The sequence below is a fragment of the Ligilactobacillus sp. LYQ60 genome, from assembly GCF_045033015.1.
Taxonomy (GTDB): Bacteria; Bacillota; Bacilli; order Lactobacillales; family Lactobacillaceae; genus Ligilactobacillus.
In genome coordinates this window covers 1-57,671 of record NZ_JBJFZV010000001.1, presented here as the reverse complement: position 1 = coordinate 57,671, position 57,671 = coordinate 1, and the positions used below count along the sequence as shown (strand labels likewise).

General features: G+C 48.5%; 45 protein-coding genes, 1 tRNA gene and 2 riboswitches (1 of these 48 running past the window's edge). Of the genes, 16 read left to right on the top strand and 30 right to left on the bottom strand.

Annotation, left to right across the window (positions count from 1 at the left end):
• The 4 genes from ACI3EZ_RS00230 to ACI3EZ_RS00215 all read left to right on the top strand — a co-directional run.
• Positions 1 to 109: the 3' end of a GNAT family N-acetyltransferase gene (locus ACI3EZ_RS00230; protein WP_405025140.1), read on the top strand. Its footprint begins 425 nt before the window's first position; the window shows 109 of its 534 coding nt (coding positions 426-534); its start codon lies off the left edge, out of view; it ends in the stop codon at positions 107 to 109.
• Between the two features lie 14 nt (positions 110 to 123).
• A complete protein-coding gene (locus tag ACI3EZ_RS00225) occupies positions 124 to 507 on the top strand; it encodes a VOC family protein (RefSeq protein ID WP_405025139.1) in 384 nt (127 codons plus the stop codon).
• 166 nt (positions 508 to 673) lie between these two features.
• Positions 674 to 1,309 (top strand): FMN-dependent NADH-azoreductase, encoded by a 636-nt coding sequence (locus ACI3EZ_RS00220; protein ID WP_405025138.1) that lies wholly within the window; start codon positions 674 to 676, stop codon positions 1,307 to 1,309.
• A 2-nt stretch (positions 1,310 to 1,311) separates the two neighbouring features.
• Positions 1,312 to 1,788, top strand: coding sequence for a MarR family winged helix-turn-helix transcriptional regulator (locus ACI3EZ_RS00215; protein WP_405025137.1), 477 nt, complete (start codon positions 1,312 to 1,314; stop codon positions 1,786 to 1,788).
• A 190-nt stretch (positions 1,789 to 1,978) separates the two neighbouring features.
• On the opposite strand, the gene ACI3EZ_RS00210 is transcribed toward ACI3EZ_RS00215, so the two are convergent.
• From ACI3EZ_RS00210 to ACI3EZ_RS00185, 6 genes are all read right to left on the bottom strand, one after another.
• Positions 1,979 to 4,438, bottom strand: a complete 2,460-nt coding sequence (locus tag ACI3EZ_RS00210; protein ID WP_405025136.1) for a glycoside hydrolase family 3 protein — start codon at positions 4,436 to 4,438, stop codon at positions 1,979 to 1,981.
• 15 nt (positions 4,439 to 4,453) lie between these two features.
• Positions 4,454 to 5,512, bottom strand: coding sequence for a serine hydrolase domain-containing protein (locus ACI3EZ_RS00205; RefSeq protein WP_405025135.1), 1,059 nt, complete (start codon positions 5,510 to 5,512; stop codon positions 4,454 to 4,456).
• A gap of 12 nt (positions 5,513 to 5,524) precedes the next feature.
• On the bottom strand, positions 5,525 to 6,232 hold the full coding sequence (locus ACI3EZ_RS00200) for a DnaD domain protein (protein WP_405024081.1): 708 nt from the start codon (positions 6,230 to 6,232) through the stop codon (positions 5,525 to 5,527).
• A gap of 83 nt (positions 6,233 to 6,315) precedes the next feature.
• Positions 6,316 to 7,617 carry an asparagine--tRNA ligase gene (gene asnS / locus ACI3EZ_RS00195; protein ID WP_405024082.1) on the bottom strand — a complete coding sequence of 434 codons (1,302 nt, stop codon included), beginning with the start codon at positions 7,615 to 7,617 and terminating at the stop codon, positions 6,316 to 6,318.
• A 94-nt stretch (positions 7,618 to 7,711) separates the two neighbouring features.
• Positions 7,712 to 8,221 (bottom strand): DUF5590 domain-containing protein, encoded by a 510-nt coding sequence (locus ACI3EZ_RS00190; RefSeq protein ID WP_405025134.1) that lies wholly within the window; start codon positions 8,219 to 8,221, stop codon positions 7,712 to 7,714.
• A gap of 64 nt (positions 8,222 to 8,285) precedes the next feature.
• Positions 8,286 to 11,072, bottom strand: coding sequence for a helicase C-terminal domain-containing protein (locus ACI3EZ_RS00185; protein WP_405025133.1), 2,787 nt, complete (start codon positions 11,070 to 11,072; stop codon positions 8,286 to 8,288).
• 187 nt (positions 11,073 to 11,259) lie between these two features.
• Between ACI3EZ_RS00185 and mvk the strand changes: the two genes are divergently transcribed.
• Genes mvk through fni form a run of 4 tightly spaced genes read left to right on the top strand, consistent with a single transcriptional unit; the run spans position 11,260 to position 15,322 of the window.
• Entirely contained in the window at positions 11,260 to 12,207 is a 948-nt protein-coding gene (gene mvk / locus ACI3EZ_RS00180; protein WP_405024085.1) for a mevalonate kinase, read from the top strand.
• Positions 12,204 to 13,181 (top strand): diphosphomevalonate decarboxylase, encoded by a 978-nt coding sequence (gene mvaD, locus ACI3EZ_RS00175; protein WP_405024086.1) that lies wholly within the window; start codon positions 12,204 to 12,206, stop codon positions 13,179 to 13,181. The genes mvk and mvaD overlap by 4 nt, the downstream gene beginning before the upstream one ends.
• Positions 13,182 to 13,202: 21 nt before the next feature.
• On the top strand, positions 13,203 to 14,285 hold the full coding sequence (locus ACI3EZ_RS00170; protein ID WP_405024087.1) for a phosphomevalonate kinase: 1,083 nt from the start codon (positions 13,203 to 13,205) through the stop codon (positions 14,283 to 14,285).
• Positions 14,282 to 15,322 (top strand): type 2 isopentenyl-diphosphate Delta-isomerase, encoded by a 1,041-nt coding sequence (gene fni, locus ACI3EZ_RS00165; protein WP_405025132.1) that lies wholly within the window; start codon positions 14,282 to 14,284, stop codon positions 15,320 to 15,322. Before ACI3EZ_RS00170 ends, fni begins: the two co-directional genes overlap by 4 nt.
• Positions 15,323 to 15,435: 113 nt before the next feature.
• Here the strand turns inward: fni and ACI3EZ_RS00160 are convergent, their stop codons facing one another.
• From ACI3EZ_RS00160 to bsh, 4 genes are all read right to left on the bottom strand, one after another.
• Positions 15,436 to 16,824: an RsmB/NOP family class I SAM-dependent RNA methyltransferase gene (locus tag ACI3EZ_RS00160; RefSeq protein WP_405025131.1), complete on the bottom strand. Its 1,389-nt coding sequence runs from the start codon at positions 16,822 to 16,824 to the stop codon at positions 15,436 to 15,438.
• Positions 16,825 to 16,836: 12 nt separating this feature from the next.
• On the bottom strand, positions 16,837 to 17,814 hold the full coding sequence (locus tag ACI3EZ_RS00155) for an ABC transporter permease (protein WP_405025130.1): 978 nt from the start codon (positions 17,812 to 17,814) through the stop codon (positions 16,837 to 16,839).
• A 15-nt stretch (positions 17,815 to 17,829) separates the two neighbouring features.
• A complete protein-coding gene (locus tag ACI3EZ_RS00150; RefSeq protein ID WP_405025129.1) occupies positions 17,830 to 18,588 on the bottom strand; it encodes an alpha/beta fold hydrolase in 759 nt (252 codons plus the stop codon).
• A gap of 140 nt (positions 18,589 to 18,728) precedes the next feature.
• Positions 18,729 to 19,679 carry a choloylglycine hydrolase gene (gene bsh, locus ACI3EZ_RS00145; protein ID WP_405024092.1) on the bottom strand — a complete coding sequence of 317 codons (951 nt, stop codon included), beginning with the start codon at positions 19,677 to 19,679 and terminating at the stop codon, positions 18,729 to 18,731.
• A 767-nt stretch (positions 19,680 to 20,446) separates the two neighbouring features.
• Between bsh and ACI3EZ_RS00140 the strand changes: the two genes are divergently transcribed.
• Both ACI3EZ_RS00140 and ACI3EZ_RS00135 read left to right on the top strand, forming a co-directional pair.
• Entirely contained in the window at positions 20,447 to 21,190 is a 744-nt protein-coding gene (locus tag ACI3EZ_RS00140; RefSeq protein ID WP_405025128.1) for a sulfite exporter TauE/SafE family protein, read from the top strand.
• 169 nt (positions 21,191 to 21,359) lie between these two features.
• Positions 21,360 to 22,709 (top strand): NCS2 family permease, encoded by a 1,350-nt coding sequence (locus tag ACI3EZ_RS00135; protein WP_405025127.1) that lies wholly within the window; start codon positions 21,360 to 21,362, stop codon positions 22,707 to 22,709.
• A 177-nt stretch (positions 22,710 to 22,886) separates the two neighbouring features.
• On the opposite strand, the gene ACI3EZ_RS00130 is transcribed toward ACI3EZ_RS00135, so the two are convergent.
• From ACI3EZ_RS00130 to ACI3EZ_RS00100, 7 genes are all read right to left on the bottom strand, one after another.
• Complete coding sequence (locus ACI3EZ_RS00130) at positions 22,887 to 24,089, bottom strand: MFS transporter (RefSeq protein WP_405025126.1); 1,203 nt, start codon at positions 24,087 to 24,089, stop codon at positions 22,887 to 22,889.
• A 36-nt stretch (positions 24,090 to 24,125) separates the two neighbouring features.
• A complete protein-coding gene (locus ACI3EZ_RS00125) occupies positions 24,126 to 24,935 on the bottom strand; it encodes a metallophosphoesterase family protein (protein ID WP_405025125.1) in 810 nt (269 codons plus the stop codon).
• A 236-nt stretch (positions 24,936 to 25,171) separates the two neighbouring features.
• The gene (locus ACI3EZ_RS00120; protein ID WP_405024097.1) at positions 25,172 to 25,717 is read right to left on the bottom strand and encodes an ECF transporter S component; all 546 of its coding nucleotides are present in this window, start codon (positions 25,715 to 25,717) and stop codon (positions 25,172 to 25,174) included.
• A 108-nt stretch (positions 25,718 to 25,825) separates the two neighbouring features.
• Entirely contained in the window at positions 25,826 to 26,410 is a 585-nt protein-coding gene (locus tag ACI3EZ_RS00115; protein WP_405024098.1) for an AAA family ATPase, read from the bottom strand.
• A 60-nt stretch (positions 26,411 to 26,470) separates the two neighbouring features.
• A complete protein-coding gene (locus tag ACI3EZ_RS00110) occupies positions 26,471 to 27,673 on the bottom strand; it encodes an acetate/propionate family kinase (RefSeq protein WP_405025124.1) in 1,203 nt (400 codons plus the stop codon).
• 71 nt (positions 27,674 to 27,744) lie between these two features.
• Positions 27,745 to 28,074: a hypothetical protein gene (locus tag ACI3EZ_RS00105; protein ID WP_405024100.1), complete on the bottom strand. Its 330-nt coding sequence runs from the start codon at positions 28,072 to 28,074 to the stop codon at positions 27,745 to 27,747.
• A gap of 91 nt (positions 28,075 to 28,165) precedes the next feature.
• Positions 28,166 to 28,609 (bottom strand): universal stress protein, encoded by a 444-nt coding sequence (locus ACI3EZ_RS00100; protein WP_405025123.1) that lies wholly within the window; start codon positions 28,607 to 28,609, stop codon positions 28,166 to 28,168.
• A gap of 190 nt (positions 28,610 to 28,799) precedes the next feature.
• On the opposite strand from ACI3EZ_RS00100, the gene ACI3EZ_RS00095 reads away from it, so the two are divergent.
• Positions 28,800 to 28,884 (top strand) — tRNA-Leu (locus tag ACI3EZ_RS00095).
• Between the two features lie 182 nt (positions 28,885 to 29,066).
• Positions 29,067 to 29,165: riboswitch (purine riboswitch) on the bottom strand.
• Positions 29,166 to 29,399: 234 nt separating this feature from the next.
• Here ACI3EZ_RS00095 and addA read toward each other — a convergent pair.
• Positions 29,400 to 33,572 (bottom strand): helicase-exonuclease AddAB subunit AddA, encoded by a 4,173-nt coding sequence (addA, locus tag ACI3EZ_RS00090; protein WP_405025122.1) that lies wholly within the window; start codon positions 33,570 to 33,572, stop codon positions 29,400 to 29,402.
• Positions 33,562 to 37,386: a PD-(D/E)XK nuclease family protein gene (locus ACI3EZ_RS00085; RefSeq protein ID WP_405025121.1), complete on the bottom strand. Its 3,825-nt coding sequence runs from the start codon at positions 37,384 to 37,386 to the stop codon at positions 33,562 to 33,564. The genes addA and ACI3EZ_RS00085 overlap by 11 nt, the downstream gene beginning before the upstream one ends.
• 206 nt (positions 37,387 to 37,592) lie before the next feature.
• On the opposite strand from ACI3EZ_RS00085, the gene ACI3EZ_RS00080 reads away from it, so the two are divergent.
• Together ACI3EZ_RS00080 and ACI3EZ_RS00075 are read left to right on the top strand one after the other, a co-directional pair.
• The gene (locus ACI3EZ_RS00080) at positions 37,593 to 39,149 is read left to right on the top strand and encodes an MFS transporter (protein WP_405025120.1); all 1,557 of its coding nucleotides are present in this window, start codon (positions 37,593 to 37,595) and stop codon (positions 39,147 to 39,149) included.
• 145 nt (positions 39,150 to 39,294) lie between these two features.
• Positions 39,295 to 40,659, top strand: coding sequence for an MFS transporter (locus tag ACI3EZ_RS00075; protein WP_405025119.1), 1,365 nt, complete (start codon positions 39,295 to 39,297; stop codon positions 40,657 to 40,659).
• 170 nt (positions 40,660 to 40,829) lie between these two features.
• Here the strand turns inward: ACI3EZ_RS00075 and ACI3EZ_RS00070 are convergent, their stop codons facing one another.
• Positions 40,830 to 41,594: a DUF1003 domain-containing protein gene (locus ACI3EZ_RS00070; protein WP_405024106.1), complete on the bottom strand. Its 765-nt coding sequence runs from the start codon at positions 41,592 to 41,594 to the stop codon at positions 40,830 to 40,832.
• 44 nt (positions 41,595 to 41,638) lie between these two features.
• The gene (locus tag ACI3EZ_RS00065; RefSeq protein ID WP_405025118.1) at positions 41,639 to 43,774 is read right to left on the bottom strand and encodes a putative ornithine decarboxylase; all 2,136 of its coding nucleotides are present in this window, start codon (positions 43,772 to 43,774) and stop codon (positions 41,639 to 41,641) included.
• Positions 43,775 to 44,018: 244 nt separating this feature from the next.
• On the opposite strand from ACI3EZ_RS00065, the gene ACI3EZ_RS00060 reads away from it, so the two are divergent.
• Positions 44,019 to 45,464 (top strand): APC family permease, encoded by a 1,446-nt coding sequence (locus ACI3EZ_RS00060; RefSeq protein ID WP_405024108.1) that lies wholly within the window; start codon positions 44,019 to 44,021, stop codon positions 45,462 to 45,464.
• A 52-nt stretch (positions 45,465 to 45,516) separates the two neighbouring features.
• On the opposite strand, the gene ACI3EZ_RS00055 is transcribed toward ACI3EZ_RS00060, so the two are convergent.
• The 7 genes from ACI3EZ_RS00055 to ACI3EZ_RS00025 all read right to left on the bottom strand — a co-directional run bounded on the left by ACI3EZ_RS00055 (position 45,517) and on the right by ACI3EZ_RS00025 (position 51,195).
• Positions 45,517 to 46,029, bottom strand: coding sequence for a hypothetical protein (locus ACI3EZ_RS00055; RefSeq protein ID WP_405025117.1), 513 nt, complete (start codon positions 46,027 to 46,029; stop codon positions 45,517 to 45,519).
• Positions 46,030 to 46,367: 338 nt separating this feature from the next.
• Complete coding sequence (locus ACI3EZ_RS00050; protein ID WP_405024110.1) at positions 46,368 to 48,020, bottom strand: formate--tetrahydrofolate ligase; 1,653 nt, start codon at positions 48,018 to 48,020, stop codon at positions 46,368 to 46,370.
• A 96-nt stretch (positions 48,021 to 48,116) separates the two neighbouring features.
• The gene (locus ACI3EZ_RS00045; protein WP_405025116.1) at positions 48,117 to 48,536 is read right to left on the bottom strand and encodes an EbsA family protein; all 420 of its coding nucleotides are present in this window, start codon (positions 48,534 to 48,536) and stop codon (positions 48,117 to 48,119) included.
• 2 nt (positions 48,537 to 48,538) lie between these two features.
• The gene (gene ylqF / locus ACI3EZ_RS00040) at positions 48,539 to 49,387 is read right to left on the bottom strand and encodes a ribosome biogenesis GTPase YlqF (RefSeq protein ID WP_405025115.1); all 849 of its coding nucleotides are present in this window, start codon (positions 49,385 to 49,387) and stop codon (positions 48,539 to 48,541) included.
• 55 nt (positions 49,388 to 49,442) lie between these two features.
• Positions 49,443 to 49,670 carry a YozE family protein gene (locus ACI3EZ_RS00035; RefSeq protein ID WP_405025114.1) on the bottom strand — a complete coding sequence of 76 codons (228 nt, stop codon included), beginning with the start codon at positions 49,668 to 49,670 and terminating at the stop codon, positions 49,443 to 49,445.
• Between the two features lie 12 nt (positions 49,671 to 49,682).
• Positions 49,683 to 50,294 carry a DUF2140 family protein gene (locus tag ACI3EZ_RS00030; protein WP_405025113.1) on the bottom strand — a complete coding sequence of 204 codons (612 nt, stop codon included), beginning with the start codon at positions 50,292 to 50,294 and terminating at the stop codon, positions 49,683 to 49,685.
• On the bottom strand, positions 50,266 to 51,195 hold the full coding sequence (locus tag ACI3EZ_RS00025) for a GDSL-type esterase/lipase family protein (protein ID WP_405025112.1): 930 nt from the start codon (positions 51,193 to 51,195) through the stop codon (positions 50,266 to 50,268). Before ACI3EZ_RS00025 ends, ACI3EZ_RS00030 begins: the two co-directional genes overlap by 29 nt.
• Positions 51,196 to 51,365: 170 nt before the next feature.
• Here ACI3EZ_RS00025 and ACI3EZ_RS00020 point away from each other — a divergent pair, with 170 nt between their 5' ends.
• Positions 51,366 to 52,784: a DHA2 family efflux MFS transporter permease subunit gene (locus ACI3EZ_RS00020; RefSeq protein WP_405025111.1), complete on the top strand. Its 1,419-nt coding sequence runs from the start codon at positions 51,366 to 51,368 to the stop codon at positions 52,782 to 52,784.
• 66 nt (positions 52,785 to 52,850) lie between these two features.
• Here the strand turns inward: ACI3EZ_RS00020 and ACI3EZ_RS00015 are convergent, their stop codons facing one another.
• Both ACI3EZ_RS00015 and eno read right to left on the bottom strand, forming a co-directional pair.
• Positions 52,851 to 55,118: an HAD-IC family P-type ATPase gene (locus tag ACI3EZ_RS00015; protein ID WP_405025110.1), complete on the bottom strand. Its 2,268-nt coding sequence runs from the start codon at positions 55,116 to 55,118 to the stop codon at positions 52,851 to 52,853.
• Positions 55,119 to 55,184: 66 nt separating this feature from the next.
• On the bottom strand, positions 55,185 to 56,471 hold the full coding sequence (gene eno, locus ACI3EZ_RS00010; RefSeq protein ID WP_405025109.1) for a phosphopyruvate hydratase: 1,287 nt from the start codon (positions 56,469 to 56,471) through the stop codon (positions 55,185 to 55,187).
• 58 nt (positions 56,472 to 56,529) lie between these two features.
• Positions 56,530 to 56,590, bottom strand: a riboswitch (Fluoride riboswitch).
• A gap of 131 nt (positions 56,591 to 56,721) precedes the next feature.
• Between eno and ACI3EZ_RS00005 the strand changes: the two genes are divergently transcribed.
• Entirely contained in the window at positions 56,722 to 57,009 is a 288-nt protein-coding gene (locus ACI3EZ_RS00005) for a chromosome partitioning protein ParB (protein WP_405025108.1), read from the top strand.
• The last annotated feature ends 662 nt before the right edge of the window (positions 57,010 to 57,671 follow it).

Genomic DNA, 57,671 nt, shown 5'->3' with positions numbered 1-57,671 from the left:
TAACGCGGGATTTATCCAGTGCGGAATGATCAAGATTATTAACGACCCCACTGACCCCAACCGCATTGCGTATGAACAACTCCTCACTCCTACAAATAATCATCACTAAAGGAAGGTTTTTCTATGAAAATTAGTCGTATTGACCATATTGTCCTTACGGTAAGCGATGTTGCCCAGGCCACCCGGTTTTACCACGAAGTCTTTGACATGCCGGTCATCCAGCAACAAAGTACCACAGGGGTAACTACACTACGCTGTGGACACCAACTCATTCGCTTGCAACGAGCCGACCGGAATGCCCGCAAAGCTGCCCACCCAACCGTTGGTAGTGCTGATCTGTGCATCGTTACCCGCGATGACCTGAAAGATGTTCTTCGCCACCTCAAAAGCTACTACGTTAAAATTGATAGTGAACCGGTTACCAAACAAGGATCTGAGGGACAAATGCATTCTATCTATCTTCGGGATCCGGATGACAACCTAATTGAAATCTCATCATATAAGTAACCTCACCGCTTCAGGGATTGAATTCGCTGAAGCGTTTTTTAGTTACCAAACCATTTCTACCGCAAAAGCATTCAATCTTGTAGCGGAACATTTTATTTTTGTTGACAAGCAACAAAAATAATTGTATGCTTTCTTCAACATAAATAATTAATTGGAGGAGTTCAATATGACTAAGTTACTTGTTGTTAAGGCTCACCCACACGTTGAACCAAGCCTTTCACTTAGCATCGGAAATGCCTTTGTTACGGCCTACCAAGAAAGTCATCCAGATGATAAAATTGTCGTTCGTGACCTATATGACAGCACCGTTCCCGCGCTTAACGACACCACAATGAGCGCTTGGAAACACGAGAAGGCTGGTCAGGAGTTAACCGCAAAAGAAACCGCCCTTCTTACCCGCCATAACAAGTGGTTCAACGAATTTATGGCCGCTGATAAGTACGTTTTTATCAACCCAATGTACAATCTCTTTTTACCTGCCGAATTAAAGCAATACATTGATGTAATGGCCGTCCCCCATAAAACATTTAAGTACACAGCCCACGGCCCTGTTGGCTTGATTGGGGACCGCAAAGTAATTCATATTCAAGCGGCCGGTAGTGTATATCACGGTCCAGAAGCAAATTCCATGATGACTAAACTGGACTTTGGAGATGCGTACCTGCGGGGAATTTTCATGCTTTTTGGCGTAAAGGATTTCCAGAGCATCTTTGTCGAGGGGGCTGACCAAGATCCAACCAAGCGGGAAGCAATCATCACGGCAGCAAAGGAACAGGCAATTCAGCTCGCCCGGAAATTTTAACCATGACAACTCAAATTGAACGATTATCGCTACTAATTGCACAACTCCGGCATACTCCGCATGGCGCGCAATCTGCCGCTAAAAAATGGATGCAAGCCCACGTGACGGACGACTCCCTTAAAGAACTTATTCCCCAAATTTCGGTCGTGGCCTACCATTTATTGGATGCCCTGCTCCACCACGGGGAAATGCCCGGGAGTACCATTGCAACTGAGTTAGGAGTGACCCGCGGAGCCGTCACCCGCGCAGCCCGCACACTCAAACAACTTGCGCTAATTACGAGTACCAAACATCCTGATAACCAAAAGAATATTTACTACCAGTTAACAGCATCCGGAAAGCAGCTTGCTATGCTACATAATACGATGCGTGAAGAGCTTTACCAACAGTTAGCAAACCACATTCAGGCAACGTATTCCCCGGATCAAATTGAACTAATTATCCGTTTTTTGACTGATATTAAGGATAGTTCCCTTTAATCCTAAGACGTGTTCTCAAAAAACGAGCGCGGTGGAGCCAGCTAGCCGCACGAAGCACAAAACGTTAATTCGAAGGGGTTACGGTTTTCCAATCAGTCCGGTTATTTTGTATTCAAAAACAACACGGAGGATGTGACATAAGTCACATCCTCCCATTATTATCTTTGGTTGTCTTTCACTTACTTGCTTATTAGTGTGCCTGCAACCGCAATAATATTCCTAAAACCATCCGCGCGTTTTCCTGGAGCCGAGCAAGTGGCAGCGTTCCGCCCGCCAGTGCACCCGCGATACTATCGTAGTCATCCGGTGTCCCAGGCATAATGACATTCGTTCCGGCGGCCACACACGCCGCAGCGTTAGTAGTCGGGTATTGATGGGTTTGCCCATCACTCAGCGTGCTAAACCAATCGGTCATCACCATGCCATCAAAGTTCCATTCATCCCGTAAAACGGTGGTTACTAGCTTAGATGATGCGGCCACGTGCTGGCCGTTAACAAGATTATAGGCCGTCATTACCGCTACGGGTTTCCCCGCTTTAATGGCAACCTCAAAGCCACGTAAATAAATTTCCCGGAGAGTCCGCTCACTCATATTGCTACTCGAATACATCCGGTTAGTTTCCTGGTTATTTGCCACGAAGTGCTTGAGGGTTACCCCACATCCTGGATGATCCTGCACTCCCGCAGTAATCCCGGCCGCAACTAATCCACTTAATAACGGATCCTCCGAGTAATACTCGAAATTACGACCATCAAGCGGTGACCGTTGAATATTAAGGGCGGGCGCGAGCCATAAGTGCACCCCAAGGCGGGTCATTTCATCCCCAACAATATCGCCGTACTTCCGCGCAATTGCCGGGTTCCACGTTTGCGCTACCGCCGTTCCAACCGGTAAAGCCGTTGTCCACTGGTAATACCGCTTTCCCCGGATAACCGGGTGACGCCGATAATCACCGCCAAACGATGGGGTCAGCGCCTGGGCGTTTCCGTTACTATCAAGCGTATACACCGTGCTGAGCCGTAATCCGGCCGGACCGTCCGCCATCACAAGCGACGGCACCCCACTGCCGCGAAGCTGACGGGTTGTTTGCCCAGCAGCCCCCGCAACCATTGTCGCTGCGTTTCCTACAAAATCCGTCCCGGTTACTGAATCACCATAATTACCCACTGCTAATTGACATAGTTGGTCTGGTGACAATCCCGCAATAAAATCATCAAGGGAGTGGTTCCCCACCACTACGTCCTCCCAAAACGACTGGGGCGCTGCAGGAAGCTCTTGGAGGGGATTAACCGGTGTAACCGCCTTAGTCCTAAAATCTTCAGCCCGCAGGTAGTACTTGGGAAGCCAAAGGTCCGTGTGGCGCATATCATACTCGAATGTCTGGTCGGTAACGGCTCTTTGGTGCGTACTAATAGGATGTAACTGCTCGAGAACCACCATCCGATCTAAGTAAATTCGGGCAACCGGGTTGGCTGCCGCCGAACTACCCACGGCTAAAACGTACGGGCCGTTCACCAGCACCTTAGCTGCGCGGGCACTATCGTACATTGCAAACCGTTCAATTGGAAGAAACAGTGTCACAACGGTCACTTCTCCTGGCGCTAGCTCCGGGGTCTTCATGAACCCAACCAGGTCTTCGGCGGCCATCTTATACTCCGTTTCCGGCTTAGTGACGTATGCCTGAATAACCTCTTTTCCGGGATAAATACCAATATTTTTGACAGTTGCCTCAACGGTGATTCCAGCAGGAGCAACATCCGTCACCCGAGCGTTAATTTCAAAGTCAGTGTAACTTTTCCCATAGCCAAACTGGTAGGCCGCTTCTTCCGGATGAGCCGCAAAGTACCGGTACCCAACGTTGATTCCTTCGGTATAATCCGTATTATCCGGTGCACCAAAATGCTTAACCGGATAGTTTTCTAACGGTGCCCACGTCATTGTAAGTTTCCCAGACGGATAACTCTTTCCCAAAAGAACGTCCACCAACGCTGTTCCCGTCGCCATTCCTAGCTGACTAGCAAGCAGAATTGTATGCACGTAGCCTTGAATCGGGGTTAAATCAACGAGCCCCCCAACGTTTAATACCAACACAAACCGGCGGCTCTGCCCACTCAGTGTAATAATGTCCCGTACTTCTTCCGCGGTCAGTTGGATATCCCCCGCAATGTTTTGGCGGTCGTTTGCCTCCCCCGAGTTCCGGGTTAAAACATATACGGTTAAGTCCGCTTCTTCCGGACAATCCAGTGGAATATCATAATCTTGCGGGGTAGGCATTAACCGCAACATCACTCCTAAATCGTGCGGAGCTTTCTTTAACGCTGCTTGTTTTTCCGTTCGGAAGGCTGCCTGGCGTTTCCGGTAAACACGGTCGTACCGATCCAACCATTTTTTCGTCAGAACCGCTAATCCCGCCTGCTCGCATGCCTCCTCAACATTCAGAAAATGCCGGACGTTTACGTCGCCCGAACCAACCCCGCCCTTAACGGGATGACGAATCCCCGCACCATACAGGGCAATCTTCTTCATAAACTTAACTGGAAGCGTCCCATCGTGCTCTAACAACACCATACTTTCAGGAGCTGCCTGACGAATCACCGCCGCATGCTCCCGCTCATAGTCCTGCTCAGCTGTGGTTTCGTACCGTTTCATCCTTATTCCCCCGCATTACTCATAATTATACCCAAAGTAAATCCTAAACAGTTTGTATCCTAAGGTTTCCATATGGACAAAAGACATGTTGGTGGTAAAAAGCATAAGCGTCTTATGGTGACGATAGTCGCAATAAAATGTACAGTCATACCCGTTATTCGCACCGTCCGCGTGAATCAAACCAGGATGATTGTACACCCCATCGAAATACCACGGTCCACCCTTGATGGCAACTTTCTTAGTAATCATCTTTAGTGACACCAACTTGTTATGCGTTAATGCCTGGATAAACTGCCAGTAACCCTGGGGAGTACAGTACAACTCACCCGCTCCCGGAGCGCCCGCCATAGTTCGTTGTAACCGATTAAAGTTTGCCACCTGGTCAAACCTGTTTAGTCCCGTTGTCGAAATAGGGACCGTCGTAACCCGGTGTACGTGGTTGTAAAACGCAAACTGGCTAGAAGATAGCCCCGCTCGTTCCAAAACATTTCGCGTCAAATACTGCTGGTATGACGTTTTACTGACCTGACTTATGATACCCGAAAGCAACCCATACTCGGCATTTGAATAGTGCCAGTAATGGTGCCCGGTGGAGCGTAAATTCCGGAGGGTAAACGCCAACTGCTGGTTCTGAGTCGGTAACACCGCTGCCGGAGCGGGTAAGCAGTCACGAATCCCAGAACTATGGGTGATTAATTGCTGCACCGTAATTTGATGGGCGTACCGAACATGGGGATAATAACGGCTTAACCGGTCATTAAGGGTCAATTTATTTTGCCGGATAAGCTGCGCCAAAGACACCCCCGTCATCACCTTCTGTAAGGAGGCAATCGGGAAAAGACGATCAGCCGTGGCCGCATTCCGGCCCGTTGTGGTTTGAATAATTTTGGGAGCTTGCCCGTGACCATTAACAATTACAATCGCCTGCGCATGGTTCTGCTTAAGAGTGTGGCGGATTGCATGCGCCTGCTTAGTGGTAGTTGCCTGAATCCCCGTGCTACTCGTCACAATTAGCCCAACCGCTAGTAACCCGCTTATTAAGCGTAATCCCCAGTGTCGCCGTATGTGCTGCATTTCATCACCCCGCTACTTTTGATTCGTCCAATGGTACATGGGAATTGCTGGTTTGGCACGCTTACCCTGCTTCTTTGCCGGCTTCTTTGCCGCTTGATGGGCCCGCCGTTCAGCACGCTCCCGCTCAACGGCAGCCGGCGTTGTTAGGTTGCGTTTTTCCCATGCAATCAAAATACGGTCAATGTATTTCAGGTTATATACCTGACTTAAGACCGCCTCTTTAAGCGCAAGCTCCACCATTGCTGGTGAGTAGTGGTCGTTTGTTAACCACCCATCAATCATTTCCCCCTCAATCGGTGAAAGGGGGCGGCCAAATTCCTTTTCAATCATTGCAAATAAATCCGCCTTGGTTTGAGTGTGAGCAGTTTTTTGCGCGGCTTGTTCCTGATGAGTAAGCAACACACCTAACTTTGCGTACAAGGGCGCCATGTCGTATCGCTGCTGACTACGTCCATCCGCCGCCGGAGCTTCGTCAACCCGAAGAAGCTTTTTTTGAAGAAGTTGGTGCATCAGTTCGTATACCTGGGAAGCCGGCTTGCCCATAATCGTTGCAATCGCATCAATCGACGGAAAATCGTCGCCCTCCTGGTGATAACTTAATAATTGTAAAATCAAAACCAACTCCTCTTCCGTTAACCCCACCTTATGGTAGTGTCGCAAAAGGAGGTTGGAAACACTCATCGTCCCAGCCTGCATGTATTTGACAAAGTTCTGCGTCATCTCACGCCTCCTGAACGGAACGGGGAGGTCGTGACCGCTGTCGCAACCTCCCTCATTCCAATTAATCACGTTCTTAATTCAGTTTACGGGTAAATCCGGTTGAGCATCCGCGGGAACGGAATTGATTCCCGAATATGACTTTCACCGGTAATCCACGTAATCATCCGCTCTAACCCGAGCCCAAATCCAGAATGCGGGACACTTCCATACCGCCGCAAGTCAAGGTACCACTGATAATCATCCATGTTCAACCCCGCCTGCTTAATCTGGTCTTCCAAGTAATGAACATCCGTTGCCCGTTCAGACCCGCCAATAATTTCACCATAACCTTCCGGCGCCAGTAAGTCCGCACAAATAACCACGTCATCCCGGGTCGGATGCGGCTTCATGTAAAACGGCTTAATGGTCTTCGGGTAATTCAACACAAAGACCGGCTTATTAAAGTGCTCTGCCAGGTAGGTTTCTTCTGGTGAACCAAAGTCCACCCCCCACTCTAGACCATCAAACTGGCCGGATTCTTGCAATAACTTAATTGCATCATCGTAAGTCACCCGCGGATACGGTAATTCCGTATACCGCTGCAAAACGTCCTTATCCCGCCCAAGAATGGTTAACGGGTAGTCACAATGGTTAAGCACGCTCTGGACCAGAAAAGCAATGTAACGTTCCTGTAACTCCAGGCTTTCTTCCTGGTGCATGAATGCCATCTCTGGTTCAACCATCCAAAATTCAATTAAATGCCGCCGGGTCTTAGATTTTTCTGCCCGGAAAACAGGACCAAAGGTGAAAACCTTACCGTAGGCCATTGCTCCCGCTTCAGCGTACAACTGGCCGGACTGGGACAAGTAGGCATCACGCCCAAAGTATTCCGTGTGGAATAAATCAGTCGTCCCTTCCGGCGCACTCCCTGTTAGGATTGGTGAATCCAACTTTATAAAGCCTTCCTTGTTGAAGAACTCGTACGTTGCCCGGATAATCTCATTCCGAATTTTCATGATGGCAAACTGTTTCTGAGACCGCAACCACAGGTGACGATGATCCATCAAAAAGTCAGTCCCGTGGTCTTTAGGAGTAATCGGGTAGTCCTCACTTTCACCAATAACCTCAATATCATCCACCGCAATTTCGTAACCAAAGTGAGACCGCTCATCAGCATGAACCGTCCCCGTCACGTACAGACTTGTTTCCTGCTTTAAGCTTTTTGCTAGTGCAAACACTTCAGGTGAAACGTTATTCTTCAGCACAACCCCCTGAAAGTATGCTGAACCATCCCGCAGTTGCAGGAAGGCAATCTTTCCGCTCGACCGCTTATTAGTTAGCCATGCCCCAATTCGAACCTGTTCATCAACGTGGTCCTTGGCATCAATAATACTAATTGTTTGCACGTAAATTCCTCCATTCGCTGGTTGCCGGTTTTTTAACCGCAATCATTTTACTTGTTCTTTAAATTATAACGTAGTCCAGCCGCCTTGTCAGTAGCTAAAGGCCCTTGTTTTGTTGAATAATCTTTCCCGTCTTAAAGCTTAACAAGACATAACATTGTTCGCTTTGCTGGTTAAGGTAGGCCACTTCCCACGCCGGTTTGCCCGCATGCATCCCCAACGTTGTTGCTTGAACTTTCCGCACGTTGTCATTATTACGGGCAACCTGCACAGCTTGCTGGGCCGAAATTCCCGCATACTGGGAATAAACGTTCACGCTTGCCCCATTCTTCGGGATAATAACGTACACGTTCTGTCCCTTATTGTTCTGGCCAGCAACGGTAAAATACGTCTGATCCCGGTTATACCAGTAAAAATGACTCACCTTATCAACGTGAGCGTACTTTTCCGCCATCCGGGTGGCCTCATGCCGCGCCTGAAAATACGGGAACTGCGCTTTAATAAGTAATCCAATCCCGGTTAAACAAACCGCAATGGTCAATACAACCACCCCGGTGATCAGTCGCCGCCAAATAATGTGGTTCTTCCGTGTTAGGTTTCGTTTCATTTTCGTCGTTCCAATCGTTCAAATTCCCCCTGATTATAGCACGCCGGCTAAACGCCCACCAACCTCATTTTGCCGGGTGCTGGGCGTAAAATACAGCCAACTGGTTAGTTAACTGCTTCACCGAACACGTTTTAACGGGCAGCGAATCCGGCCACGCCTTCACGAAAGTTTTGCCATATCGCTGCGTAACAATCCGGCTGTCTAGTACGACCATGGCACCAATATCATCCGGCGTGCGAATTAACCGCCCTAACCCCTGGTTCATTCGTTGCACGGCCCGCGGCAGGGATAGCGTGACAAACGGGTTATGGTGTTTTGCCTGTTCCCGGGCATACCTGACCTGATTTAGTAGGGTTGTTGGTGATTCAAACGGAAGCTGGGCAATAACCAGTAGCTCAAGCTGATCCTTAGGCAAATCAACGCCCTCCCAAAACGTTCCGGTTCCTAATAGGATTGCCCCTTCGTTTTTTGCCAAAACAAAACGCTTTTTTAGTTTGGCGACGGTTCCCGTGACCCCCTGTGCCATTACTGGTCGTTCGCTAGTAATGCCAACAACACCAAGCTGAGCGTATACTGCCTCAATCACAGCCAATGAGTTAAAGAGGATCAGGGTTTGCCGGTGTTCTTGCCGTAAGATCGGCGCAAGGCCCGCCACCAACTGCTTGGCATACTCTCCCCGCCCAATTTCCCGCACAGAGGGCATGTCCCTAACCAGAAACGCGGCCGCTTGCTTTGAATAATCAAACGGGGCCTTATAGTGATAAAACGTTGCCGCCCCCGACAAATCATACGTTTTCTTGGTTTGCTCCCGGTTTCGGAGGGTCAGGTTTGCTCCCACTAAGAGGACTTGCTGGAAAAAGCGGTACACCTGCTGGTTCAGGTAATCCGTTGTCGCCGCAATCCCCACAACAAGGCGTAAGTGAGCGTTGGGATTATCGGCAGCCCGCTGGAGCGATACCATGGCGGTCGCCTGAAGGTCTTCTAAGTATGTGAGGTCAAATACCCGCCACGGGAGCAACGTCGTAATCAAGGCGTCCCCCGTTTCAAAAAACGTGGTTAAAAACTGCTGTTCTTCTGGCGTAAACTGGTGTTGCTGGTCAGTCCCGGCTAACCGGTGGCGCAACCGGGTTAAGCTCGTATGTACCCGCACCGCCGCCTTGGTGATCTTACTAATTGGACCGAGGTGGCCCTTCACAAACCCGGTAAAACGTCCAAAATTTAGGGTCATCGCTGGCAGTTGTGTTCCGTCATCTCGCAGGGTAAAGTTGGCAAGTAAGGCCGTCCGAATTTCTGGAACCTGGTGATCAATTACTCTTAGATCCGCCCGCAAAGCCACGTATTCAGCCCGACTAATTCCGCTTTTTCCAATAAGATCACGTAGTGCTAATGACTCATGCGATTCCATCAGGGTCAGGATAGTATCTGCTGCAATCTTAATCGCATCAAAATCCAATTGCACCGCTGGTTGATCCAATACCGTATCAGGAAGGTGCTGGGCTTCATCTACAATTAAGCAGCGATTCATCGCAGCAAATTCTGCTGCGTGTTGAACGAGGTATGCATGGTTGGTGATGATTACCGGAACATGGCGTTGTTCTTCAGCCTGACGAACCAAGAAATCTTCATCATAGAACGGGTCATCTGCTGATAAACTGTCAATTCCGTGATGCCGGATCTGGGCAAATAACGGGTCTTGTTGCTGCGTTAAGTGCAGCTCATCTAAGTCCCCGGTCGTCGTTTCACTCAACCACACTAAAATTTTCATCTGGAGGAGCTGGCTGTGCTCAGAAACCGGTCGCTGCAACGTCCGCGCAAACCGAGCAATATCAATGTAGTGGTTATTCCCCTTCAGTAACATTACGGGCACGGGTTGCGCAGTCAACCGGGTCACCACCGGAAGAGCTTCCTGAAGCAGTTGCCCCTGCAAGGTTGTCGTGGCAGTACTGATCACAAACTTAGCCCCGGTACTGGCAGCATAGGCCACTGGCAACAAATATCCCAGTGTCTTCCCGACCCCAGTAGGCGCTTCAAAGAGCGCCGTTGTTTTCTGCGTTAACGTTCGAAAAACATCGTTCATCATCCGCGCTTGCTCGCGGCGATAATCAAGTTCTCCCTTAAACAACCGTTCCTTCTTCCGTTTTGTTTGGGGATATTCCAGTGCCGTTAATGCGACTGGCTCCGCATGCCGCCGCAGAATCAAGCCCCCCACCGCCTTTTGGTTTCGGTGGGGTTTAGTCCCCACATGTTGCTGATAATGGGCAGCAGCGGTAAAACACCGCCCGGTTTCGTATAGGAGGCACCGACTCAACGACGCCAGCCGCTGCACAACCCCCCGGTCAAGGGAACGCAACCGTCGCTGAAGTTTAATGAATAACCGGGCCGTTACGGCCGCATCGCTATCAGCTTGGTGGGGATGCCGGTGCAAAATTCCAAGCGCGCGGGTTAAATCGCTTAATCGGTACGAGGGTTGTGTTGGATACAGGATTTGTGCTAATTGAACCGTGTCAATTCCCGGTAACGTGAGGGGCGGATACCCTACCCGTTCAAACTCCTGACTCAAAAAACGGTAGTCAAACTGGATATTGTGGGCCACAAAAGTCGTTTCCGCCAATAATTCGTAAATTGTTCCCGCAACGTCATCAAATAACGGTGCGTTGTCCAGATCCCGCTGCTTTAGGTGCGTCAACCGTAGTACCTCTTGATCAACCCGCCGTTCGGGATTAACTAGTGTAGTAAACGAACCCGCCAATCGGTTCCCCTTCACAAAGGTGCAGCTAAACTGAATAATCCGGTGGTGCCCGTTAAGCTTTGTCCCCGTTGTTTCTAAGTCCACGACCGCGTACGTTGTCATTCCAGCCACTTCCAGTTAAAAGTTCATCTTAGGTCCGATAATTATTCCGGTGATGATTATACCATGCTCGTTCACGATTCAGGAAACGAAGGAAAATGTTGTCGTTCCCCGACGGCTCGGGTATAATTTACCTGTGTGTCGCTAGTTGCGACCAACCAGGAACGTTTAATGAAAGGAAGGAGTACCGTTGACACCACAAACGGGCACAAGTAACGCAAAGATTATCCTTGCGGGTGAACACGCAGTTGTATACGGAGAGCCAGCTATCGCTCTTCCTTTAACAACCGTTCAGGCCCAGGCCACCTTCCGGCCCCAAGCGGGCCAAGCAACCATTCATAGTTCATACTATGACGGACCAGTTGTGACGATGCCCCCAACGATGAATGGGGTTCACGCCCTGCTGAACCAGTTAATGGCGGATGTAAATTACCGAAAAGGGTATGATCTCACCATTAACAGTGCCCTGCCCGCTGAACGGGGAATGGGTTCGTCCGCTGCCGTTGCGGTGGCCATTATCCGGGCAGCCTTTCGGTTCTTTAACCGCCCCCTTAACCACCAGCAACTCCTTACCTGGGCTGCGGTAGCTGAGAAAATTACCCACAAGAATCCGAGCGGCTTGGATGCGGCAACCACTGCCAGTACCAATCCGGTCTGGCTAATCCGGGGACACGAACCGCACCCGCTTTCCATTAACGTCAACGCTGCACTCCTTATCTGTGATAGTGGCATTAAGGGAAAGACCAGTGCTGCCATCATGCGAGTGAAGGAACACCTTACCAGTGATCCTCGTCCAACCCGCCAACACCTCCATACAATTGGCACCATTGTCCGGGAGATGAAGGACGCCCTTGCGGCAAACGCCGTACCGGAGCTGGGACGATTGATGAACGCAAATCAAACCGAACTACGCGCTCTGGGGGTCAGCAGCCCTCAACTTGATAAGCTGATTACCCTTGCCCGCCAAAACGGGGCCCTGGGAAGTAAACTAACCGGTGGCGGGTGCGGTGGTTGCTTTATTAACCTCGTTCCGGATACCAAAACAGCACGGCGCCTCGCAACGTTACTTTCAGCGCATGGCGTCACTGCCACATGGATTGAGCCCCTTACCCTCGTACCAAAGGAGAATGAAGAATGAAAACGCCCCGGGTAACTGCACGGGCACACACAAATATCGCCCTCGTAAAGTATTGGGGGAAACGAGACGAAAACCTCATCATCCCGATGAATAGTTCGCTGTCCCTCACCCTCGATGAATTTTATACGGAAACAACCGTCCAGTTTGACTCTCAGCGCCAAACGGATCAATTAATTCTTGATGGGGTTGCCCAACCAACAACACGGGTAACCCCCTTCCTTAACGTTATCCGAAACCGGGCTGATCTAGTGGCGGGAGCAACGGTAATTTCAACAAACCACGTGCCTACCGCAGCGGGATTAGCATCATCCGCCTCCGCTTACGCAGCCCTCGCAGCCGCTGCAAGTCGGGCAGCCGGGTTAACTTTAAACCGTCAAGCCCTTTCGCGATTAGCACGCCGAGGATCCGGATCCGCTACCCGGTCAATCTTTGGGGGCTTTACCGAATGGCAGGCGGGGATTGACGATACCACATCATATGCTGTTCCGCTTGACGAACACCCCACCTGGCCCATTCGGATGATCACCGTAGTAGTGAGCCGGGCTGAGAAAAAAATTGGTTCTCGGGTAGGCATGCAAACCGTGGTCAACACGTCCCCGTTTTACCAGGAATGGGTGAAAAAAGCACAGGCAGACCTAGCCGCTATTAAACCCGCCATTGCTGCGCACAATATTCAGCAAACCGGAATGATTGCTGAAAGTAATGCCATGGCAATGCACGCCCTGAACCTAACAGCCACGCCTCATTTTACATACTTCACAGCGGGTAGTCTAACAGCCATGCGCTGCGTAGAGGAACTGCGGGCCACCGGAATTCCGTGTTACTACACGATGGACGCCGGTCCAAACGTGAAGGTTCTGTGTGAGGAACAACATGTTCCTTCTGTTTTAACGAAACTACAACATTGCTTTAACGCTAATGATCTCCTTGTCGCCCATCCGGGACCAGGAGTGCAAATTATTAGCGAGGACTAACGTTGGGAGGAGGAAAAGCCCATGATTACGGCAACTGCGCCGGGAAAACTTTATATTGCCGGTGAATATGCGGTGGTAACGCCCGGTTACCCCGCTATTTTGGTGGCCGTTGACCGGACCGTAACCGTCACGCTGACCCCCACACAAACAACTACTGGAACCATTACTTCCGACCAAAATAAAAATGCGTACGTTACTTGGCAAACTACCCCCGTCAAAACGATTATCACAACCCCGACTTCTCACCCGTTTCCGTACGTTACTGCTGCTCTCGAGGTTGTGCTCCGGCTTGCACGGGAACAAGGAAAGAAAATTCGGCCAGCAAACCTTCACGTCACAAGTTCCCTGGACGATGCCGCGGGAAAAAAATACGGCCTTGGATCATCCGCGGCTGTTACCGTGGCAACCGTTAAAGCGGCGGCGCGCTATTACCACCTCGCCCTTACCCGAACCACAACGTTTAAGTTAGCAGCCGTGGCTGCCTACCGGGTTCAGGGAAACGGATCGCTCGGAGACGTCGCCGCTAGTACTTACGGCGGCTGGCTTGCCTACCAGTCATGTGACCGGGAGTGGCTAATGAAAACAGCCAACCACGTTTCAATCAGCCAGTTAATCACAATGAAGTGGCCACACCTTAAAATCACCTCCCTGACACCCCCTCCTGCTCTTCAGCTCCTCGTTGGGTGGACGGGGACCCCAGCGTCGACCGCTAACTTTGTTACCCAAATGGACCACTACCGGGTTAAAAATGCGTACCGGCAATTCTTGACTGCAAGTCGGCAATGCGTGACCACCATGATTCGAGCTTTTCAGGCAGGAAATTTACCAGCAATCCAGCAACAGCTAGCGGTGAATCGCACCCTGTTAACTGAGTTAGCAGCGGCCAGTGGCATTAACATTGAAACCCCCGCTCTTACCCAGTTAGTCGAAATTGCCCACCGGTTCGGGGCACAGGCAAAGTCATCGGGGGCGGGCGGCGGCGATTGTGGAATTGCCATTGCTGACCGACAAGCCCCGGATACCCCCCAGATCACTGCAGCATGGCAAACAGCTGGCATCACCCCGCTTACGCTACACGTTTACGCCGAGGAGGAACACCAATGAACCAGCAAGAACACCGCAAAAACGAACACGTTAGCCTTGCTACCAAGCAATTTCAGGAGGAGACGGCAACCGCAACCAGACTTGCGGAGGTCCGCTTAGTCCCTCATACTATGCCAGAGATCAACCTGGACGCCGTTGATTTAACCACAACCATTGCGGGGCAAAAAACAACCGCCCCATTCTTCATTAACGCGATGACCGGGGGCACACCAGAAACCGGTAAGCTGAACCAACAACTCGCCACCGCTGCTAAGGAAACAGGGATTGCCATGGCAACCGGATCAGAAAGCGTTGCCCTGCGGAGTGCAGCTGCCCAGCCGGCGTTTACCATTGTGCGTCAGGTTAATCCAGCTGGGGTGGTCCTCGGAAACGTCAGTGCGACAACTTCCCCAAACGCTGCACAAAAGGCCGTAGACCTCATTAATGCTAATGCCCTGGAAGTCCACGTAAACGCCGCCCAAGAACTTACCATGCCGGAAGGCGAAACGGCCTTCCACTGGCAAGAAAACATTGTAGCCATTACCCAGCGGGTGACCGTCCCCGTTATCATCAAGGAAGTTGGGCAAGGCGTTGATCCCCGGACGCTGCATACCCTAAGCACGCTTCCGGTTGCGGGCGTTGATTTAGGCGGCCGTGGTGGAACTAACTTCATTACCATTGAAAACGAGCGGCGGCCCCATCAGGACATGGCCTACCTGAAAGAATGGGGATTAACCACCGCAGAAAATCTCTTAATCGCTAAGAAAATAGCCTCCAACCTGACTATTACCGCTACGGGAGGAATTCATACTCCCCTCGACGTCGCCAAATGTTTAGCACTCGGCGCGGATAACGTTGGAATTGCCGGTTTCTTCCTCCACATTCTCATCAAACACGATCTCACTACTTTAGTTCAAACCATCGAGTGGTTTAAGGACCAGCTCAAACGGATTATGGTCCTGTGCGGGTGCAAAACAATCGCAGAACTTCAGCGAGCACCGTATTTGCTGAGCCCCGCACTCCAACAAACGGCGGAGCAATTATTAACAATTAAGTAAGCAAAAAGGTTAGAACCGTTGTTCTAACCTTTTTAATACCTTTTAATTTCAAACGGAACTTACCAAACTAAAAAACAGGACAACGTTCTGCCGCTCTCCTGTTTACTTCAATTCTATTTATCCACCGTAAACCGTAACGCTTTCGGGAAGAAGTTCTTCACCGTCCGGCCAACCACCTTACCAAAGGCGAATGGCTTTCCCGCACACGTTAGCAGCGTCCAACCGGTGGGGTGCTCTTCATCTAACGACAACACCTGACCACTAACGTATGCTGCCCACTGAGCCTCAGACACCGCAAGCACGTGCGCCACTTCCTCCGGACGAAGCGCCAGAGCTAACGCGTAGCTTGGCTCAAAACGCTTCTTCTTAAAGGTTCCCAACAGCAAGCCCGGCCGCTGGTACGTTAGCCCATTAAGGGCCGGCCACTCGTGTCGGTATAAGTATAAGTACGTTCCGGAAACGTACAGGTCGGCGGGAGCCACAATAAATCCCGGAAGCGTCTCCTGCTGAAATGCCGTCCATAATTGTAATTGCTCCTTATTTAGCCGACCAGAAACCTTCAGGCTTTTCTTTTTTCTCGGGTGCCAGGACCGGCCGCCAACCGAAACAGCTGGGCGGGGATCCTGGAGTTTAGCTACAAACTGACCCTCACCCGCAAAGTGGTGGGTCATCATCCGCACGGTTCCAGCCAATGCTGCCTCTTCATCCGCAAAGTCCGGGCGTCCCGCATCCATTCCCGGATAACGCTTCAGCGGCATAACCATGAGCCCGTATTCGCGCAGCAGCCACGCAACCACCTGCTCATCCTCTTCCGGTGCGTAGGTACACGTTGAATACACGAGTTGGCCACCCGGTCGCAGAAGCGCCATTGCTGAGCGCAAAATTTCGTGCTGACGCCGAGCACACTCCGCCGGATAGCCTGTGTGCCAGTACTTTACCGCTGTAGGATCCTTCCGGAACATTCCTTCTCCGGAACACGGCGCATCAACAACCACCTTATCAAAGTAACCCGCTAATTCTGTAGCCAGGTGGTCTGGACGTTCATTTAGCACCAACACGTTCCGGGCACCGGTTCGTTCCACGTTTTCTGCCAAAACACGTGCCCGCTTGGTGTTAATTTCATTACTAACCAATACTCCCTGATTGGCCATCATTCCGGCCAACTGGGTTGTTTTCCCGCCCGGAGCAGCACATAAATCCAACACGCGCTCCCCAGGTTGCGGATTCGTCACTGCCGCCACGTACATTGCACTTGGGTCCTGACTATAGACATAGCCAGCCTGATGCATCAGGGTGTGTCCGTGTACCCGCCCTTCATACCCATCAACAACGTGGGAAAGCGGATGCGTTAATGCTACCGCCACATCCTGATAGTGGGGTTTTAGCGGATTTAACCGAAACCCCTTCACTGGCGGAGTATCAAAACTCGCAAAAAGGGCTTCCGCTTCATCTTCCCCGAGTAGTTGGCGATATTTTTCCTTAAAAGCAACTGGTAAGTCCATTCCATTCCTCCACTACATCCGCTGCCGGTCCAGCACAAGCGCACCAAGGGACCGGAAAAAAACCAGGTTAATGCAGTACACCAGTCCAATGAAAATCAGAATACCAGTGTAGGTAGTAAACGTATAGCTCATTGTTCCGGTTAACGTTCCAACCAGCGTCCCAATTCCTGAAACCAAGGCAAACCGATTAGTCTCATGGAACAATAACCGGGGACGACTTTCCTTAAGGGCTGCCTTCAGCGCAAGCATCCGTTGTTCCGACCGGAAAATCCGCACAAAGGTTGCCCCAAAGTACGCCACTAATACCATAATCAATCCTAGTAGCTGAGCCCAATGTTGCCCAACCCACGTCGGGCCAGCAACCGTTAACCGCTTAGAAACAATTGTCTTAATCTTTGTCGCGTGGAGGGCTGTTTTTAAATTACGCGGATTCAATTTCTTACGGCCGTCCAGAATAATCCGGTAATTCCCCGCCTTCATCTTACCAACCGCCCGCTGAGACTCAGAAATAAAAATTTGGTTATCCAGCCGGGAACGGTACTTATCCCCCATTACTCCGATTACCGGCATGTACTGCCCGTTGATGAACAAATACGACTGATCTTTGGGGGTATACAGCTTTTTTGCCACGTTTTTACCAACAACCGCTACGCTCACCTCCGACTGCATATCACTCGGAGAAAAGAACTGCCCGGAAACCATCGGTGGGACAGCATAACGTCCCTTCCCGTAGAAGTACGTGACGTTTTTATGCTGTTTATCTTGACAGTGGACCTGCACGCTCTTAATTGCATCATCATTATCTAACCACTTGTTAAACTGTTTCACAGTTGTTTGCGGCGCTACCGTCACCTCGTAAGCATCCTGCGAGAGGTTATGGTTGTTCAACCGAATAATCAAATCCCGTTCCTGAATTTTATAAAAACAAAAAACTGCCAGGAAAGCAAAAACAGCAAAATACACAATTGAAAGAAAGTTCTTTTTAAACACGTTTGTTTCCCCCGCCTACTTTGTTAGGGACGTCGCTACTTGCTTGGCAATTATTACCGTTGCCGCATACGGAACTTCATGCCCCGCATCCGGCGTTGTGTTCACAGAAACATTCCTCCCGGCCGGGGTTTGTTGTACCTGCTTGATAAAGTCAAGCGTTGGTTGGGGCGGGACGGTCTCATCAGCTAACCCGTGCCAGAAATGAACGTGCCGCCCGGCTAATCTTTCCGGGTGGTGGGATAAATCCATTTTTTCAAGCGCTTGTACCTGAGCATTCACATACTCCTGCGAAACCTGGTTCATTCCAGGAACGTGCGTAAGTAGATAATGCAAGAAATCTACCGCACACGGCGTTCCCATGAAACACCCGGCTGTTGTAATCCAATCATAGGTTGCCAGTAGCGCACAGGTTGTAATTCCCCCCATCGACAGGCCACTCACCGCAATCTGATTATCCTGGATAAGTCTTGCATTCCGGTAAAAAGCAACCACCTGAGGAAACTCCTTTACGGACTGCATGATAATTTGCCAAAACTCCGCCTCGTGGGCAAGAGGACCCTTTTCATCGGTTCGTTCTCCGTGGTAGAGGGCGTCAGGCATTACCACCCGCACCCCCTGCCGGGCAAATTCATACCCCTGCGTCAGGTTATTTTCTTTCCGTCCGGTCCACCCATGGTAAAACACCACCAATGGACGGGCGCTATCCTGGTATTCCGTCCCAGCAAGTTCTAAAACCGGAATCTCCCCGATCCGGCGTCGCTTGATTTCAATCATGGCCGTCGCTTCCTTCGTCATTATTGTTAAGCGTATTCTTATTATAACATTTTCCAGTTTTATCCAGCGAAATGAATGGTTAATCAAAAACACCACCGTAGATTCTTCCGCGATGATATTTTCAATTATGCAACCATTATCTAATAAATCGTCACCTCAGAAGATGTCATGTTAGCTTCTGTTAACTGAACCGCTTTAATAGCAAAGTTATTTTCAGTATTGTAGTAGTACGTCTTCGTTGCTTGAGAATAGCACCCGGTATAAACCGTGTATTCATCCTTACCGTCCTGGTTAGTTACGGATCCCCGTACCATAGCAACGTTCTTTAAAATGTTAAAGAACTTTGCTACATTAGCTTTTTCACCAGAAACTAGCGGATAGTTGGCGTTCAGGTAGGCCACCTTTACGAACCGAGAAGCCGGTAAGCTGTCTCCTGGCAACCCGTAACTACCAGTCCCCACACCCCACGAAGCGATGGCCTGCTTACTCCACGTGCCATCCGCCGCATCATTTGGCGTTAGTCCTGCATAGTTCATCAGGTTCTTGACGTGCCACTCAAAGTCCGGGCTGTTGGTTAACACCCCAACCTGGTTGTCATAAACCCGTAGTCCCTTATCCGCGGACATTTCTACCGTAATGGCGGCCTGAGCGTCGCTAATTAACCAGTGTAGTGGCGCAACCGGCATCTGGGGGGTAAATGGTTTATTTACCAAGTTTACGTTCCTTAATGCATCCTTGACCGCGGCTACTGAATCAAACTCATCGCATACCCACAATATGAGTTCGTACGGCGTCAAGTTAAGCTCTCCGGTCACCGGCACGTCACTAAAGTGGGCAAATTTCGGAAAGTTTAACCCGGCAATGCACAATCCATCTTCGTTGCAAGCATCAAAGTACATGGGGTACTTTCCGGTCATAATCCCCATTCCAATAATAGCCCGCTGGGACTTCCGGTCATCCCGGAACTTGTATGGTAAGACGTAATTCCGAGGAGTTACCAGTACCCTTTCACCGTATGACGATTCTACGTCCAGGTTCCGGCCGTAAAACAAATTCCCCTGATCATCAGTAAACCGTAATCCAGTACACATAGTAATTCCTCCTTTAACGGAAAAGCCGCGTTGATCTTCCTCCGTAACCCTTCCAATTACCCTATTTCCTTGACTATCTTTGCGTCTCCTTTTGCAGCACTTTAATTCGGATAACCACACCGATTAACAGGATAAAGCCAATTACAAAGAAAACTGACATCACAACACCACATCATCTTAAAATTAATGCTGGCCCTGGTTTGGTTGTCCCGAAGAGCAGTGCCGATAGCTAACCAGATAGCATACACCAACCCAAGGCCTAAACATAACCCCTTGTTTCTTCTTCCAAAAGCAGAGCCTAACCATTGCAGACGAGGCCAAACATGCCTGAAGACGACCCGATCACGAAAAATGGCGCCAACGTCAAGTAAACCGCCTCAACGGCGTACGGTACAAATAATGGCTAAATATTCTGTGCACCCCTATATAGCACGGCTCGGATGAACATACAAAAGAACCCCATGAAATACTTAAAACCATTGCTGACTGAGTTTGCTCTAAGGTCGTCGCCATAATCATCACTCTCTTATTATAGGTGATTACAAGGCCTTTTCAATCCAGCGTCAGCGTACAATGCTGCTCTCCGTCTACGCAAAATAATCGTTTACTCCCAACAACCTTACGATTACCATAACTATCCGTATAACCTTGTAACTATTCTGATGTTTCTTCCCTTTTTCTGTTTACCAGAAAGTTTGGCAAATTCAGCTTGAGCCACACCCCGATTAACGCTAAACTGAAAACGGTTAAGCATAATGAAGGAGTTTATGATGGTTGCTTTAAATTTTATGATTATTATTCTAATTACGTTCACCGCCGCACTTGTTCAATGTACGAGTGGGTTTGGCTTTGGCATGGTTTTTATGGCGGTGATTCCCGCCATCGGCTTGATTGATTATAAGGAATGCGCCGTAATTTCCATTATTGCTAGCATGGTATTGCAATTTTTCGCAATTATTCGGCTATGGCACCATATTAATTGGAAAAAGGTCCTCCTCCCAGCCATTCCCGCATTCATCTGTGGTGCGATTGGTGTCCATATTATGGTTGGCCTTTCCCAACGGGCAATTAACTTAATCCTCGGAATCTTTCTGTGGACCCTGGCAGCATACATGATTTTCGTTGCTCCACGCATCATCCTCCCCCGCAATGCCGCAACGGGATTGACAGCTGGGGCAGTAAGCGGAATTATGGGCGGGCTTTTCGCAATCAGCGGTGCCCCAATTGCCGCTTACTATGACGCCGTTATTGATGAACCACTTGAATATCAAGGCACAATTCAAACCTTCTTTTTTATTACGTCCATTAACCTGATCGTTAATGACCTTTTCAACGGAAACCTCACGATTGCAATGGGTACTCCCACCATCATCGCCATTATCGCGTGCCTTTTAGGAACATGGGTAGGACTAAGAATCATGCAACGTCTTTCCATGACCGGAGTGCGGCGGATCACCTACTGTGTCATGTTAGTCGCCGGATTATACTACCTTATGAAAAGCTGCCTTTAATAATTTGCTTTAATAAAACCCGGACATTCTTCACTTTTATAATGCGGGGAACGTTTTTTTATTGCTATTATGCACGCATTGTTCGTATATAACGAACATTTAACTTGCATCAATCACTAATTGGTTTTATAATCATAGCCGAACAAATGATATGGAGGTTTCATTATTTATGGATAATAACACGAACAGTTCTGCCACTTGGCGAACAATCGACCGGATATTCCATCTTGCTGATAACAAAACAACGGTAAAACGGGAAGTTCTTGCCGGAATCACAACGTTCGTCTCAATGGCATACATTCTCTTCGTTAATCCGAGTATTCTCGGTCAGGCGGGCATGAATAAGGGGGCCGTGTTTACCGCAACCGCCCTTTCTGCCATTATCGGGTGTCTCTTAATGGGGGTGCTTGCAAATTACCCGATTGCCATTGCTCCAGGATTAGGTGACAATGCCTTCTTCACTTTCTCGGTTGTCTTAGCAATGGGAATCTCGTGGCAAAAAGCCATGGCTGGAGTATTCGTTGCATCAATCATTTTCGTGGTTCTCTCCCTCATGAAAATCCGGGAATTCGTAATTGATGCCATTCCACGGGACCTTAAGCTAGCAATGGCCGCCGGGATTGGAATTTTCATCGCATTTATCGGGCTGCAAGAAGGCGGCCTGGTCGGAGCTGATAAGTCCAATCTCGTCAGTCTTGGATCACTAACCCACCCAGCTGTGTGGTTAACAATCTTTGGCATTTTCATAATTGGAATTCTAATGGCACGTAAAGTACCGGGATCAATCTTTATCGGAATGGTTCTCACCACTATCGTAGGCCTTTTTACTGGATTAATTAAGGCCCCGCACCACTTCATTTCAATGGCACCAAGCCTAAAGCCAACCTTTGGCGTGGGGGTAACCCACATCGGTGCACTGATTACCGACCCGCAACTATGGGCCGTAGTTATTGTCTTCTTGCTGGTGGCCTTCTTTGATACTGCCGGCACATTAATTGGTCTTGCCCAACAAGCCGGCATTATGAAAGGTGACAAGATGCCGCGGATGAACCGGGCTTTGATCTCTGATTCCGTTTCAATGCTGGCCGGCTCAATCATGGGAACAACCCCAACGTCTGCCTACGTTGAATCTTCTGCTGGAATTGCTGTTGGAGGAAAAACCGGGTTAACGACCGTCGTTGTTGCCGTCCTCTTCGTTATCAGTATGTTATTCTCCCCACTTCTAACCATGATCACAGATAACGTGACGGCTCCTGCCCTTATCATTGTCGGAGTTCTCATGGCATCATCCTTGCGGGAAATCAACTGGGATAAGTTTGAAGTGGCCTTTCCGTCCTTCCTGACGTTAATCGGAATTCCGTTGACCTACAACATCTCATACGGGATTGCCTTCGGGTTCTTAACATACCCAATCATGATGACGGCCGCTGGAAAGATAAAGCAGGTTCGGCCAATCGTTTGGATCCTGATGGTTACGTTTATCGTGCTCTTAACCATCATGAACGTGCTTCCACACTAACGAATTAACTTAGAATTTAACAGAGGCTGTGGCAAGAAAGCCACAGCCTCTTTGCTTTTTCAAGCCCAAAATAAATAACCGTGGTGAAAGGTGGTAATTCCGAATCGCTTATTCGCAATCCATTGGCGTGACCGTTTTCCACCGTGGTTATCCTTTCTATTGCCATATCCGCTATTTTTATTCCCGAATTAATTGTTGCCGCCGGGCAATCATAACCAAGGCCACTAAAAGCCCAAGAATTAACACCGCCACGGAAATAAAGAGGACCGCGTAGTTCCCATGGTCAACCAGGGCCCCACCGTACAATGGCCCTACGGAACGGCCAACCGCCATTGCAATGCTAGGCAATCCCTGGTATTTCCCCCGTTGGCTTGCAGGGGTCAACTGGTCAATCCATGCCGGCACCGCCGGAAGACTAAGCATGTCGCCAACCGTTGCAATAATAAACGCAAAGAGAATCATCCAGAAGTTATGGGCGCCCACAAGAATTAAAAATGATATCCCGAAGAGAAATACCCCACTCTCAATTTGGTGATCAATCCGGATCCGGGAACCCAACACATTTACGAGTGGCTGGCAACAAATAATCATTAATCCGTTAAAGGTCCATAAAAAACTGTAAAACACAAAGGGAATACCCAAGTGCGCCATATGAGCAGGCATAATACTTTCCCACAACGCATACCCGAGGTATACACTAGCCAGGCATGCGCAGGCCGTCAATACAACAAACCGGTTACGGTTTTGTTGCGGTTCTAATGATCTCGCTTCCTTTTGATGCTGGAAACGATGCTGGCATTGTAAAATAACCGGCCCCCGAAAGGCTACAATACATACCATTAAAAGTAAGATATACGCTCCAGTTGCCACCGCAAACACAAGCGGCGCACTAATGGGTAATAACACCCCAACAAGGAGGGTGCCCAAAACAATCCCCAGGTTAACCGCAATATACAGGGTGTTAAACGCCGTCCTAGCCCCCTGTCGTGCGGTTGCCGCTGTATAGGCGTTCACCACCGTCGCAATAATTCCATCGGCAAACGCATTAATAATTAGTAAGACCGCAAACCACGGCCACGAATGATTCCAAATCAAAACTGCCGTTGACAGCACCGCTAAACTAGCCGCCCCAATCAAGGTCGGATACGGTTTCCAGTGATCAAACAGCCGGCCGCCCAACAAATTACCGGCCGCCATCGTAATTGAAACGAATAACAGAACAATTCCCGCCACCGTAAGCGATTGGTGAAGGTATTCATTGATGTAAATTGCAATTAACGGCCACAAAAAAGCTGCTCCGAGTTGGTCAAGCAGCGTTGCAATGAAAACAGCACGAAATGATAACTGATGGTGATCGTGATCCTGATCTGATGAATCCATTTTTAATCCCCCTAAAACTAATACGTTCTAACACTTTTATTGATCATAACCACGGTCGTGGTTAATTCGTGCTAGGAGTTCTTGATCATGCGTGTGAACCCGGCCCTCAAAAAGTTGTTCCCGGTAAAGGTCAGCGTACGGAACCGTACATTCCTCAGCCCGCTGTGCTTCAGCCTCGTGGTCATAGTCAACCCGCCGAAAATCAGTTGCTGGCCGGCCCTGCTCGTCAATCGTTAAGATGACGTACTGTGCGCGTAAGTCTTGCTGTAACCGGGGCCATGCATCAAATGGTTCTCCCACTGCCCCGGGATTGATTACGAGTTGTTCGTGGTTTGTATACCGAAGAGTAGCATGATGAACATGTGCGTACACCGCCACGTCAGCCTGATCACCAGGAACAAGCTCATCAAAATTATCCTGGGGAGCGGTGGGATACAGCTTCTGTCCAAAATTATGGTATGGCAGGTTATGACTAATATTAACGGTTAATCCGTTAACGTTGCGGGTGGTTGCCAAGGGCCAGTTAGCAATAGTTTCCAACACTTCCGGTGTTAAACGAGCAGCTGTATAGTGGGCGAGAACACTAAAAAAACGACGGCTCGGTTTATCGATAACAAGTTGATCGCGGGCTCCGTTAACCAATAAATCGTCCCAATTTCCCCGCACCATTACCGTCGGATGCATAGCCATCAGCTGCGCCCACATTTCCTGGGAACCGGGTCCGGGCATAAACAAGTCCCCCACAAACCAGTACTCATCGACTTGTTGTGCTTGACTGTCTGCATACATTGCCTGAAAGGCTCCGACGTTACCGTGAACATCGGAAAACACCGCAATTTTTGTCATTGCGCCCGTCCCCCTTAAAAATTCGTTGCTCCTATTATAGCAGATTTCCCGCATTTATCGGCTAATTGCCCTTCCCGTCGGCAAAGCAAAAAATGGGAGAATCACCCCGGTGTAAGATACCAATCCGGCGACTAATAAATTTCTATTTGCCCCGGTCGTTTTAACACTAGTTGACGTGAAAAACAAAGAGGTTGAGACTCATATCCCAACCTCGTAATAAGATCTTATTCTTCGTTCTAAGCCCGTAAATGGTGAATCACCCGGTAGAGGATCATCCCAAATAACGGAACGGTAATCATCATTGCGATGCCCGTTGCAACACTTGCTGGGACAGCTGCTACCGCCATTGCCAGGGCGGTATTAAAATGGCTACCTACCATCAGGGCTTCAATCACGTACCGGAGATACCCGCTAACCATCTTAGTAATCCCCGTAGCAATTCCTAAAATAATCAACCGGGAACCCTTCATCGAGCGTCCTAGTGCGTTAAACGTAAGTGTCGCAACGCACCCAACCATCAAAACTTCCATAACGGTAAGGTATGCGTGGGCCGCATAACCATTTAAAAAATCAAACAGCACCAGCCCAATCAACCCGGCGATTATCCCGTATTTAAATCCCAAAAAAATCATTCCGATAACAACAAAGGTAAACCCTAAATCAATGAATGGGTGCCCCACTGGTGACGGAATATGAATTTGCATCATTGCCAAAACATAATCAATCGCCGCAAACACCGCTGCAAGGGTAATGTTCCGAACCTGATTAGTACTCCTGAGCATTATAAAGTACCTCCTTTTCATGTTTCCTCTCTGTATATCACTACCACGTGTAGCATACCACGATTTTATGAGAACCCACTATGAAGATTACCTAATCTCACCAATAGTTCACAAAAAGTACGACCCAACACTACTACCAGCAAGTTGGGCAGCCAATTCATCATAATAAACAACGCCAGCTTGCTCTTCGTACACTAACCGTAATTTGTCCTGATTAGTATATAGCAGAACTTCATCCGCCACCTGTTGAATTACCCGGAGATTAGCTACTCCCCGGGCGAACCGCGCCGCAACGTCCACCTGACTTCCACCAATGCCGCCCTGTTGAAACCGCGCGGTGACCCGCTGAAGAGCTACAGCTGCATCCGCCACTAAAACACCAATTAACCGCACCGTCATTCCATGCGCGTGGCCCTGCTTAACAAGACGAAGAGCGGTTCGCGCTGTTCCCCCGAGAGGCGTCTCCCAGGTAACCGCCCGGTGCGCCGCCACTTGAGCGCTCACTGCATGCTGGGCTTTCATAACCGCAGCCATCCGGTCATTTCCCCGCCGCCAGTTACCGTGAGCGCGCCGTAAATAGTCGTCTGCATCAACAATAATATCGCCCGCAAATAACTCAGGGTGTTGGGTGCGGAGCGTTGTCTTCCCCGCACCATTCACGCCTGCTAATACCGTTAGCCGTGCTTTCTTCATTTAAGCCTCCAAACATCAAACAAGCAGTTACACGGGGTAACTGCTTGTCCAAAATTCTAATTAATGCGCCTCGTGGGCAAGTCGCTGAACATCCCGCGCAATCATTAACTCTTCGTTCGTTTTAACCCGGAGGACCGCAACCGCCGAATCTGCCGTTGAAATAGCGCAGTCGCCATCCGGATGCTCATTAGCTGCAGAATCAATCTTAATTCCTAGATAGGCTAATCGCTCAAGTACCAGCCGCCGAATTGGCGCTGAATTCTCCCCAATTCCGGCGGTAAAGATAATGGCATCAGCCCCGCCCATTTCTGCAACGTACTGACCAACATAACGCACAATATTCCGGACAAAAATATCCAAGGCCAACTGTGCCCGGTCGTTACCATCAGCGGCTTGAGCAAGAATATCACGCATATCTGATGAAATTCCAGAAATTCCCTTTAGCCCCGCTTCGTGGTTTAGGAGAGTCACCATTTCATTTCCGTTTGTAATCCCCAACTTATCCATAACAAATCCGACCAGTGACGGATCAACGTCTCCTGAACGGGTTCCCATCGTTAAACCAGCTAGCGGGGTGAAACCCATCGAAGTATCAAACGATTGCCCGTTCTGAACAGCACAAATGGATGAACCGTTTCCCAGATGACAACTAATTAATCTTAGCTGCTCGTACGGCTTTCCTAGGAGGTCCGCTGCCCGCTGAGTAACATACCGGTGGCTCGTTCCGTGCGCCCCGTACCGACGCACGCCCCATTTTTCGTACCATTCGTAAGGAACACTATAAATATAGTTTTCTGGGGGAAGGGTCTGGTGGAACGACGTGTCAAACACCGCAACGGAAACCGCCTGGGGGAGAAGCTCCCGAAAAGCCTGAATTCCCGCACCATTTGCGGGATTATGTAACGGCGCGTATTCCGCAAGTGCCTTAATCTGGGCTACATCATCATCGCTAACAATAACTGACTGTTTGTACACTTCCCCGCCGGCAACAACACGGTGACCAACCCCCGTAATTTCTTCGGGGTTCGTTACGATTGACAACTGCCGGAGAAGTTTCATTAACAAGCCCACCGCTGCCTTATGGTCCGGCACCGGCGTTTCTTCGGTGTACTTCTCTCCCGCTTGGTTCTTAATCGTCACCCGCGAACCATCAATTCCAATTCGTTCGATTTGTCCTGCTGCCAATTCCTTTTCCGCAGGCATTGCAAAGAGTTTAAATTTCAGGCTCGAACTTCCCGAATTAATTGCCATTATCTTTTCCATGCCAAGTCCTCCTTATTGTAACCGTTGTCATTAACATCATACCGCAAATTCAGTGCGCTGGAAACCCGTTTTCAGTTTCCGTGAGCAATCAACTTTGCTTCCTGGATATTTGACTGCCGGACAACAATACTGGCAACCGTATAAAGGTCCAGGAAAAAACACAATTCCGTAAAAGAAGCACTAAAAATCATAATCACCGTAATAACAAAGAGCACCTGACTTAGCAATACCCATTTACGGCGATCGTGCCGCAGTTGACTAATGGCAATTTGCTGTCCCATTGTTAATTCAACGGGACCTCGCTGACCAAGGCGCCGCCGCCAACCTACCAATTGGCGGTTAAGGCGAAAACTAATCACGCCCAAAATCAGCAACATAACCACAACAATTACTGTTCCCATACAATCCTCCCCTTTAATAAAAGCAATGGTCGTGATTTTTCATCACGACCGTAACTTAACTAATCATACCGAGCCCACTATTTTTATTCTTCTAGTGAACAATAATCACATCGCAGCTAGCCAACCGGATGACATAGTCCGTAACCGCTCCAATTAAGACGCGTTCAACGGCATTTAACCCCGTCGGCCCCATTACGATCAAATCCGTGTTGTGGTCTGCCGGAAATTCCTTTGAAATTACTGACCGGGGCGATCCATACCGAATATGCGGTTCAATATCTTTAAAGCCCGTTTTCTTAACCTTTTTGATTAATCCATCGACATAATCTTCAGCATCCTGGAATGTTTGGTAAACAATGTCGCCACTAGTATCTACGACTCCACCAAAGTTAACCGTAAACTGCTTCAAATCAATGACATTCAAAATATCAAGGTGGGCGTTATTCCGCTGGGCAATCTCAACAGCCCGTTTCAGTGAATGCTCAGCCGTAGCTGATCCATCAACCGGAACAAGAATATTCTTGTACTCTTGCATTCTGCTCACTTCCCAATCTTTTTTATAGTTTAATTATATCATAAACCCCACTTACATCCCCTATTGTACTAACAGATAACTGCTTCTTAAAGCACTCTTTACGTTTCTGAATGCCCACAACAAAGTCGAAAAAATATTCTTGCATTCCAATCAAAATCATGTATACTAATACAGTAAGCTTTTGAGCAATGCCACTGTGGCGGAATTGGCAGACGCGCAGCGTTCAGGTCGCTGTTCGGGTTACCCGAGTACAGGTTCGACTCCTGCCAGTGGCATATTAACATGTTGGTATATCAACGTTCATAGGGACTTTGACCGTTATTTGACCGTCAAAGCCTTTTTTTGTACTCTATCCCCAAATTCCAATTAGTAGTTACCATTTACCCCGTATCAATAGAGTTGAACGTAGCGGCGCAAAACAAAAGCGGCAGTTTTGCAACTGCCGCATGCAATCACGAACTTCACCATCACCCGAGGTAGTCTGAAGTTTACGGCTTCAGGTAGAAACGACCAGCCTTATCCATGGTCATATACCACCAGGACGATGAAGAACAAATCATTCATCGGTTTCATTATACGCAAAAAAGCGCTGAATGCGAAGTTATTCTCTCGGGGAAACCGGAGAGGTAACGCCGCACGCTTCCACTACCATTTCAATCATGCAGCCATGTATTAGTCTCTACCACTTCCACATACCGCTGAAAAGCATTGAACAGCGAGCTGACACCGCCCCGCTCATCCTTTAAACCGAATCTTTCCGCATCATTGCAGTTACCGAAACGCTTTACCATTACTTAACCGTAACAAGTTGACGAGCTCCCACTGCATATAACACCTTAGTAGTGACTGGTTGCCCGGTCATTAAAGTTAAGGCTTGGGCATACAAGTTGAGCTGCCCTTGATACTCCGTTGCTAACCGCTCTAATCCATCCGGTTGCGTGGCAAGTTGATCAGTCTTATAGTCAAACAAAACAATCCCATCCTTGGTTGGAATATACCCGTCAATAATTCCGTGAATCAAAACGGGCAAATCAGGAAGGGTTGCATCGTTAAATAGCCTGTTAGCCGGATACAGCATTGCAAACGGGGCTTCCCGGCGAGCCACCGCAGCATACTGTTGGAGCTGTTTCCCGATTAATGTTTGGTAAAAGGTAACGATCCCTTCGATATCAAGGGCAGCCACGACCCGCTTAGTCAGTTGTCGCTGAGCGATCAACTGCGCACAGACTCGCTGAACCACCCGCGGTGTCACCGGCTGCTCAAGCGGCATGTTTTGAAACACCAGGTGCGTGGCGGTCCCCAGTGTTTGCGCACTTAGCAGGGCTGTTTTTTGTTCCGTTGGTCCCTGGTAAAACCGGGGCATGTTAAACTGCGGTGTCCGTTGCACGGGCACTCGGTGAACGCGGTCGGTTACCGTCAATTCCGGCATCACTGCTTTATCCGGATCATCAAAGTAGTGCTTAATGCTCGTTACCGCCTGGTACGCTGCCGTCCGGGTCGCTGCTTCATCGGGATACGTAAATTCCAACACCCGCTGAATGGACTCCGGCAATGGTGTTAGTGTATCCTGGGCCTTTAACCACTCAGCAGCGTGGTGCTGGTGCTGATAAGCCGTCATTCCCTGATTATGCGCAGCACTAACCTGTGCTAAGGCCGGCTGGTCCCAGACAGTAATTTTAATCTGGGGAGCATGGGCTACGAAAAACGCCGGAATGGGCGCTTGTCTCTCCCCCGGAAGACCCGTTGTGGTGGCCATTATTCCATCCTTAACCTGGTGGACCGTTACCCGCGTTGCTACGTTAGGGACCCGCCCCAAGCACAGTAAAATCCAGTCCAAATACGAAGTTGCCGTTGCTCGCCGCTCGTACGGAAGAACTTCAACGTTGGTTTGACCAGCAACCGCTAATCGGTCAGCAAGATTCCGGGGAATTTCCCCTGGCTTACTACGAAGCCGCCCAGTAATGATTACCTTTTGCTCTGCCCGGGTAACCGCCACGTACAACTTCCGCATTTCCTCGGCTAACAACTGCAGTTTTTCCTGTTGCTGCAAATAACGCATTTGAGGAAGTGTAAACCGTACTATGAGGTGCTCGTTTTCCCGGCCAACCGTCGTGTCTCCTTCATTAAGGGTCAGTCCAGCCAATTCCGGTTCAGCACCACCGTCAACGGCAAGGCGTAAGCCCATTCCAATATCCTTATTGATAATAAACGGATCCTGCCCTGTAAGGCGAAACCGCCGGTCTGTATCAATCACAAACACCACCGGAAACTCCAGTCCCTTACTCTTATGAATCGTCATAAAGCGAACCTTATCCGCCTCTTCCTGGGGATTCTGGCTAGTTAAGTCGCGTTGTCGGTCTTCCATCCGGTGCACAAACCGAATAAACTGGTACAGCCCTTTAAAACTAGTCTGTTCGTACTCTTGGGCTCGTTCATACAGCGCGTGCAGGTTTGCCTGCCGCTGAGGGCCATTCGGCATTCCCCCCACAAAATCCAGGAAACCCGAGTGGTTATAGATAGTCCAAATCAAAGTGGCAATGTCCCCCCGGTGGGCCTGAACCCGGTAGGCCGTCAGGTCATCAAGGAACCGCTGAACCTTTGCGATTAGGGCTTCTTCCCAGTCCGGATGGTAATCCACCAGCTGCTTCCGGTCGTGCTTCACAAGGTACGCGTACCGCGTCAGTTTCGTATAAAAGTCTGTTTGCTGACGGCCGTTTACCTTGATTAAGGCCAGTCCATTTTCGTCAATTCCGTATAACGGTGACCGCAACACTGCCACTAACGGAATATCCTGATGCGGATTATCAATTACCTGGAGAAGGGCAAGCATAATCTTAATTTCCGTCATCTGGAAAAAATTGGTAGTCTCATCGACCGCTACCGGAATGCCAAACTGCTTAAAAACCGTCGTCAGGGCCGCCCCGCTACTTCGGGTTGATGCCAGCACAGCAATATCGCCCGCCGTTATCGGACGTTGCTTCTTTGTCTGACGGTCAAAGATAAGTTCGTGCTGATCCAGCATTTGCCGAATTCGTTGGGCCACCATCACTAATTGACCCTGGTTACCCTGCAAATCAGTATCAGTTCCAACATCAGCCACAACGGGCGAATCTGCATATAACAAAACCTCCGCTGGTATCTCTTGCACTGCTCCTCCGGCCGCTTGGTAGTCCGGATTAGCGTTATCCATCAACGCTTGATCATCATACGTTAACGCCCCGATCTGGTTATCCATTAACTGCCGGAAGAAGAAATTTGTTAGTTGACCCACATTTTTTACCGACCGGAAATTCTGCTGCAACACAATTAACTCTCCTGGCACGCGGGATGATAACTGTCCGTCTTCCGTTGGCTGGAACGTGCCGTACTTGTGCTGAAAAAGGTGCGGGTCCGCTTGCCGAAAACGGTAAATTGACTGCTTGTTATCTCCCACCATAAAGACATTATCGGTGGCTAAGCGCTGAATAAGCGCCTCCTGCACGCCATTGGTATCCTGGTACTCATCGACCATAATCGTTGTGTACTTTTGCTTGAGGGTGGTACACAATTCTTCGTTTTCCAATAACTGCAGGGCGTAGTGTTCCAGATCATCGAATTCCAAGACATGCCGGCGCAACTTTTCCCGCAAAAAAGCTGCCCGGAATTTCCCAGTTAGTGTGGTTAACAGGTCAATCACCGCCGCCATCCGCCGGGTCAAAGTCGTCAAGCGTTCTGCTGGTAACTGCAAATAGTGCCCCACCGGATCAGCGGTTGCCTGCCGTTCCTTAGCAGACGCATTGTCGTACACTTCCATGATTTTTGTCTTTTTCCCTGGTAAATTATCATCCACGCCCCACGCCCGGTAAAAGTTAACGGCCGCGATAATTACTGGAGCCAACACATCATTCATGTGTTCCTTAACTAATTTCGCTTTGGGACTAAGATCCTTAAGCGGGTTAGGCATTTCCTTAATTTGGTTAACAACCATGACCATCGTATCCCAGTCAGGAGACACGGTATCATCCCACGCTACCATTTGTTTCTCCAAGGCCGCCCACGCTGCCTGCATCGTAGGCAGGACCTCTTCTTGCAGCTTCTTAACGGTCTTAGTTGGCTTGTTAACAGCCATACCAGCTAAGTTCGCTAAGCCAGCAATAATCTGCGGAATCCATTTTCTAGTTCGGATAATGGTACCGATAAACAAAGGAGCCACCACTTTTTGACAAAAAGCGGTATCGCTAATTGTCCCCTTTTCCGGAATGGCGTATAACTGCCGCGGAACGGTGTGAAGCCACTCATCCGGGTGGGCAGTTGCGCCAGCAGCAGCATCCAAAGCTGCTACTACTTTCGTCAACGCTTCATCAGCCTGGTCCCGGTCACCACTCAACAGATTTAAAACATCCGCGTAAGATTGTCCCAATTCATCACCGGGAATTCCCTCATCATCCAGGTGACGTAAGGCTTCCTGATAAAACTGCTCGCGCACCTTTTCCCACACATCGTCCCACATGATTTCGCGTTCAGCATCGTCCGCTAATAACCGAAAATCCGGGTCAAGGGTAGCGTCGGGTTCACCGGTGGGATTAACCGCATAATAATACTGCTGCAATAGGCGTAAACAAAAGGCGTGAAGGGTACTGATATCCGCCACGTTTACGGCAGTTACCTGCTCTTGGAGATGTGTTACTAATCCCGCATCGGCTTGTGGATCAGCACTCATCGTTGCTAACTGGTTCTCTAACTCGGTTTGTAACCGGATACGCATTTCGGCAGCCGCATCGTTCGTGAAAGTGGTAATTAGCATCCGCCGTAAGTCACCGTATCTCCCCTGTTCGTCCTTCGTCGTTAGAAGATGCATGACCCGTTCAACAAGCACCCGGGTTTTCCCCGAACCGGCGGAGGCCGCTACTAAAATATTATGGCCGCCATGAAGGACCGCTTTTTTCTGGGCAGGCGTTGCCCGGTCCATAAAATTACTTGTCATCCGTTGCTTCCTCCTTTTTCCGGGTATGCTGTTTAATAAATTGAATAAACTGTTCATCGTTTTCAAGCGCCTGCAGCTGGGCGGCAAGCTTCCTAGGAGCGGCCGCTACCTCCTGGTCTAAATCGTGATACGTATTTCCTAACGCCGGGTCAAATAACATCACCTGCTGGTAGTCCGATTGCTGCACCGCGTTAACCCCATGCAGCCGGTACGGGTACATGGAAATCACGCCGTCATAAATTAATTGTCGGGCCGTATCGAGTTTATACAGGTCATAGTCCAAAAGCATTTCAAAGTCACCAGGAGTAAGCACTAAGCTTTTCCCCCGCCCCTTAAATTCATTTTGCTTTGTTGTTCCCAATCCGTACTGTTCAACGTTAGGCGGTGTAGTCGTATGAGTAACAACCTGGCCGTCATCCGTAATGTTCAGGGTAGTAGCCGTCAAAGCGTTTAAAAAGGTGTTTTCCTGATCTTTTGTAAACAGCCCGTTGTACTTAAACTGATCGTTTAATAAGGTGAGTGGCGTTGCTCCGGATTTAACAGTAGATTGCCCTACCTGCGGGCTCCGCACCGTCACGTAAGTTCCGCTTCCCCGATAAAATTTAAGGGGTGCTTTCCGGGAAACAAACTGTGAAATACCCGCCTGTTCAATTAGTTGATGCAGTCTTGAATAGTTATTCGGTTGCCGCAAAACGTTTAGGTACGTGAGAAGTTGCAGCGATAACCCGTTTTTCAACCGTACGATAAAATGATCGAGGTAATTGTTAGTTGGATTACTGGACTTATAATCCACTACGTTGTAGTACAGCTGACCATCCGGGGTAGTAACCACGTCAATCCGATCAATCTTTCCGTTCACGTTCATCTGCCGGGAGCCACTTCCTAGGTGTAATGCCCGTAACGGTGCGTTATGGCCGCCATATTTCGTTTCCGCTGCCACCGGAAAGAGTGGTTGCCGGCGCTCCTGCCGGTAAAAAGCCCCAGTCACGCCATGAAGGGTCTGATTCATCCGGTATTGGAGGTACTGGTTCCGGGCTGAATTACGGAAAACCGCAAAGTCGTCCTCCTGCTGCACCTGCACGAGCGCCTGCGCAAACAACCGATCAAACTCGTAGTGCGGGAGTGTCCGCAGTGTGGCACCCGCCGTAACCACCTTCTTCACAAAGATCTCCATCACGCGATGTAGGTAATTTCCTGTATTTAATGGATCAACCTTAAAAACTGCTCGGGGTCGTAACCGCAGCCCGTGATTCAGGAAGAAAGCGTACGGGTTCTGCCAAAATTCCTGGATACTTGAAACTGATCCCCGGAACCGTTTTCCGTAAAGTAACGGCACCAGTGCAGGCGCGAGTTGCTTGTCGCCCGCTGGATCAAACGTCGTCTCCCCCTTAACGGGTGTACTGGCCGGAAGAACCGCATTTACGTAGGTTAACCCAGCGAGCGCGGCGCGGGCTTGGGGGATGGTTCCTAGCCGGTGCAGGAGCGCGCGCCATTCAACGCTAAGGGTTGTAGTACCTTCTTGAAGCGCTTGGCGGCACTGAGTAATAAGCGCACCGAGCATTCCCTGCGCCGTTCCCCCGTACGGTAACAGGGAATCAGTCGGGGCCGGAACTGCCCGAACCTGCTTAACCGCCACGTTTAACCACGCGGCAACTTGAGCAATAACTGGAGCAATGTCATAGGTTACCCCGTCCCGCCCGTTTACGGGAAAGGTAATAAATAATGCATCCGTTGCTACCAACAAATCCCGGAATAAGCGGTACGGGGCCGTTGCCATCTGCAAGTCAGCCCCGTCCGCTAACTGAGGACCGTCATCTCCTGCTAACCGGGTTGCCAGTGCCAACCGGTCATCCGCACTTAAAATAGTATTTTGCGTAACCGTTCCGGGAAGATCCGCGGCAGTTGCCCCCATTATGAAGACCACTTTCTTGTTGCGCAGATGCATCCCGTTTAGTGAACTAACAATTACCTGATCGAGCATAGCAGGGATTCGGCTATACGTTGCGGTCGCAAAACCATCCGTGAACAGCTGCGCAAAGACTGATACGTCAAATTTTCGCTCTCCCAACGTAGCCACGTATTCATCCAGTAACCGGCATAGTTGGTTCCACACCTGCTGTGGCCGGGTTGGATCTGCAGTGGCGCCCCCAAATCCAAAATGTTCTTCGGTGGTAGTCGTCACGTATTCCGCCGTATGCTGCCATCCTTCCAGTTGCGCCTGTACCCCGCTATCCACTAAGAAATCCATTAGGGCTTGGGCAAACGCATTCCCGCTCTTTGCTTCCTTAACCCGGGTAAAAAATGGTAACAACCAATTCACTACTGCCTGCCGGATAACATTCGCATTCCGGTTAATTCGGTCAGCGGCCCGGCGGTCTGCCGGATTCATCCCACTCCCTACCGGAACAACCATCCACTCCTTTTGCCAAGCTGCCAAATGGTTGATCCCCCGGGCTAACAGGTAATTTTCGACAACATCCAACGTTGCCCGAAATGTCCCAAGATTATGCTGTTTTACCGCATCATCACCGCCAAATTTCGGTACCAGTAATTCGGTTTTTAACAGCCGCATCATCGCCGAAAGCGTAAAATCATAATGCTGACCATCGTTATATATCGCTAATAGAGTCGTAATCAAAGCAACAAGGGGGTGCCCCCCCATCTGATGCTGCTGATCAACGAAAACGGGAACGTCCTGTTGCGTAAAGAAGGGTTCAATGAGATTAGCGTACGGAGCCATCGACGGCACAAACACTGCGATATCGCGGTACCGCAGGTGCTGGGTGGCAACCAGCTGACGAATTTGGCCGGCGATCCACTTAACCTCATGGGCACGATCCATCAACTGCGTTACGGTAAAGCCACATTCAGTCGCTGACGCATTACCCGCTGACGGTATTTGTCCCGTATAGCGCCGCTCCCACTGTTGAGCAATCTGCTGGAGCACCGGTGCCAGAGATCTGCCAGGAGCTACCTGCCAGGTAACCGTCACGTGGGCCTGGCGCGCACTTGCCCGAAGCCGCCGGGCAATTCGTACCGGCTGATAATACAGATAATTTGGTGCCACCATTTCCTGGTCTTCCACTAATTGTCGGGCTGCCGGTGACATTACCAAACTAACAATTACTTGTCGCGTGCGGGATAGCAGCACCCGAATTAGTTCGTGTTCCACAGCTGAAAAATGATCAAATCCTAAAAAGGCAATGGTAGTCTGCTGAAGATTAGTTTGGTGCCGAAGGTGATCCACCAGCCGCTGCGTCACCGTCGTTGGGTCAACGTAGTTTTTCAGGTCAACGTGAACAAATGCAGCGTATACGGCCCCCAGATCTGCCAACTTCGCTTGAAGTGCTGGATCCGTTACTTGAGATTGGAGGGCTTGTAAGTCAGCGGGCGTAAAGCCCCCTTGTCGTAGTTCAATTAACTGGGTGGCAAGCTGCTTCGCAAATCCCGGATGGTTACGTTCCCCCGCAAAAACCCGTAGCTGGGTTGCCGGAATTTGTTGTAACAGATCGCTAACCAACATGGTTAATCCCGCATTGCTAAACATTGATCGTTGCATTGCCGGATCGTCCCGTAAAAAATACCACGCTAGCCGGCTTACCGAAAAGACTTGAACGTTCCCCGATGCAAACGGCTCCCCGGAATTTCCCGCAAGTCCCTGTAAAAAATGAACCTCCGCTTCAAACTTTACCTGGTCAGGTACCACGATAAACACCTGGCTTTGCGGATGGATTGTTCGTTCCCGCTTAATCATCGCCAATGCCGCGCGGTCATGGTCCCGGGTGGCATCACCATATACTACCGTTAATCCCACCAAAAAACCCCCTTCATTAAGTTTTTCTTTTAGTATACTATTTCCCTGCTGAGCCTCCCATTCCCGCGGCCAAACTTCACGAAAGCTTTGCCTGTATTCTTCCTATCATTTTTGTTGACTAGCAACAAAACAATAGGTATTATGGCTAATGAGCCGTGAGCGATGTTGACTTTTGCGGCTATTTTTTCAGAGAGAAAGTGATTATTATGCATAACGAAGATGTTATAAAACCGTCCCCACCCCAACAACCCCGTAAAGCTAGTTGGTTAATTCTTATTTCAATCGGATTGGGAGTTTTGATGGCAATGCTTGATGTCACCATCGTTAACGTGGCCCTCCCAACCATTCAGAAGGAATTTCACGCAAATTTTATCAGCACCCAGTGGATCGTAAACGCGTACACCGCCACGTACGCCATCAGCATCCTCATGATCAGTAAGCTTGGCGATCTCTACGGAAAGAAGCGCTTCTTTCTCCTTTCGATGGCTGTCTTCACGCTGGGTTCATTTATGTGCGCTGTAGCTCCTAATAGTTTATTTCTTAACGTTTCTCGGGGGATTGAAGGTATCGGCGGCGCCGGGATTCTTGGCCTCTCGATGGCTTTAGTCGGTGACAACTATGAGGGTAAACAGCGGGCCTTCATCCTCGGAATTTGGGGGAGTATCGTTGGGTTTGGCACCTCGGTTGGTCCACTAGTCGGTGGAGTTCTTGTACAGTACTTTAACTGGCGGGCGATTTTTCTGATTAATATCCCGGTTGGCCTGATTGCAATGTATTTAGGGATTCGCCACATTACCGAAAAGTTTCACACACAAGACCGACACCTGGACTTCTTAGGGATGATCCTTAGTACCCTCACCGTTGCCTGCATCGTAATTGGCCTGCTTAATAAAGAAAACGATCTTAGTAAAAGTTGGTTCACTTTCCAAATTACCGGATGGCTGGTCGCCGGGGGCGTTTTACTGGGGATTTTCATCCTATGGGAGCTTCACGTTACCTATCCGATGATGAACCTTGCCCTCTTTAAGGAACGAACCTTTGTTGGTTCGTGTGTTGCGGCTGCCACAATTTCCTTTGGGTTATTCGCCTTCTACACCTACATGACAATTTTAATGCAGGATTACATGGGTTACTCGCCACTGGCAGTCGGATGTCAACGGTTATTGATTAGTGCCTTTCCTCTGATCCTCGGGGCGTTTGTCGGTTACCTGGTAGGACGCATTGGAAACCGCCTAATTGCGTGTGCCGCTCTTTTTCTTGAAGGAATTGGCTTTTTCCTAATGCATATAATGCTGGGGTACCACCTTACCTGGACGATTTTAATTCCCGCTTTTATCTTTATGGGATTAGGAAACGCCGGAATCAATCCCGCCATCTCAAATGCAGCGCTGGAAAACATTGCGCCACAAAACATAGGAATGGCTTCTGGAATTAACAGCGTGTTTCGCCAACTCGGAAATTGCTTTGGAATCGTTGTTCAAGGGCTGATTCTAAGTGCTGGTTACCAAAACAGCATTATGAACGGCCTGCACCATTCCGCCCTCGCCTGGCACATCGTTAACGCCGGTCCGTTTGCCGGAATGGCACTTGCCAAGCACCTATCCCGTATGCCGAATATTTTACTACTCATTCGGCACGCTTACTATGACGGAATTCACCGTCTTTTGTGCGTTATTACGGTAATCTTTATCCTGTCAACGGTAGGCTGCTGGTTCCTCTTAAAGCGGAAGCCAGCAAATGACCTGCCCCTTGATCAGCAATAGGTTGCCTCGGAGCGCTATTATTGGTAGAATAACCGTGACAGTTACGCGGTTACACGATGTTATCCACAAATTTCTAAGAGCGCATTCACTTTTGTGTAGATGGGTTCTTTTTTGTGCTTAACACCTTACCGAGAAAGGATTTATCATGCAAAAAACAATCAGCAAACAAACCCGGATTATCGTGGCGGCAATTCTGTTGACTGCAACCTTCTTTAGCCTCGCAAGCCAGACAATGATGGTTACCGCCCTCCCGGTAATTCAACACCTCATGCACGTTACCCTTGATACCGCACAGTGGTTAACAACGGGGTACACCCTGGTAATTGGGATTGTTACTCCCCTCTCATCCAATCTCTACGAAAAATTCACAAACCGCACCGTATTTCTCGGGATTATTGGAACGTTTATTATCGGAACCATTATGGGCTGTGGGGCCCACCAATTTTGGCTGCTCCTGTTAGCCCGCCTCGTTCAGGCCAGCGCGAGCGGCATCTTAATGACGTATACCATGACGGCCCTCATTTCGATTTATCCTTCGGAGAAACGGGGAACGATCATGGGAATTTCCAGCCTCATCATCTCCACGGCTCCGGCAATCGGCCCGACGGTGGCAGGGCTTATCCTCCAAGTCTTATCGTGGCGCTGGTTATTTATCATCGTACTACCCGTTATGGTAATCGTGTGGGTAATTGGATTCGTGAAGTTGCCCAACTTCTCCCCTACCCAAAACATCAAGATTGACATTCTTTCCGTTGGATTAGCCCTGGTTGGTGCCAGCATGGCCCTTACCAGTATCACAACATTTACCACCAACGCTCATCAGGCGTGGTTTCTCCTGATTGGCGGCGGGATCCTCCTAAGTATTTTTGCAATCCGACAGTTTAAATTAACAAACCCGGTGCTGCAGCTTCGAATTTTTAAATACCACTCCTTTTCAATTATGACGGCAATTTGCATTCTTGCATTCATGATCCTTCTAGGAACCGAACAGCTCATTCCGGTTTTTACTGAGGGGGTGACAGGCACCTCAAGTTTTGTCGCGGGCCTCGTAATCCTTCCGGGAGCTCTCGTTAACGCAACGGTTGCAGTTTTTGCCGGACGGTGGTATGACCATTCTGGACCGCGGTATCCCGTACTCCTTGGCGCCACGTTGATTTTGGTTGCAACGCTCCCCCTTATAGGAATGAACAAATACACGCCGCTCTGGTTAATCACGATTGATTACGCGATCCGGTTAGCAGGAAATTCCCTGATTTTCTCACCAGCCATGTCTGAAGCATTTAGGGACCTAACGCTGGAAGAAAATAGCCACGGAACCGCATTGAACAACACTCTCCGGCAAGTCGCCGGGGCCATTGCCGTTACCTTGTGCATTGTTCTGGCGGGAATCCCTCACTCCCTGACCGTGGGCACCCACCTAGCAGTGACAATAATTAGTAGCCTTGCAGTCGGGATTATCGTGCTTTTCCTGTGGTACCTACTGCAAGAAAAAAAGGCACAATCTAATTAATTAAACAGAAACATAAACAGGAGGTTGTGGCGTAGCCGCAACCTCCTTGTTATTCTTATAACCTGGCGCCAAAACAAACAGGCTAAGCGAAAGGCCACACCCTCCCGCATATCCGTACGGGTTACTCTTCCATCACGCCCGCTTTCTTCGTTTTGGCACACCTTTTCTACCTATTCGCGTCTGCTCCGGTGCCGCGTTTGCCTTTGCCGACTCCGGACTAATTCGTCTTGGCGAACCTTCAACTGCTGGATTTCCAGTTCGATTTCATTTAAAACCTCAATCTCTGTTTTCTGAATGTCCAACAGGTGCGGCCACTGTACTTCATTCAACTGGTTAATTTTTTCGTGTAAGTTGCGAATTTCCATCTCTGATTTCATATTTGTCCGGTAGTCGTTTTCAGCGTCATACCGATCACGTTCAGCCTGCCGGTTCTGACTCATCATGATGATGGGAGACTGAAAAGCCGCCAAACAACTTAGGAACAAATTTAACAAAATAAACGGATATTCATCAAAGTGGATTCCAAAAATATGCAGCGTATTGGCTGTCATCCAACAGAACAAGAAGACACAAAAGCCGATAATGAACCACCATGATCCACCGTACTTCGCAATTAAATCAGCCAGTTTATCACCAAGAGTAACCTTCATTTCGTTGGTGTTTTTAATCACGTAGGTATTACTGTTAAGTTCCTTTTCAAGTTTATCGTTAATTTTTCGGTTTGAATCCAGATCACGGTTGATGGTTTGTTCCATCTTATGCAACCGAATCCGTTGGAGATCATTCAGGCAAATAAATGAAGACGGACGTACCTGTGGATTACGTTCCTTAATTGCTTCCACCAAGTCCCCTCCCAGACTCTTGATGAAAAAGCCTTCCAAAGCTGTATATGATTTGCCACACATTACACAGGTGGCACGGTTCTTATTTGCCATTTTCTCACCCTTCTCCTATCCGTTTTCCGCTAACCATCTTATCATCAGTCAACTGAATTGGGTAGCACTTCCCCCTCGGTCAAAACAGCACACTGGACATTAATATGCCCGTCTGGTTGCATCCGGTAATGGACCCCCTGAATTTCGGGCACAAAACCAGCAAACCGTTCCATTGCGCCGACTAATACCTGAAAGTACTGCTGATCAACCGGCCGCCACCGTTCTCCTGGCGCCACAATAAACACTCCCGGCGGATACGGCAACGCCCCTTCGGCTGCAATCCGCCCCACAACCTGGTCAAGCGTAACCAGTTCGTCGTGATTCCGTCGAAACTCCAGGTCTGCCTGTGCGGGTGTTCGGGCATATTCCTGCATCTTCTCCTTGCTAAACAATCGCTGCTGCAGGTTAAACGTTTGGTGGTCCCGGTAATACGCGTGCATTTCATCACATAGTTGACGAAGCGAATACCCCACATACCGTTGCGGGTAACGAGCCGTTAACCGCGGAAGCACCTCTTCGAGCGGTGCATTTTCATTGTACAACCGTTCAAAGGCCAACAAAGCATCAACAAGTTGATTCAAATCCACGGTTGTATCGCCAGGAGTTAGTAAAAACAGGAGGGAATTGAGGTCTGCCTTCGCTTTTAAAATTCCATGTTCCGTGAGATATTCCGCTACAATATCCCCCGCAATTCCAAAGGGCGTGTACGTCTGCGTGGCCTCGTCAATTCCTGGCGTGGTAATCGTCAATTTAAGGGGATCAATCCGAGCTTGTCCTGCCGCCACCTTCTTAAAACCGTGCCATGCTTGACCCGCTGGCGTTAGTTCCCAGCATTGGGGGTCGTGCAGGAGCCGATCATCAGGAATCTGCTCCCACGGCTGGCCGTCAATTGTTGCAGGAATCAGCGGTTTAAAAAGCGTCGATTCCCGCAACAACCTCTTCCGCGTCGCAATCCCCCGCTGCATCACCGCCTGCCACCAGTTACGATTAGCGGAGCTCCCCGCTACGTACGGATTAACCGTCATTGAGGCGTAAAGCGGATAATTATAGCTCGATGTTACGTACTTTAAGTATGCGTTATTGAAATGCGTATGATCCACGTACCGCTTTTGACCCTTAATGTGCGCATCCTTCTTTAAAATTTGGGAAGCCTGCCCCATCCCAAGTTGTTGTTTATGCAGTGACTGAGTAACGAGGATTCCCGGATCTTCGGGACCAAACGTCCGTGATAGCGGTGTTAAATCTGCTAGTACGTCAACAAATTGTTCGTAACCGCCCCAGGCACAATCAAATAATACATAGTCACATAACTGACCGATGCGATCAAGAAGCCACTGGGCGTTCGCAAACACCCCGTCATACGTTTCGAGTTGAACAACCGCCATCCGGAACGGGCGCGGTTGTTTGGCTCTTTGCGGATCAACTTGAGCAGCCGCAGCCCGTAATTTTTCTGACGTCAGCAACGTCGCAACCATTCCCCCAATCAACCCGTGTGCATTCCGGTCAGTGGGAACATAAACCGGACGAGCTCCGTTCATCACCAATGCCCCGTTATACAGTGATTTGTGGTTGTTCCGGTCAAATAGAACCAGATCACCAGGCCGTACTACCGCACTCACGCAAATATCATTTGATCCGGTTGTCCCATTAGGTACAAAGTACGCCTTGTCCGCGCGGTAAACCGCCGCCGTCTTCTTCTCCGCCTCTAACGGTGTTCCCGCGTGCGTCATCGTATCACCCAGCTCAGTCACCGTGTCACTCGTATCGGCATACAGCATGTTTTGCCCAAAGAACCGATTAAAGACAACCCCGGCCGGATGAAGACCGTAATACCGCCCATTATGGTGTCCCGGCGTGGTAAAACTTACAGGCCGCCGATCAGCAAACGCCACAAGATCACGTAAAAAGCCCGGCACATTTTGATGAACATAGTTATCCGCAACGGTCGCAACCCGTTGCTGAATGGTAGCTGGTTGCGTTGCTGCATTAACCCGGACAACCGGAATGGGTAATCCCGTCTGGTTAGTTAACTGTCGAGCTGTAATAATTGAATCTTCATCCGAAACAATAATCGCTGCTAACTCCGCGGGATTAAGCGTTGGTGCTAACGCCACGGATTCCCAATCGGGAGGCACAAGCCGTTCTAACCCGGGGGTTACCGCAATCTTAAGGTACTTCATCCTTTACCCTTCTTTCAGCAAGCTACCTTTATCTTACCGCACTTACCTGCTCGTAAACCATTTCAACCGTTGCGATAGGCAAAACCATGCCGTAAAATAGGCGTTGTTTATTTTATGATCAAATTTTATTAAATAAAAAAGAGAGTGAGGAGAAGACATTGAACTGCTCGTTGTCGCGGTTTAACCACCATCCGCCCCGCATGGTTCTATTTATTCGTTACTAGGAACCATGAAAGGAAGGAAAATGGAAAACACACTACAACCTAAAAAGCATTATATGAGCTGGCCGGTTCTTGCACTGCTAGACTTCGTTACTATCATTAGCTTTGAAAACATTTTTTATCCGTTTCAAAATCAAGGATTATCAGTCGTTATCTCATGGCTGTTCCTGCTATTTTCATACGTTATTCCCTACGCCCTGATTGCAACGCAACTTGGCTTAACGTTTGATAATCAATCGGGGGGACTCGCCTCATGGATCCGCCGGGGAACCCACAGCGATCTGTTCGGTTACATTACGTCCTGGATGTATTGGACCCAAACAATCCCGTACCTGGTAGACGTTTCCAACTCCGTCGTCGTATCCATTAGCTGGATTATTCTTGGAAATAACACCCTGAATAAACACATGTCGCCAACGATGTTTGGCCTGATGACCTTCATCATCATTCTGGTATTTATCCTCTTTGAAAATAAGGTTAAAAATTCTTTGGAGATTCTGTCACTCATTGGTGGTGGTGCAATGTTCCTAATCTCAATGCTGTTCGTCTTCATGACGGGATGGGCATTACTTCACGGTGCGCACATCGCAACCCACTTCAGTTGGGGGGCATTTAAGCCCAGCTTTAGCCTCCATTACTTCTCAACAACCGGGTTATTAATCTTTGCAATGTCCGGGGCTGAACTAGCTGCACCGTACATTATCCGCCTTCGGAATCCAAAGTCAGAGTTTCCGAAAGCCATGTGGGCGTTAGCACTGATGACAGCGTTCCTAACAATTTTTGGAACGTTAGCACTAGCCGTTTTCTTCAACGCCAACCACATTCCGCACGATTTTAAGATGAACGGGCCATACTACGCCTTTCGTCTTCTCGGAGAACAGTGTGGGCTTGGAAAGTCCCTCATGTACGTCTTTGCCGTTGTTCAATTGTTCTTTATGCTTGCCCAACTGGCAATTCTAATCGATGCAGCAGCTCGGGTCTTTGCAAGTGACACGGCTAATAAATACATGCCAACGTGGTTAACAAAAAAGAATAAGAACGGCAAACCCATTAATAGTTACATTCTGACTGCGGGAATTAGCCTGTTAATCCTTCTTCTGAGCGGCACCCTCCCAAGCATTAACTCGATTTATAACTGGCTACTAAACCTCAACGGAATCGTCTCACCATACAAGACGGCCCTGGTCTTCGTAGCCTTCCTTGCTATTCGGTGGCATGAAAAAGAATTTCACTCAGATTATACCTACATCAAGAACCGAACAGGAGCCCTTGCAATGGGACTGTGGTGCTTCACCTTCACGTTTGTGTGTGCTACCCTTGGTTTTATCCCGCAGGATGCGAACCCAGGAACAGCCGCCTTCAATCACCAACTAATTATGAACTTTATAACCGTTGGCTTCCTGATTATCCTGGGATTCCTGCTGCCATTTCTGCGAAAACTGGAACTTCACCGAAAAGCAGCTAACTAATAATGTTATTATGTGACCTAAGCATCGCCGGAACTACTTCCGGCGATGTTTTTTATTTTGTCTTAAACAACTGCCGGAACATCTGTAGGTCAGCGGCACCCATCGCCAGCGTATCGCGTAACCGCCCTGCCCGTTCGCTCAATGCCATAAGCACGTCCTCATCATGATGCATAAACTGGTAATCAATGGCACCCCAAACAAGGCCAATAAATGACCGACATAAATCAACGACAAGGTCGCGTTGGTAATGCCGACAAATTCGCTTTCCGTACGGCTGCAGGTAAGGAATTAGGCGCTGCCCCCAATCGCTAACTTTATTCACTGGGGTTAACTGGTAAACGGTAATCACCCGTTTTTGTGTAAGATTCACAACCGCAATACACTGTTCCCGACGAAATAACCGTACCTTAGGATTATTACTTGTTGGGTCATCAATAGCCGTTGCATCCAACATAAACCGTCGCACCCACCGGTGAGCATCACTCTTAGGCACGTTAAATCGTTGATTAAGCCGCTTAACCGCGTGCTCCGTTGGGATAAATCCAGCCGCATTAATCTTTGTCATTCCGGTCCGCTCCCCTTTCATCCGCCTTTTCGTCTGGAAAAAGCATCAGCGCTAAATCGAACATATGTTCTGCTTTCAGTATACCAATTAGCAAAACCCTGTCAACGAGTAAATTAGAAGAATAACACTTCTGCCATAATTTAAAAAACGTTATTATAGATTAACAACGGAACGGGTAGAAAGAATTAAAAGGTATACATTATAAATGCTTATTCGCTTTAGCAATTTAACTGAACAGCTACAGCCTTCCGCCACTAAAATCAAATCATTAAAAAAGTGGAATTTACTCCTCATCAGTAAATTCCACTTTGGTCATTATTCAGTTTAACCGTCCTTGTTTAGTACAACCCACTAATCCGACCATCATTATCCACGTCAATTCCGTTTGCAGCCGGCACCTTTGGAAGACCTGGCATTGTCAAAACGTTCCCGGTCAGGGCAACAACAAAGCCCGCCCCCAGCTTTGGCATGAACTCCCGTACATGAAGCGTAAAATCAGTCGGCGCCCCGAGTAACTTCGCGTTATCCGTAAACGAATACTGCGTTTTTGCCATGCAGACCGGCAGGTGATCCCACCCATGGGCCGCAAACTCACGGAGTTGGCGCTTAGCCTTCGGCCCGTACTCAACCGCCGCACCATGGTAAATCTTCTTCGTGATCTTTTCAATCTTTGTTTGCAAATCGTCGTCAGCTGCGTAAACCGTTTCAAACGAATGCGGTTGTTCGCACGCTTCAATGACCGCCTGAGCAAGTTCCTGTGCGCCAGCACCGCCCTTAGCCCATACGTCAGCAACATGGGCCGTTGCGCCCAGTGAAGCACAAGCATCCTGAACGGCCTTGATTTCATCTGGAGTATCACTGGTGAAGCGGTTTAGCGCAACCACCACGTTTACCCCATACTGCTGCATGTTCTTAATATGACGAATGAGGTTGCTGCTCCCCTTTTCAACGGCAGCCACATTCTCGGTTTCAAGCTGATCCTTAGCAACGCCACCATTCATCTTCAGTGCGCGAACCGTTGCCACAACAACAACGGCATCCGGCGTCTTTCCGAGAACCGGCACCTTAATATCACAGAACTTCTCAGCCCCGAGATCAGCACCAAATCCGGCCTCCGTAACGGCGTAATCGGCGTACTGAAGAGCTGTCCGCGTTGCAATCACACTGTTGCACCCGTGTGCAATGTTGGCAAATGGTCCCCCGTGAACCAACGCCGGCGTATGGGCGATGGTCTGCACAAGGTTCGGCTTGATGGCGTCCTTCAGGAGCGTTGCGATCGCACCAACCACGCCAAGCTGCTTAACAGTAACAGGTTCCCCATCGTAGGTGTATCCAATCACAATCCGCCCAATCCGCTTCTTCAAATCAGCCATATCAGTAGCTAAGCACAGAACGGCCATCAGTTCGGAAGCAACGGTGATTTCAAACCCGTCTTCCCGTGGAATCCCCTGCTTAAGCCCACCGAGGCCAATCACCGTATGCCGTAATGCCCGGTCGTTAATATCAAGCACCCGTTTCCATGTTACATTCCGCGGATCAATGTTTAATTCGTTACCCTGGTAAATATGGTTATCAACGAGCGCCGCTAACGTATTATTCGCCGCCGTTAACGCGTGCATGTCACCCGTAAAGTGAAGGTTAATATCATCCATCGGAAGCACCTGGGAGTAGCCTCCACCAGTGGCGCCTCCCTTCATCCCCATTACCGGACCTAAGGAAGGTTCCCGCAGAGCTAACATGGTCCTTTTCCCTGCTAGCTGTAAGGCGTCTGCCAACCCGATTGAAACGGTTGATTTTCCTTCACCTGCCGGCGTAGGGTTAATGGCAGTTACCAGGATCAACTTCCCCCGAAGCGGCCGGGTCGGATCAACCGTTAACTTTGCCTTGTAGTTACCATATTGCTCAACCTGTTCAGGTTTAAAACCAGCTCGATCAGCAATCTTCGTGATTGGATCCATCGTGGCCTGTTGCGCAATTTCAATGTCATTCATGTGCGTTCCTCCTCGGTGTGTTCCTCAACGTAACTTTATCATCACCATTAGCATACCATGATTTTAATCCTTATGTTGTATTTTTTCCGAATTTATTTAGTATTGATTGGTGATATTGTTCGTGATTTTGATAGATGGAACATGTTCGCGGATCCCATCAACAAGTTGCTGCCGGACTTTTTTAGAAGCAAGCACCTTAATCGTCTGGTACCGGCCCGCAATTATAACCTGGGTCCGTAACACCGTTACCTCTTTAATCTGATCATACTTAATCCTCTTGGAATTAAAACCAATTACGGTGTGAACAGTTAGGATATCTTCACCCAAAACGACGTATCGCCCTCTAATTTGAACAACAGCAACGGCAATAAACAACAAGAATGTCAGCACTGTCCACACCTGAAAAACCGTAATTTCAAGCCACAGTAACAAACTCGTATCAAGGATCATCAACGAAAAGGCCCAACAAATTATGCTTGTCGGCCAATCTGGTTGAACATACAGCTTCTTTGTCATTTTTATCCCTTCTTTGCAGGAATTTTGTCAAGCGTGTACCGGCCCAATTTTCCCTTCCGGCAATCAAAAATTAACCGCTCACTGGCGCGATCATAATCAGCCCGAAAACCCATCCGTTTGGTAAGTGCTAACAGCACCTCCACGGTTGGTTGATCCAGTTCCTCTGACGTTAAGTGATAAACCTTTTCAAGCAACTGGGCGTGGTGGTTGACGAAATGTTCGAGCGCATACAATGCAACGTCGTCCTTAGCAAATAACGTGTCCTTAATTGCCCCGGTTAAAGCCAACTTTTTACCAACAACCGGGTCCTCGAACTTCGGCCACAGGATTCCCGGCGTATCCAAAAGTTGCAGGTTATCCCCCGCCTTTAACCATTGCTGGGACTTCGTGATTCCGGGCCGGTTCCCAACCTGAGCGATTTTTTTATGAACAAGGTGGTTTAATAACGTTGATTTACCCACATTGGGAATTCCCAGACACATCACCTTTACTCGCTGGGACTTAATTCCCCGTGCAGCCCGCTGAGCCAGCTTATCGGCTAATACCTCGCGGATCTTGGCTTCAAGGGACTGGAGGTTATCCCGGATACTATCAAACGCCATGGCTGGTTGCCCGTGTTGTTCGTAATAATCACCCCACCGTTTTGTCATCTGGGGATCTGCTAGGTCCCGCTTTGTAAGCACAATGATACTTGGTTTATTTTTTAACACCGATGCAATCTGGGGATTCCGGGAAGACTCCGGCAGCCGTGCGTCCACTAGTTCAAGTACGATGTCGACTAGCCGTAAATTTTCCTTTACCTGCCGCATCGCCTTTGCCATGTGACCAGGAAACCACTGAATACTTGCCATGCTAACCACCCTTTCTCCTTAAATGTAGATAATCATCCGCGTCCGGTAACGTTCACTACTCCATCTGAGCGAGATACTGCTGCCAGGCCTCGTCAAAAACCGTCATCCCGGAAAGATAGCTTCCGTTTAACTCAAGGTACTGGGAGAGTTCGTCATAATCGCAGGATTGCTTGGGAAAACTTTGATCATAGAAGGCCCGGTTAGCAAATTCCGCCACTGCCCGGTGATCGTCTGGATTACGCTGAGTCATCAGGTACTGATAAAAACTTTGCCGATACTTCATTAACATCCTCCTTTAATTCCGTGGTAATCCAATCAAAACGCGGTACCGACCATTCTTAAGGTCTATGTGCATTAGCCGCACACTAAACTGCTGCTTGGAGGTAAGGTGGTTTAGATTAAGGATTACTTGTTTTTTAGCCGGTTGAACAGTAAGACATGTTGGAAGAGTAATATTATTTTTAAAATACTGCATCGTTAGCTTAACGGGAACTGCTACCTGGCCAAACGTAATCTGCCTAACAACCAGCCGTAGATTTCCCTGCGGGGTTGTTATTGGAACCGTCGTAATCGTAAAAGTTACTGTCTGTCCCATCACCTTAGTGTGCCCCGTAATTAATGCTTCATTCGAAGTTAGCCGAACATGATACCGGACATCCCCGGTTGCTTGCTGATTTAAGAAATAATCTAAAATCGCCGTAAGCTGGTTATTATTCAGCGTTGTTGATAATGAAGTCCCCGTTGTCGGGACACTGGTTTCAATTTTACTTTGCGGGACACTTGGAGTCGTAATTCGCCAAAAAAGGAGGGCTCCCCCCGCAATAATCAACGCTACCAAAATGGTAAACGCCCACTTCCACGGGTTCACCTGCCGGGATTTACGGCCTTGTTGTCGTCTTTGTTCCATGATGAAGCCACCTCCTTTGTTCTTGGTTAATCCGATGGGTAACCTGCTGGGCAATATAACGATATCCCCGCTCATTAGGGTGTAATCGGTCTGTAGAGGACAGCCATGCATTCTTCCCCTGAGCGGTTACTAGCAACTGTGAAACACTCGCACTGGAAAGCAGTGGTGTATTGGCCGCTGCAAATTGGCGTAATTGACGGGATGGCTGCGTTTGCCCGTACTGACCATACCCTATCCGACTAATATTAACGTAGTACATGTTTGGTTGCTGCCGTGTAACCCGTCGAATTGTGTAATTCCAGGTTGTTACCCCGGTATTTAAAACCGAATTCGTTGCTAGTTCAACATAAAACGGGTTGTAAATTCCCAGCACAAAAACGGGAGCAGTCCTATTCAGCTGCCGAATTCTTTCTAAAAGGGCCCGCAAATGCTCAGTATATGTTGCAGCTGCCGGGGCAATTAAGTGCTTAGCATCCGTCCGGGAAAGATCTTTACGAGCGGCACTAATTGCACTTAACGCATCGTTTCCTCCCGCCGTCACGGTAATAATATCTGCTTGCCGGAGGTGCCGTTGCAACTGCGGATTACCGTTGATTCGATCCATTACCCGCGAAGTTATATCACCGGCCTCCCCAGCATTCACCGTGCTCAGTCGAACCGACGTACTGTGAGAAAGAGAGCGCGCAACGAGTGGCACAAAGCCTCCGGCTGTTTGCGGATCGCCAACACCCTGGGTAAGAGAATCACCAACAGCTACCAGGCGAACCAGGCGCCGGCTTGTAGGGTGCACTGGTTGGGAATGTTGAACTGACCGCATTAGGAACCATCCAAGCGCAAAGAAGATTGCTGCCATCCCCCCGAGGATTCCTAAATATTGAGCTGCTCGTTTTACCAGCCGCATCCCGTTTCCTCCAATCAAATTATTTCCATTATAGTGGGAAAAGAACTCCTTGACTAGCCAAAGACAATTATTTTTAAATCGCCATCAAAAAACTTACCTCGCCGATTAATTTTTGCTATGCTAATCAGCGTACCCTTATGGTATAAACAGAGAAAGGAATTTCATATAAAATGACAAAACAACATAAACTAACCAACCATCCCTGGCTCGCCCTCCTTGGACCGATGCTAGGCGCCTTTGTCGGAATGCTTTCTGAAACATCCCTAAATATTGCTCTTCCCCAGCTTTCACGAAGTTTGGCAGTGGGAAACGACCTCCTTCAGTGGATCGTTACGGGTTACATGCTCGTTATCGGAATCGTTCTTCCATTGTCTAGCCTTCTTACTAAATGGCTAACAACTCGTCAGATCATCACAACCGGACTGAGCGCCTTCATTGGGGGGGCCGTAATTTCAGCGCTTGCCTCTAACTTTTCCCTCCTCCTTGCTGGGCGGATGATTCAGGGGATTGGAACAGGAACAATTTTACCCCTCATGTTTACCGTTGCAATGAACATCTTCCCACCTGAAAAAATGGGGACGGCGATGGGGGCCTGCTCGCTAGTTATTATGTTTGCTCCAGCAGTAGGACCAACTTTAACGGGACTTATCCTCGCTAAACTTTCCTGGCACTGGATTTTCTGGCTCTTCATTCCATTCCTGCTGGTTGCCCTGTTCTTTGATCTTAAGTTCTTACCAAACATCAGCAAACTAACCCGCGAACCCGTTGACTTTATTGCAGTCATTCTCTCTGCTCTCGGATTTGGGTTAGTTGTCATGGGCTTTAGCTTTGCCGCCCGGTTTGGCTGGACCTCCGTCATTGTTTTAGGCTGTTTATTAGTGGGGATCGTGGTGTTGGGATTGTACACGCACCGACAATTAACTCAGCAACACCCGATTTTAAACCTACGCATTTTTGCCAACAGCGCATTTACTAAGGGAACCCTTCTGGTAATGATTAACTTCGGGGTAATTTTATCTGCAATGTACCTATTACCCCAATATATCCAAAACGGGCTACTCCTCCCAGTTGCCCTTACGGGGATCATCATGCTACCTGGCGGAATCATCAATGCCATGGTTTCAGGGTTAGCCGGCCGCCTCTTTGACAATTATGGCGCCAAAGTATTGGCGACCCTTGGCTTCATGATTACCACAATAGGGGCTATTATGCTTACCTGCGTTACACCCCATTCCCCCATCTGGTACGTCATTGCTGCCCACGTTATTCTGATGATTGGATGTCCGTTAGCAATGTCCCCTGCCCAAACGCACGCACTTAACGCTCTTCAACTATTTGAATCCGCGGATGGAAGCACAATTATCAACACCCTCCAACAGGTTGTCGGTGCCATCGCCACGGCGTTAGCAACAAGTTTTCTGGGGCTGGGAACGGCAGCTTACCACGGTACTAACCATGCCGCTGCATTTACCAACGGGGTTCACTTTGGGATGGTATTTACCGTTGTTTTGACGGTGGTTGGGTTTTTGATCGCCCTTTCACTGAAAAAGGAACCAGAAAGTCACGACGTCACTCTTACTGACGAATAAGCTAACTTAACTAAAAGCGACTGGAATAGAAACACTATTTCAGTCGCTTTTTTTACAATGATCCTATTAATTTTTGATTTCACGGCGATAAAACATCGCCTTTAATTCATCAACTACAAAACTTAAAAGAAGACATCCTCCAAAAATAATTACCCCCACTTGCCAAGAAACTGGTGCTAACACAACTCCTCCTACCGCAAAAACAAACGATAATAAACAATTCCCTAAAGTAGTGTATATAACGGCTGCACTAGGGATTTCTTTCCAAAATAACCCCGTTGTCCGCGTCATCCAAATTGTATCCATTGCGGTGAACATTAAATACAGGTACATAACTGTTTCAATCAGCGTTGGTTGTACACGAACGCCATAGTAGAGCCAGCTAAACAATCCTAATCCTAAAGTAGTCCAAAAAACGGTGAATAACCCTGCAATTAATGTCAGACGCTTAAAGTTCCATTTTTCGGGTTGAAGTGTTACCTGAACCCGATCGGTCCCCAAAACCATTGTAACTACATCATTTAAAATGGCTAACATTATAATCGCATTTAAACTAACAGGTAGGATTCCCGCTATTACGTACCCTAATGTTAAAATGACAGTTAATTCAGCGGTGCGTGCTAGTTTAGTAATCGTCCACGTCATCATTCGTTGATAGACCCGATGACCACTCGCAAACAAACGTAATAATGGTAAAAGTCCTGCATCAAGCATTGTTACTTTAGCCGTTCTCTTAGCAACCGCCGATGCATTATACATCGCGATTCCTACGTCTGCCCTTTTCAATGCAGGTGCATCGTTTACCCCATCTCCTGTCATTGCAACAACGTGTCCAGCAGCTTGAAACTGCTGAACAAGTGCAAGTTTCCCTTCCGGTAATACCTCCGCAACACAACCTACGTCAGATAATTTTATCCCTGCCAATTCGTTCCCTGTAATAACCCTTCCGGGAATTCCGAGTTTTTTAGCAATTATTCGCGCTGCTTGAATACTATCGCCCGTAACCATTACGGGATGAATTTTATTGACTATTAATCGATTAATAGTTTCTTGGGCATTTGGTCGCAGTTGATCATCAAGCGCAAAAAGTGCTGCTGGCTGGTTATTAATCGTAAGAACAATTGTCTGTCCTGCCACCGGCCGCTTAAATTTCATCGTTATTAAATACGATCCATTATGAACTATCCGTGGTGCCCCTAACTGGACATCATATTGATGATGGTTCCACATAATTGTCGCCGCTGAATATCCTGTAAGGGTGCTAAACTCCTGATAATCTTTTATCGTAACCTCATCCTTTACTGGATTTAATAGATTTTGCAATGCTTGATCAACACGACTGGGTTGCCGCCAATCAGTTAACGCTTGTGCAAACGCAATAATAATTTTATCTGGATAATCACTTAAATTAACCATCTGGTCAATCACTGGTTTATTTGTAGTTAGCGTTCCCGTTTTATCAAAGAGAACCGTATCAACAGTTGCCGCCGTTTGAATTCCATTCAACTCACGAACAATAATACGTTCATCACTCAACTTTCGCGCTTCCAGTGAATTAGCCACACTAAAACTTGAAGGCATCGCGATTGGAATTGTCGCAATAAAAAGAATGCCAATTAGCGGTAGCAAATTAAGCAGTGGTTCATGCCGCATCAACGCTACCCCAGCCAAAATCACCACCAGAACCGCATCAACAGCTGCAAGTAAATTAATAATTCGCTGAAGAAGATGTTGTAATCGTCCGGGTGCATGAGAGGTAGTCACTAACCGAGTGATTTTCCCTACCTGACTTGCTGCCCCTGTCCTAAGAACAATAGCAGTTGCAGTTCCGCGGTCAACCTGAGTACCAGCCATCAACGTCATCCCAACACTCCGTTGAATTGCCTTACTCTCTCCGGTAATAAGGCTCTCGTTTGTTGTAATCATTCCATCAATAATCTGAACATCAGCCGGAACCAAATTTCCGCTCCGTAAATTAATCACATCATCCCTAACAAGTAAGCGCGCTGGAATCATTTTCCATTGTCCATCGCGAAGAACACTAACATCCGGAACAACCTGTTTTGTTAATGGAGCAAGCGCTCGAACCGCCCGCTGATTTTGGAGTGCGCCATTAATAGCCGCAAAAAGTAACAACGCAACGATAAAACCAGCTTGGAGCATGTTTCCCGAAATTAATTCAATAACCAACGCACCCTCAATTATCCACGCAGTGGGCTCCCACAACCGTCGTCCAACCAAAGTCCATAAATTTGTTTTATTCATTTTTACTTCGTTCGGACCGTCCGTAGCCAATCTTTGAGCTGCAACTTTGCTAGACAACCCCTGATTCATAAAAAAACCTCCCATCAGTTCCCTGACAGGAGATTGCCCCCTAATCAGGGCCAATTCATTATGAACTTAATCCTTATCAACATCGTTTGGATAATGCGCAAGTCTTGTTCCATCCTCACCGAGCTCCTCTTCGATTCGGAGTAACTGGTTGTACTTTTCAACCCGTTCGGAGCGGGCAGGTGCGCCTGATTTTAATTCAGCAGCGTTAGTAGCAACCGTAAAATCAGCGATAAAGGTATCACCCGTTTCCCCCGACCGGTGTGACATCATCGTTGTATACCCATTTTTGCGTGCAAGCCGAATTGTTTCCAACGTCTCTGTTATTGTTCCAATTTGGTTCAACTTAATTAAAATACTATTACCCATTCCCATTTTAATTGCTTTTCGCACCAAAATAGGATTTGTGCACACCGGATCATCGGCTACTAGTTGAACGCGGTGTCCGTATTGTTCAGTAAAACGCGTAAAGTTTTCCCAATCGTCCTCACCATACGGATCTTCAATCGATATAATCTCTGGAAACTTATCAAGTAAGGTGCCGTAATACTTACCTAATTCATCCGGGGTGTACGTTTTTCCTTCTAACCGATAGTTTCCCGTTTGCGAATCATATAGATAAGACGCTGCTGCATCAAACGCTACTGCAATTTCCTTTCCCGGAACATAGCCGGCAACTTTAATTGCATCATGCAATAACTGAAGCGCTTCTTCGGAAGACTTCAGGTTAGGCGCAAAGCCCCCTTCATCACCAAGACCAGTTGAGTACCCTCGTTCTTCAAGGATTTGCTTCAGGGTATGATACGTATTTGCAATTTTTTCAAATCCATCCCGAAAACTTGTCCGCTGAACTGGCGTAATCATAAATTCCTGCATGTCAATATCATTAGCAGCGTGTTCTCCTCCATTGATGACATTATGAAATGTCTGGGGTAACTCCAAGTCCGTTCCACCCAAATAGCGGTAAAGCGGTTGTTTGGTTTCGTTAGCTGCCGCCCGTGCAACAGCCATGGAAACACCGAGAATTGCATTGGCTCCCAGTCGCGCTTTATTCGAAGTACCATCAAGGGCAATCATCGTCTGATCAACATGAGCTTGGGCTAATGGGTTTAACCCATGGAGAGCAGTATTAATTTCCGTATTGATATTTTTTACGGCTTGTAATACTCCTTTACCCATTAATCGGCTACCACCGTCACGAAGCTCAATGGCTTCCTTTTCACCGGTAGAAGCACCAGAAGGAACTTCCGCCCGCCCCATTATTCCATCGCTTAAAATTACATCAGCTTCAACGGTCGGATTCCCACGTGAATCAAAAACTTCCCGTGCCTTAACCTCTTCGATTTTTGTAACCATTAAAAAAACCTCCTCAGAAATCCTGAGAAGGCTGCCAGACACCCGTCTACCAACCCCTCAGGTGATAGACGTCATCAGCTTATTAAGCGGTTACGGCAAACGTCATTGCCCTAATACACCCTCATTCTAACATCTTTTTTTTATAATGCAACTTAAACAACACCATTTATAATAATGTCCCCAAATGTTCATTCTCTGTCAAAAATGGTATATTAATGATAGGAAGCGGTTACTGAAAGGATTTGATCACATGGAAAAATTCTATAATGTTAAGTTCCACACCATTGATGGTGCAACGCTCATTAAGCGTGGCATTGCTTCTGCTAAAACCGGAGCGGATATTTGGCATGATGCCGTTGAAAGCTACGATGACGACTTCATCTGCCTTAAAATTAACGACAAAACTCTCGTTGATCTTCGTCGCGCCAACATTGTCCGGATTGTAATGACGGAGGTTGATGGTCCAATTACCAAACGCGAAAAACAACGTGATGAGATCCGAGCGGCAGTTAACACCCTTGCTGAAATCGGGCTATAGAGGCATTATTCTATTAGACAAAGCAAAATATGCGGGATAAAGGCCCTACACTAAATCCTGTTGATATGGTTAAACGTTAGAACTGTGTCAGCGGGATTTCTTAGTACTTTAAAAAATAAAAACCGCAGCTCCAGAAATAATCAAACACCACATAAAAACTTGACGCTATAAACTCTATTTAATAATTGTATTCACTTCACCCTTGATAGTAAAAACGATAATATCGTTTTTACTGATTACCAGACAGAATTATAATACGGTCGACCAGCAAAAATTTACTATAACATCCTTAAAGTGACGACTAAGCCCGGCCAACTTGTGCTTTTTTAACGTTTGCTCACAATAACACGCACACGTATCAACCCCATACCTGACAGTAACCTCTTCTGCAAAAGAACTACAATTTCCACAATTATAATTAACTTATCCGCTGAAAATGCGAAAACGCAAAAAACGTCGCCTAAAAATAGGCGACGCACCTTAGTTATCAACATGATTTAACCAGCTAGCCTATTATTATCGGGTCACGCTTCCCGCCTTTGTTGGTCATGCTTGCGGTTCACAATCATGAGAACGAAAGCGGCAACGACGCCGGCCCCGGCAACCAGCACGCTGATAAAGAAGATGATCTTATAAGCTGTAATCGGGTTATGCTGGTCGAT

What these genes read in the sequence shown, in the direction of transcription:
- ACI3EZ_RS00215 (WP_405025137.1), top strand. Translation starts at nt 1,312, where the DNA reads ATGACAACTCAAATTGAACGATTATCGCTACTAATTGCACAACTCCGG.
- ACI3EZ_RS00110 (WP_405025124.1), bottom strand. Translation starts at nt 27,673, where the DNA reads ATGGAAAAGATAATGGCAATTAATTCGGGAAGTTCGAGCCTGAAATTT.
- ACI3EZ_RS00080 (WP_405025120.1), top strand. Translation starts at nt 37,593, where the DNA reads ATGCATAACGAAGATGTTATAAAACCGTCCCCACCCCAACAACCCCGT.
- ACI3EZ_RS00135 (WP_405025127.1), top strand. Translation starts at nt 21,360, where the DNA reads ATGGATAATAACACGAACAGTTCTGCCACTTGGCGAACAATCGACCGG.
- ylqF (WP_405025115.1), bottom strand. Translation starts at nt 49,387, where the DNA reads ATGGCAAGTATTCAGTGGTTTCCTGGTCACATGGCAAAGGCGATGCGG.
- ACI3EZ_RS00120 (WP_405024097.1), bottom strand. Translation starts at nt 25,717, where the DNA reads ATGCTCAGGAGTACTAATCAGGTTCGGAACATTACCCTTGCAGCGGTG.
- addA (WP_405025122.1), bottom strand. Translation starts at nt 33,572, where the DNA reads ATGACAAGTAATTTTATGGACCGGGCAACGCCTGCCCAGAAAAAAGCG.
- ACI3EZ_RS00055 (WP_405025117.1), bottom strand. Translation starts at nt 46,029, where the DNA reads ATGACAAAGATTAATGCGGCTGGATTTATCCCAACGGAGCACGCGGTT.
- ACI3EZ_RS00015 (WP_405025110.1), bottom strand. Translation starts at nt 55,118, where the DNA reads ATGAATCAGGGGTTGTCTAGCAAAGTTGCAGCTCAAAGATTGGCTACG.
- ACI3EZ_RS00070 (WP_405024106.1), bottom strand. Translation starts at nt 41,594, where the DNA reads ATGGCAAATAAGAACCGTGCCACCTGTGTAATGTGTGGCAAATCATAT.
- ACI3EZ_RS00150 (WP_405025129.1), bottom strand. Translation starts at nt 18,588, where the DNA reads ATGATTGAAATCAAGCGACGCCGGATCGGGGAGATTCCGGTTTTAGAA.
- ACI3EZ_RS00115 (WP_405024098.1), bottom strand. Translation starts at nt 26,410, where the DNA reads ATGAAGAAAGCACGGCTAACGGTATTAGCAGGCGTGAATGGTGCGGGG.
- ACI3EZ_RS00005 (WP_405025108.1), top strand. Translation starts at nt 56,722, where the DNA reads ATGGAAAAATTCTATAATGTTAAGTTCCACACCATTGATGGTGCAACG.
- ACI3EZ_RS00200 (WP_405024081.1), bottom strand. Translation starts at nt 6,232, where the DNA reads ATGACGCAGAACTTTGTCAAATACATGCAGGCTGGGACGATGAGTGTT.
- ACI3EZ_RS00105 (WP_405024100.1), bottom strand. Translation starts at nt 28,074, where the DNA reads ATGGGAACAGTAATTGTTGTGGTTATGTTGCTGATTTTGGGCGTGATT.
- ACI3EZ_RS00020 (WP_405025111.1), top strand. Translation starts at nt 51,366, where the DNA reads ATGACAAAACAACATAAACTAACCAACCATCCCTGGCTCGCCCTCCTT.
- ACI3EZ_RS00050 (WP_405024110.1), bottom strand. Translation starts at nt 48,020, where the DNA reads ATGAATGACATTGAAATTGCGCAACAGGCCACGATGGATCCAATCACG.
- ACI3EZ_RS00220 (WP_405025138.1), top strand. Translation starts at nt 674, where the DNA reads ATGACTAAGTTACTTGTTGTTAAGGCTCACCCACACGTTGAACCAAGC.
- ACI3EZ_RS00170 (WP_405024087.1), top strand. Translation starts at nt 13,203, where the DNA reads ATGATTACGGCAACTGCGCCGGGAAAACTTTATATTGCCGGTGAATAT.
- ACI3EZ_RS00075 (WP_405025119.1), top strand. Translation starts at nt 39,295, where the DNA reads ATGCAAAAAACAATCAGCAAACAAACCCGGATTATCGTGGCGGCAATT.
- mvaD (WP_405024086.1), top strand. Translation starts at nt 12,204, where the DNA reads ATGAAAACGCCCCGGGTAACTGCACGGGCACACACAAATATCGCCCTC.
- ACI3EZ_RS00185 (WP_405025133.1), bottom strand. Translation starts at nt 11,072, where the DNA reads ATGACAACGTACGCGGTCGTGGACTTAGAAACAACGGGGACAAAGCTT.
- ACI3EZ_RS00060 (WP_405024108.1), top strand. Translation starts at nt 44,019, where the DNA reads ATGGAAAACACACTACAACCTAAAAAGCATTATATGAGCTGGCCGGTT.
- ACI3EZ_RS00030 (WP_405025113.1), bottom strand. Translation starts at nt 50,294, where the DNA reads ATGGAACAAAGACGACAACAAGGCCGTAAATCCCGGCAGGTGAACCCG.
- ACI3EZ_RS00190 (WP_405025134.1), bottom strand. Translation starts at nt 8,221, where the DNA reads ATGAAACGAAACCTAACACGGAAGAACCACATTATTTGGCGGCGACTG.
- ACI3EZ_RS00160 (WP_405025131.1), bottom strand. Translation starts at nt 16,824, where the DNA reads ATGGACTTACCAGTTGCTTTTAAGGAAAAATATCGCCAACTACTCGGG.
- ACI3EZ_RS00210 (WP_405025136.1), bottom strand. Translation starts at nt 4,438, where the DNA reads ATGAAACGGTACGAAACCACAGCTGAGCAGGACTATGAGCGGGAGCAT.
- ACI3EZ_RS00065 (WP_405025118.1), bottom strand. Translation starts at nt 43,774, where the DNA reads ATGAAGTACCTTAAGATTGCGGTAACCCCCGGGTTAGAACGGCTTGTG.
- ACI3EZ_RS00100 (WP_405025123.1), bottom strand. Translation starts at nt 28,609, where the DNA reads ATGCAAGAGTACAAGAATATTCTTGTTCCGGTTGATGGATCAGCTACG.
- ACI3EZ_RS00140 (WP_405025128.1), top strand. Translation starts at nt 20,447, where the DNA reads ATGATGGTTGCTTTAAATTTTATGATTATTATTCTAATTACGTTCACC.
- ACI3EZ_RS00025 (WP_405025112.1), bottom strand. Translation starts at nt 51,195, where the DNA reads ATGCGGCTGGTAAAACGAGCAGCTCAATATTTAGGAATCCTCGGGGGG.
- ACI3EZ_RS00045 (WP_405025116.1), bottom strand. Translation starts at nt 48,536, where the DNA reads ATGACAAAGAAGCTGTATGTTCAACCAGATTGGCCGACAAGCATAATT.
- eno (WP_405025109.1), bottom strand. Translation starts at nt 56,471, where the DNA reads ATGGTTACAAAAATCGAAGAGGTTAAGGCACGGGAAGTTTTTGATTCA.
- ACI3EZ_RS00205 (WP_405025135.1), bottom strand. Translation starts at nt 5,512, where the DNA reads ATGCAGCACATACGGCGACACTGGGGATTACGCTTAATAAGCGGGTTA.
- ACI3EZ_RS00125 (WP_405025125.1), bottom strand. Translation starts at nt 24,935, where the DNA reads ATGACAAAAATTGCGGTGTTTTCCGATGTTCACGGTAACGTCGGAGCC.
- ACI3EZ_RS00035 (WP_405025114.1), bottom strand. Translation starts at nt 49,670, where the DNA reads ATGAAGTATCGGCAAAGTTTTTATCAGTACCTGATGACTCAGCGTAAT.
- ACI3EZ_RS00130 (WP_405025126.1), bottom strand. Translation starts at nt 24,089, where the DNA reads ATGGATTCATCAGATCAGGATCACGATCACCATCAGTTATCATTTCGT.
- fni (WP_405025132.1), top strand. Translation starts at nt 14,282, where the DNA reads ATGAACCAGCAAGAACACCGCAAAAACGAACACGTTAGCCTTGCTACC.
- bsh (WP_405024092.1), bottom strand. Translation starts at nt 19,679, where the DNA reads ATGTGTACTGGATTACGGTTTACTGATGATCAGGGGAATTTGTTTTAC.
- ACI3EZ_RS00225 (WP_405025139.1), top strand. Translation starts at nt 124, where the DNA reads ATGAAAATTAGTCGTATTGACCATATTGTCCTTACGGTAAGCGATGTT.